43 protein-coding genes and 1 pseudogene (1 of these 44 running past the window's edge) are annotated in these 57,671 nt (G+C 45.6%); 30 read left to right on the top strand and 14 right to left on the bottom strand.

Going from position 1 to position 57,671, the window contains the following annotated elements:
- From QUA90_RS19535 to QUA90_RS19525, 3 genes are all read left to right on the top strand, one after another.
- On the top strand, positions 1–753 hold the 3' portion of the coding sequence (locus QUA90_RS19535) for a chemotaxis protein CheB (RefSeq protein WP_333447217.1). It extends 3,462 nt beyond the left edge of the window; the window shows 753 of its 4,215 coding nt (coding positions 3,463–4,215); its start codon lies off the left edge, out of view; its stop codon occupies positions 751–753.
- Positions 754–950: 197 nt separating this feature from the next.
- Positions 951–1,334, top strand: coding sequence for an endonuclease domain-containing protein (locus QUA90_RS19530; protein ID WP_333447215.1), 384 nt, complete (start codon positions 951–953; stop codon positions 1,332–1,334).
- A 276-nt stretch (positions 1,335–1,610) separates the two neighbouring features.
- On the top strand, positions 1,611–2,351 hold the full coding sequence (locus tag QUA90_RS19525; RefSeq protein ID WP_333447213.1) for an HAD family hydrolase: 741 nt from the start codon (positions 1,611–1,613) through the stop codon (positions 2,349–2,351).
- Positions 2,352–2,548: 197 nt separating this feature from the next.
- Here the strand turns inward: QUA90_RS19525 and QUA90_RS19520 are convergent, their stop codons facing one another.
- Both QUA90_RS19520 and tsaD read right to left on the bottom strand, forming a co-directional pair.
- Positions 2,549–3,040: an N-acetyltransferase family protein gene (locus QUA90_RS19520; protein ID WP_333447211.1), complete on the bottom strand. Its 492-nt coding sequence runs from the start codon at positions 3,038–3,040 to the stop codon at positions 2,549–2,551.
- 53 nt (positions 3,041–3,093) lie between these two features.
- The gene (tsaD, locus tag QUA90_RS19515) at positions 3,094–4,167 is read right to left on the bottom strand and encodes a tRNA (adenosine(37)-N6)-threonylcarbamoyltransferase complex transferase subunit TsaD (protein ID WP_333324268.1); all 1,074 of its coding nucleotides are present in this window, start codon (positions 4,165–4,167) and stop codon (positions 3,094–3,096) included.
- 330 nt (positions 4,168–4,497) lie between these two features.
- Between tsaD and QUA90_RS19510 the strand changes: the two genes are divergently transcribed.
- The 4 genes from QUA90_RS19510 to ilvN all read left to right on the top strand — a co-directional run bounded on the left by QUA90_RS19510 (position 4,498) and on the right by ilvN (position 7,265).
- Complete coding sequence (locus tag QUA90_RS19510; RefSeq protein WP_333447209.1) at positions 4,498–4,986, top strand: Photosystem I reaction center subunit III; 489 nt, start codon at positions 4,498–4,500, stop codon at positions 4,984–4,986.
- Positions 4,987–5,104: 118 nt separating this feature from the next.
- The gene (gene psaJ / locus QUA90_RS19505; protein ID WP_333037175.1) at positions 5,105–5,233 is read left to right on the top strand and encodes a photosystem I reaction center subunit IX; all 129 of its coding nucleotides are present in this window, start codon (positions 5,105–5,107) and stop codon (positions 5,231–5,233) included.
- Between the two features lie 348 nt (positions 5,234–5,581).
- Entirely contained in the window at positions 5,582–6,394 is an 813-nt protein-coding gene (locus QUA90_RS19500) for a carbon-nitrogen hydrolase family protein (protein ID WP_333080387.1), read from the top strand.
- Between the two features lie 352 nt (positions 6,395–6,746).
- Positions 6,747–7,265 (top strand): acetolactate synthase small subunit, encoded by a 519-nt coding sequence (gene ilvN / locus QUA90_RS19495; RefSeq protein WP_333210829.1) that lies wholly within the window; start codon positions 6,747–6,749, stop codon positions 7,263–7,265.
- Positions 7,266–7,434: 169 nt separating this feature from the next.
- Here the strand turns inward: ilvN and QUA90_RS19490 are convergent, their stop codons facing one another.
- Positions 7,435–10,980, bottom strand: coding sequence for an EAL domain-containing protein (locus tag QUA90_RS19490; RefSeq protein ID WP_333447207.1), 3,546 nt, complete (start codon positions 10,978–10,980; stop codon positions 7,435–7,437).
- 242 nt (positions 10,981–11,222) lie between these two features.
- Positions 11,223–12,281: a transposase gene (locus tag QUA90_RS19485; RefSeq protein WP_333388223.1), complete on the bottom strand. Its 1,059-nt coding sequence runs from the start codon at positions 12,279–12,281 to the stop codon at positions 11,223–11,225.
- Between the two features lie 198 nt (positions 12,282–12,479).
- Here QUA90_RS19485 and QUA90_RS19480 point away from each other — a divergent pair, with 198 nt between their 5' ends.
- Positions 12,480–13,487 carry a zinc-dependent alcohol dehydrogenase family protein gene (locus tag QUA90_RS19480; RefSeq protein WP_333447227.1) on the top strand — a complete coding sequence of 336 codons (1,008 nt, stop codon included), beginning with the start codon at positions 12,480–12,482 and terminating at the stop codon, positions 13,485–13,487.
- A gap of 453 nt (positions 13,488–13,940) precedes the next feature.
- Here QUA90_RS19480 and QUA90_RS19475 read toward each other — a convergent pair whose 3' ends face one another.
- From QUA90_RS19475 to QUA90_RS19465, 3 genes are all read right to left on the bottom strand, one after another.
- Positions 13,941–15,614: an asparagine synthase-related protein gene (locus tag QUA90_RS19475; protein ID WP_333447205.1), complete on the bottom strand. Its 1,674-nt coding sequence runs from the start codon at positions 15,612–15,614 to the stop codon at positions 13,941–13,943.
- 88 nt (positions 15,615–15,702) lie between these two features.
- Positions 15,703–17,151: a serine/threonine-protein kinase gene (locus QUA90_RS19470; RefSeq protein WP_333447203.1), complete on the bottom strand. Its 1,449-nt coding sequence runs from the start codon at positions 17,149–17,151 to the stop codon at positions 15,703–15,705.
- A gap of 125 nt (positions 17,152–17,276) precedes the next feature.
- Positions 17,277–18,281 (bottom strand): LysR family transcriptional regulator, encoded by a 1,005-nt coding sequence (locus QUA90_RS19465; RefSeq protein ID WP_015174889.1) that lies wholly within the window; start codon positions 18,279–18,281, stop codon positions 17,277–17,279.
- Positions 18,282–18,517: 236 nt separating this feature from the next.
- Between QUA90_RS19465 and QUA90_RS19460 the strand changes: the two genes are divergently transcribed.
- The 7 genes from QUA90_RS19460 (at position 18,518) to QUA90_RS19430 (ending at position 26,668) form a co-directional block, all read left to right on the top strand.
- Positions 18,518–19,231, top strand: a complete 714-nt coding sequence (locus QUA90_RS19460) for an NnrU family protein (RefSeq protein WP_333388233.1) — start codon at positions 18,518–18,520, stop codon at positions 19,229–19,231.
- Between the two features lie 45 nt (positions 19,232–19,276).
- A complete protein-coding gene (locus QUA90_RS19455; protein WP_333262789.1) occupies positions 19,277–19,654 on the top strand; it encodes a thioredoxin family protein in 378 nt (125 codons plus the stop codon).
- A 363-nt stretch (positions 19,655–20,017) separates the two neighbouring features.
- A complete protein-coding gene (locus QUA90_RS19450; RefSeq protein ID WP_333210842.1) occupies positions 20,018–22,063 on the top strand; it encodes an NAD(P)H-quinone oxidoreductase subunit 5 in 2,046 nt (681 codons plus the stop codon).
- A 448-nt stretch (positions 22,064–22,511) separates the two neighbouring features.
- Complete coding sequence (locus tag QUA90_RS19445) at positions 22,512–24,098, top strand: NAD(P)H-quinone oxidoreductase subunit 4 (RefSeq protein ID WP_445300125.1); 1,587 nt, start codon at positions 22,512–22,514, stop codon at positions 24,096–24,098.
- Between the two features lie 374 nt (positions 24,099–24,472).
- Positions 24,473–25,546 carry a M14 family metallopeptidase gene (locus QUA90_RS19440; RefSeq protein ID WP_333447201.1) on the top strand — a complete coding sequence of 358 codons (1,074 nt, stop codon included), beginning with the start codon at positions 24,473–24,475 and terminating at the stop codon, positions 25,544–25,546.
- Positions 25,547–25,753: a hypothetical protein gene (locus tag QUA90_RS19435; RefSeq protein WP_333447199.1), complete on the top strand. Its 207-nt coding sequence runs from the start codon at positions 25,547–25,549 to the stop codon at positions 25,751–25,753. It abuts the gene before it with no gap.
- Positions 25,754–25,888: 135 nt separating this feature from the next.
- Positions 25,889–26,668: a class I SAM-dependent methyltransferase gene (locus QUA90_RS19430; RefSeq protein ID WP_333447197.1), complete on the top strand. Its 780-nt coding sequence runs from the start codon at positions 25,889–25,891 to the stop codon at positions 26,666–26,668.
- Between the two features lie 411 nt (positions 26,669–27,079).
- On the opposite strand, the gene QUA90_RS19425 is transcribed toward QUA90_RS19430, so the two are convergent.
- Positions 27,080–32,764 carry an AAA family ATPase gene (locus QUA90_RS19425; RefSeq protein WP_333324246.1) on the bottom strand — a complete coding sequence of 1,895 codons (5,685 nt, stop codon included), beginning with the start codon at positions 32,762–32,764 and terminating at the stop codon, positions 27,080–27,082.
- 782 nt (positions 32,765–33,546) lie between these two features.
- Between QUA90_RS19425 and QUA90_RS19420 the strand changes: the two genes are divergently transcribed.
- The gene (locus QUA90_RS19420; RefSeq protein ID WP_333169259.1) at positions 33,547–33,819 is read left to right on the top strand and encodes a hypothetical protein; all 273 of its coding nucleotides are present in this window, start codon (positions 33,547–33,549) and stop codon (positions 33,817–33,819) included.
- Positions 33,820–34,504: 685 nt separating this feature from the next.
- On the top strand, positions 34,505–34,696 hold the full coding sequence (locus tag QUA90_RS19415; RefSeq protein ID WP_333080367.1) for a hypothetical protein: 192 nt from the start codon (positions 34,505–34,507) through the stop codon (positions 34,694–34,696).
- 148 nt (positions 34,697–34,844) lie between these two features.
- On the opposite strand, the gene QUA90_RS19410 is transcribed toward QUA90_RS19415, so the two are convergent.
- The gene (locus QUA90_RS19410; RefSeq protein ID WP_333388249.1) at positions 34,845–35,591 is read right to left on the bottom strand and encodes a LuxR C-terminal-related transcriptional regulator; all 747 of its coding nucleotides are present in this window, start codon (positions 35,589–35,591) and stop codon (positions 34,845–34,847) included.
- Positions 35,592–35,862: 271 nt separating this feature from the next.
- Between QUA90_RS19410 and QUA90_RS19405 the strand changes: the two genes are divergently transcribed.
- The 5 genes from QUA90_RS19405 (at position 35,863) to QUA90_RS19385 (ending at position 39,714) form a co-directional block, all read left to right on the top strand.
- Positions 35,863–36,177: a DUF6220 domain-containing protein gene (locus QUA90_RS19405; protein ID WP_333447195.1), complete on the top strand. Its 315-nt coding sequence runs from the start codon at positions 35,863–35,865 to the stop codon at positions 36,175–36,177.
- A gap of 9 nt (positions 36,178–36,186) precedes the next feature.
- A complete protein-coding gene (locus QUA90_RS19400; protein WP_333447193.1) occupies positions 36,187–36,615 on the top strand; it encodes an MAPEG family protein in 429 nt (142 codons plus the stop codon).
- 109 nt (positions 36,616–36,724) lie between these two features.
- The gene (locus tag QUA90_RS19395; protein ID WP_333447191.1) at positions 36,725–36,877 is read left to right on the top strand and encodes a hypothetical protein; all 153 of its coding nucleotides are present in this window, start codon (positions 36,725–36,727) and stop codon (positions 36,875–36,877) included.
- Positions 36,878–37,304: 427 nt separating this feature from the next.
- Entirely contained in the window at positions 37,305–39,299 is a 1,995-nt protein-coding gene (locus tag QUA90_RS19390) for a bifunctional serine/threonine-protein kinase/formylglycine-generating enzyme family protein (protein ID WP_333447189.1), read from the top strand.
- A 64-nt stretch (positions 39,300–39,363) separates the two neighbouring features.
- Entirely contained in the window at positions 39,364–39,714 is a 351-nt protein-coding gene (locus tag QUA90_RS19385; protein ID WP_172186522.1) for a hypothetical protein, read from the top strand.
- On the opposite strand, the gene QUA90_RS19380 is transcribed toward QUA90_RS19385, so the two are convergent.
- The 3 genes from QUA90_RS19380 to QUA90_RS19370 all read right to left on the bottom strand — a co-directional run bounded on the left by QUA90_RS19380 (position 39,695) and on the right by QUA90_RS19370 (position 43,389).
- Positions 39,695–40,705, bottom strand: coding sequence for a hypothetical protein (locus QUA90_RS19380; protein WP_333159006.1), 1,011 nt, complete (start codon positions 40,703–40,705; stop codon positions 39,695–39,697). The two genes, QUA90_RS19385 and QUA90_RS19380, sit on opposite strands and share 20 nt — an antisense overlap.
- Before the next feature lie 56 nt (positions 40,706–40,761).
- On the bottom strand, positions 40,762–41,331 hold the full coding sequence (locus QUA90_RS19375) for a hypothetical protein (protein ID WP_333447186.1): 570 nt from the start codon (positions 41,329–41,331) through the stop codon (positions 40,762–40,764).
- A 285-nt stretch (positions 41,332–41,616) separates the two neighbouring features.
- Positions 41,617–43,389: an EamA family transporter gene (locus QUA90_RS19370; protein ID WP_333447184.1), complete on the bottom strand. Its 1,773-nt coding sequence runs from the start codon at positions 43,387–43,389 to the stop codon at positions 41,617–41,619.
- 512 nt (positions 43,390–43,901) lie between these two features.
- Between QUA90_RS19370 and QUA90_RS19365 the strand changes: the two genes are divergently transcribed.
- The 5 genes from QUA90_RS19365 (at position 43,902) to QUA90_RS19345 (ending at position 50,201) form a co-directional block, all read left to right on the top strand.
- Positions 43,902–47,237: an amino acid adenylation domain-containing protein gene (locus QUA90_RS19365; protein WP_333447181.1), complete on the top strand. Its 3,336-nt coding sequence runs from the start codon at positions 43,902–43,904 to the stop codon at positions 47,235–47,237.
- A 237-nt stretch (positions 47,238–47,474) separates the two neighbouring features.
- On the top strand, positions 47,475–48,572 hold the full coding sequence (locus tag QUA90_RS19360) for a HAMP domain-containing sensor histidine kinase (RefSeq protein WP_333447179.1): 1,098 nt from the start codon (positions 47,475–47,477) through the stop codon (positions 48,570–48,572).
- A 178-nt stretch (positions 48,573–48,750) separates the two neighbouring features.
- Positions 48,751–49,164 carry a winged helix-turn-helix domain-containing protein gene (locus QUA90_RS19355; protein ID WP_333324223.1) on the top strand — a complete coding sequence of 138 codons (414 nt, stop codon included), beginning with the start codon at positions 48,751–48,753 and terminating at the stop codon, positions 49,162–49,164.
- Positions 49,165–49,284: 120 nt separating this feature from the next.
- The gene (locus QUA90_RS19350) at positions 49,285–49,761 is read left to right on the top strand and encodes a transposase (RefSeq protein WP_333324221.1); all 477 of its coding nucleotides are present in this window, start codon (positions 49,285–49,287) and stop codon (positions 49,759–49,761) included.
- A 173-nt stretch (positions 49,762–49,934) separates the two neighbouring features.
- Positions 49,935–50,201: an ISAs1 family transposase gene (locus QUA90_RS19345; RefSeq protein WP_445242825.1), complete on the top strand. Its 267-nt coding sequence runs from the start codon at positions 49,935–49,937 to the stop codon at positions 50,199–50,201.
- Between the two features lie 270 nt (positions 50,202–50,471).
- Here the strand turns inward: QUA90_RS19345 and QUA90_RS19340 are convergent, their stop codons facing one another.
- Positions 50,472–50,942, bottom strand: coding sequence for a helix-turn-helix domain-containing protein (locus tag QUA90_RS19340; protein WP_333324219.1), 471 nt, complete (start codon positions 50,940–50,942; stop codon positions 50,472–50,474).
- Between the two features lie 446 nt (positions 50,943–51,388).
- On the opposite strand from QUA90_RS19340, the gene QUA90_RS19335 reads away from it, so the two are divergent.
- The 3 genes from QUA90_RS19335 (at position 51,389) to QUA90_RS19325 (ending at position 55,678) form a co-directional block, all read left to right on the top strand.
- Positions 51,389–51,784: a hypothetical protein gene (locus tag QUA90_RS19335; RefSeq protein ID WP_333324217.1), complete on the top strand. Its 396-nt coding sequence runs from the start codon at positions 51,389–51,391 to the stop codon at positions 51,782–51,784.
- A gap of 152 nt (positions 51,785–51,936) precedes the next feature.
- Positions 51,937–54,174 carry a peptidase domain-containing ABC transporter gene (locus QUA90_RS19330; RefSeq protein ID WP_333324215.1) on the top strand — a complete coding sequence of 746 codons (2,238 nt, stop codon included), beginning with the start codon at positions 51,937–51,939 and terminating at the stop codon, positions 54,172–54,174.
- Positions 54,167–55,678 carry an HlyD family efflux transporter periplasmic adaptor subunit gene (locus tag QUA90_RS19325; RefSeq protein WP_333324213.1) on the top strand — a complete coding sequence of 504 codons (1,512 nt, stop codon included), beginning with the start codon at positions 54,167–54,169 and terminating at the stop codon, positions 55,676–55,678. Before QUA90_RS19330 ends, QUA90_RS19325 begins: the two co-directional genes overlap by 8 nt.
- Before the next feature lie 388 nt (positions 55,679–56,066).
- On the opposite strand, the pseudogene QUA90_RS19320 reads toward QUA90_RS19325, so the two are convergent.
- Positions 56,067–57,139: pseudogene (locus tag QUA90_RS19320) on the bottom strand (IS630 family transposase).
- Positions 57,140–57,671: the final 532 nt, after the last annotated feature.

Here is a 57,671-nt window from a genome sequence, read left to right as displayed (position 1 = left end):
CCGGCGGGGGGACGAGTGGAAATCATGCTATCGACGATCGAGAATCATGCTCAACTTCGAGTCAGCGATACAGGAAAAGGCATTGAGGCACAATTTTTGCCGTATATTTTCGATCGTTTCCATCAAGGCGATTCCAGCAGCGTGAAGGCGAATCAAGGGTTGGGATTGGGTTTATCGATCGTGCGTCACCTGGTTGAATTGCACGGGGGAACGGTGCAAGCCGAAAGTCCGGGTGAGGGACAAGGAACTACAATGACTGTGAGATTGCCGTTGCGATCGCTGCCTCAAGAGTTGACAGCGGCGATCGATTTAAAGTCAACTGCTTTGGTAGGGCCTTTAAACGCCTCTAGCGATCGCGTCCCCTCTCTAGAAGGCTTGCACATTTTAGCCGTAGACGATCAGATCGATACGCGCGACTTCTTACAATTTGTGCTTGAAGGCTACGGGGCGGAGGTTTTGGCAGTTGCATCTGCCAGAAGTGCGATCGCTGCTTTGACTGAAAATCCGGGCAGATATGATTTGCTAATCTCCGATATCGGAATGCCAGAGGAAGATGGGTATTTCTTAATTCGAGAAGTGCGAGCTCTTGCTGCGGAAGCCGGAGGAGAAATCCCAGCCGCAGCGCTGACTGCCTATGCGAGCGATAAAGAACGCGATCGGGCGATCAAAGCCGGTTTTCAAAGGCATATGGTTAAGCCCATCCAGCCGGTTGTACTAGGATTAATGGTGGCTAATTTAGTAGGACGATTTTAAATATTTTGGAGTGTTGATTTATGATGTTTGAGATTAGATTAGGCAGTTAAACTCTTGTCCCCTCTTAATACCAATTTAATCTGAAGTTGCACATATCTCGATCCCCCTAAATCCCCCTTAAGAAGGGGGACTTTGAGAAGAATCTTGTCCCCCCCTTAAGAAGGGGGGTTAGGGGGGATCGATCCGAGATTAGGAGGATGACGATCAAATTAAACGACTCGAATTTCCACCTACCTTACAACCCAAAACTCATCCCTATCGCCAAGGAACTTCGGAAAAATCCAACTCCAGCCGAAAAGAAACTTTGGGAAGATTTTCTGAGAAATTTCCCTTTTAGAGTTTTGAGACAGCGGCCGATAGACAATTTTATTGTAGATTTTTATTGTGCTGCTTTAAGATTGGTAATTGAGGTTGATGGCGAGAGTCATTTTACTGAACAGGGGAAACAATATGATGCGGAAAGAACAGGGATTTTCGAGGGGTATGGACTGCAAGTTGTCAGGTTTACGAATGTTGATGTGTTGCAGTGTTTCGAGGGAGTTTGTCAGGAGTTGTTGGGTGCGTGCGATCGTCATTCTTAGGGCCAGATATCCCCTAAACCTCCTTAATAGGGGGGGGGACAAGAGTACGATTAATCTCGTAATAGTTAAGGCCAGATCCCCCCTAGCCCCCCTTAATAAGGGGGGGACAAGAGTACGATTAATCTCGTAATAGTTAAGGCCAGATCCCCCCTAGCCCCCCTTAATAAGGGGAGTAGGGGGTGGGACAAGAGAGTTAGGTTGCGCTAAAAACAATTGCTAAAAATACCACAATATGAGACTATACAAAAAAATATAAAAATTACGGAGTTCAGATTCTTGGTAACTATTAAATGTCGGGGCATTACCTTCTCGAATATCCAAGCCGTAATCTTTGACAAAGACGGCACTCTAGAGGATTCTCAAGAATTTTTGAGATTGTTGGGGATGAAGCGAGCCCGCCTCGCAGACGCTCAAATTCCGGGGGTTGGAGAGCCTTTACAAATGGCTTTCGGCATCGAAAGTGGCAGCATCGACCCCACAGGCTTGCTAGCAGTCGGTAGTCGTAGGGAAAATGAGATTGTGGCGGCGGGATACATCGCCGAAACCGGCAGGGGATGGCTGGAATCTTTAACTATTGCGCGCCGCGCTTTTGACGAAGCTGACGAAATGTTTAAAAATAGTGCTGTTTCTCCTTTATTTGTCGGCAGTTTGGAAGTGCTGAAATATCTTTCGGAAGCGGGTTTAAAACTGGGAATTCTTTCGGCTGCTACAACAGAATCGGTGCAGAAATTTGTGAAACACCACGCCTTAGCCGAGTGGGTTCAGTTAGAAATGGGAGTTGATTCAACGGTTCATAAACCAGATCCGAAATTGTTTTTGCAAGCTTGTGAGAAACTCGGAGTAAATCCCGCAGCAACTTTGATGGTGGGAGATTCAGCGGGCGATATTCAGATGGGTAAAAATGCGGGCGCGGCTGGCTGTATCGGGATTTGTTGGGGAAAGGCCCAGGTTAGTCATTTGGAAAATGCTGATGTGGCGATCGCATCTTTGGATGAAATTACAATTTTAGCAGATTGAGCAAACATCAGAGCCTGGAAAATCTCGCTTCTACCGTAGTCTCGATCCCCCTAAATCCCCCTTAAAAAGGGGGACTTTGAGCGCTTCCTGTCCCCCCCTTCTTAAGGGGGGCTAGGGGGGATCGAGGCCTAATCGTCAAACAGCAGACCGGTATTACGTTTGACCTTAAGTTGACACCAATTGGCATTGCCGTTTCCCTACAGACAACGCAAACCGAGAATTACGACATCTCTTTCAAAGCCGTCAAGTTCGGCAACTTGTGGCAGATATCCCCACTGCTGAAAGCCAAATTTCTCAAACAATCTTACACTCGGCTGATTGTGAGCAAAAATTATGCCCATGAGAGTTTTAAGCTTCAATTCTGGACTCCGCACAATTGCCGATTGCAATAAATTTTGTCCGATTCCGCAGCGTTGGCGATCGGGTGCGACGTAGATGCTAACTTCTGCTGTATGCTGATAGGCAGCGCGGCCGTAGAAAAGCTGAAAACTCAGCCAACCAACAATATTTTGTTCTGATTCCATTACCCAAATCGGCCAGGAATTGGGGGAGTGTTCTCTGTACCACGGGAGGCGGCTTTCGACTGAGACTGGTTTTAAATCTGCTGTGGCCATTCTGCCCGGTATTGCTGCGTTATATATTTGAACAATTGCTGGCAAATCGCTTTCTTCTGCGTCGCGGATTTTCATCGTTTGGTTGACTGTTGACTAATGACTGTTAACTAATGACTAATGACTAATAACTAATGACTCTTGTACAGTTCCATAATATCGCTGACAGCCATCCGCGAATTTGCTCCCAAAGTCAGCGGTGATGTGTGTCCTCGCTGCAAGTGTTCGGCCGCCGCACAGCCAATCATGGCTGCGTTGTCTGTACAATATTTTAATGGCGGAAACAATACCCGCAAGTTGTGTTTTCCTGCTGCTGCTTGTAAGTGTTTTCGCAGTCCGCTGTTTGCTGCAACTCCCCCACCGACTACAATAGTGGTAAGCCCGAAATTTACGGCACAGTCGATCGCTCTTTTTGTTAAACCCTTGGCTACTGTTTCCTGAAAGCTGGCCGCAATATCATTAATTGTAGAGGCAGTCAAGATGCCTTCCTCACCCACATTGTTATTTTGTTTTTTGAGTTTCTGCACTAATTGCAAAACTGCGGTTTTCAACCCGCTAAAACTACTGTCGTAAGGATGGTAGCCGCCACCAGGTAAGGAAATTCTGCCTTCTGGTAGAGGGTATGCTTGGGGATTGCCAAGGGCGGCTAATTTGTCAATCAGCGGCCCGCCGGGATATCCTAGCTGTAACAATCTCGCGACTTTATCAAAAGCTTCGCCGGCGGCGTCATCGCGTGTTTGTCCTACTGTTTCATAAACGCCGCAATCTTTGACGTAAATAAAGCTAGTATGTCCCCCGGAAACTAACAAACACAAAAACGGTGGCTGCAAGTCGGGTTCGGTAAGGTAAGAAGCGTAGATGTGCCCTTCGAGGTGGTGGACGCCTAAAAAAGGTTTTTGATGGACTATTGCCAAGCTTTTCGCCGCTGTCAGCCCGACTAACAATGCACCTACTAAACCAGGGGCACAAGTCGCTGCAATGCCGTCAATTTCTGACCAACTCAGGTTTGCTTCACCGAGACACTGGGCTATTACCTGATTGAGCATTTCTAGGTGACTCCGCGAAGCCACTTCGGGCACTACCCCACCAAACTGCTCGTGGATTTTAATTTGTGATGCTACAACATTGCTGCAAACTTGACGATTCTTAACAATCGCTGCTGCTGTTTCGTCACAACTTGTTTCGATCGCGAAAATGGTTGCCATTAACTGGTAATTTTATTTGATAGGTTAGTTATTGCTAGCTTAGCTAATTCGGCGCAAGTCCCCCGATCTACCTGTAATCAGGTTATTGTTAAGGGATTTTTGCCCGATCGACAGGTAAGGCCATCATCTGATGCAAGGAAGGAATATCCTCGCGGTATTGCTAGCTCAGCATTGACCTATGAAAACGGGAATCCCTCATTCTATTGGGCTTTGCCACATCAATGATGGATACTTTACACTGTCAACAAACACGGTAATCTGGATTCCAGATCGGCAAGTTGAAATGCTTGTACAAAAACTTATTGTTTTGTAACAAAAGGAAACAATTCCATGCGACGATTGTTTGCTGCAATTTTAGTGTTGAGTGTCTGGTTCAGTTTTGCTCCAGTTGCTTCGGCTTACAATTTAGTGCCGTGCAAAGACTCTCCCGAATTCAAGGAACTGGCTAAAAATGCACGTTCTACCAATGGCGACCCCGCATCTGCGAAAGCAAGATTCGATCGCTATTCTCAAGCTATGTGCGGCCCGGAAGGATACCCGCACTTAATCGTAGACGGCAACTTGAGCAAAGCAGGGGACTTTTTGATTCCTAGCATACTGTTCTTGTATATCGCAGGTTGGATTGGTTGGGTGGGCCGTTCTTATCTGCAAGTTACCAAGAAATCAGCAACCCCAGAGGAAAAAGAGATTATTATCGACGTTCCTTTGGCAATCAAATGTATGCTGAGCGGCGTTTTATGGCCTCTGGCAGCTCTCACATCAATCACCAGCGGTGAAATGTTTGCCAAGGACGACGAAATTACTGTTTCCCCCCGCTAAAATTGGGAAATGGAGAAGAGCTAATAGCTAACAGTTAAGTAATTAACTGGCAATTAGCAATTAGCGCGCTTATCGATCGGCAATTACCAACTGTCTCGAATTTTCAGGAGCAGAATTCATGCAATACTTTGTCAAGTTTCTTTCGACAGCACCAGTATTGGCTATCCTTTGGATATCTATTCAAGCTGCGGCTTTAATTGAATTTAATCGCTTTTTCCCCGACCTGCTTTTCCATCCAATGCCTTAAGATTTGAGGGAAATTAGGTGGCAAAACCTAGGTAAAAGTTGAGAGTTTTGATTTTTGAATGATGAGTTACAGGTTAATTTAAAACTCAAATATCAAAACTCTCAAACTCTATAGCATTTCTCAGTAACATGAAGCGAGCATAGGGCATAGGGCATAGGGCATAGGGCATACCTCACAACGGTTGAAAACTTCTATAACAGTTGGGTGAAGACCAGCGCACACTAGGGAAAAAGCCCAGAGTCTCAAATATTTAGTTATTCAATTAGTTTCTAATGACAACTGACAACTGACAACTGACAACTGACAACTGACTAATGACAACTGACTAATGACTAATATTGTGAATCGATGAAGTCTTATCTCGCCGCAGCAATTCAAATGACTAGCTTGCCTGACCTGCAAAAAAATTTGGTTCAGGCAGAGGAATTAATCGACCTGGCAGTGCGTCGAGGTGCGGAGTTAGTTTCCTTACCAGAAAATTTCTCGTTTATGGGCGAAGAGGAGGAAAAAATTGCTTCTTCAGAGGCGATCGGCATCCAAAGCGAAAAATTCCTCAAAACGATGGCCCAGCGATTCCAGGTAACGATTCTGGGCGGCGGATTTCCAGTGCCGACGGAGGGGGGGAAGGTATACAATACTTGTTTGCTGGTAGACCCAAACGGCACTGAAGTGGCAAGGTACAGAAAAGTACATTTGTTCGATGTGAATGTGCCAGACGGTATTACTTACAGGGAATCGAACACTGTGAAAGCTGGTGAAGATTTGCCGCCGGTTTATGTGTCGCCGGAGTTGGGGACGCTGGGACTTTCGGTGTGCTATGACGTGCGATTCCCGGAAGTGTACAGGCATTTGTCGTACAAGGGGGCTGATATTTTGTTCGTGCCGGCGGCGTTTACTGCTTACACTGGCAAGGATCACTGGAAGGTTTTGTTGCAAGCTAGGGCGATCGAGAATACTTGTTATATGATTGCCCCCGCACAAACTGGCCGCCACTACGGCCGCCGTCAAACTCACGGTCACGCGATGATTGTAGACCCTTGGGGTGTGGTTTTGGCGGATGCTGGAGACGAACCGGGTGTGGCAATTGCAGAAATTAATCCCGATCGACTAGAACAAGTCCGCCGCCAGATGCCATCTCTGCAACACCGGGTTTTTCTGTGAAGGAATTTTGAGACCCATTGGGTCTCAAAATTTCAGTCCTACTGGGCCAACCGACCTGAAAAGTTTTTATTCGATCAAGTAATTGTGTAGGTTCGTACACACAATTACTTAGATCATGTGCGTGCGATCGACAACAATAAGCGGGTGGGGGCGGATTTACGCTGATCTATGAGTGATATTGTCGATCGGAGGTGACTCTGGCCCCGACAGCTTATATGATATTGTTTTTTCCTGCAGATGAACGGCCAATAACTCGCGATAAAATGTCTAAGGCAGGTTCAATGGGCGTGCACTTCTGCTAAAAGGCGAATTAGCGAAAGTAGAATTGCACGAAATGCGTCTTTTTGGAGAAATGAAACACACTCTTTCGGTTTTAGTTGAAGATGAAGCGGGTGTCCTCACTCGAATTGCTGGTTTATTTGCCCGTAGGGGTTTTAATATTGAAAGTCTGGCCGTTGGCCCGGCGGAACAAGGGGGAGTGTCTCGGATTACGATGGTTGTACCCGGAGATGACCAAATTATCGAACAGTTGACAAAGCAACTGTACAAGTTGATTAACGTGCTTAAAGTTCAGGATATAACGGAAATTCCCTGTGTGGAACGGGAGTTGATGTTGCTGAAAGTTAATGCTGCTAGCGGGGCGCGATCGGAGATCATTGAGTTAGCTCAAATTTTTAGAGCGCGAGTGGTGGATATTGGTGATGATACGCTGACATTGGAAGTTGTGGGAGATCCCGGTAAAATGGTGGCGATCGTCCAGGTTCTGAATAGATTTGGGATTAAGGAAATTGCTCGTACTGGGAAAATTGCCCTGACGCGCGAGTCGGGGGTAAATACTGAGTTTCTCAAGTCTTTGGAAGCGAAAGTTTAAGGAAGAAGGAAGAAGGAAGAAGGAAGAAGGAAGAAGGAAGAAGGAAGAAGGAAGAAGGAAGAAGGAAGAAGGTTTTAACTTCCACTGGCTAATTTCTAATTTCCAATTTACAATTCCAGATTCCCGATTCCGAATTAGCAATTCCCAATGATTCATTACCCATTACTCATTACCATTGGGGTTGACTTTCTATTAAAAGTGTGGCTGCGATGCTGTCTATCGGCTTGGAGAAAAAGTATCCTTGTCCGTATTCGCATTGCAGCGCCCTGAGTAAATTAAGCTGTTCGCTGGTTTCGATGCCTTCAGCGATTACATCCATACCTAAATGACTGGCTAAAATTAAAATAGTCTGTACAATTGCTTCGTTTCCTTCATCTTCAGTCATGCGGCTGACAAAAGCTCGATCGATTTTTAAAGCATCAGTTGGAAAGGTGTGTAGGCGGCTCAAAGAAGAATAGCCAGTGCCGAAATCGTCAATATATAATTGAATTTCTAAATTTTTCAATTCCGCGAGGATAGCCACTGCTGATTCGGCATTCTCCATGATGACGCCTTCAGTAATTTCTACCTTTAAAGTGCGGGGGTCAAGCTGAGTTTCTTGTAAAATTTCGCGAATGCGATCGATTAAATCCGGTTGTTTAAATTGTTGGTTAGAAAGGTTGACGCTGACAGTCAACGGCGGATTTTCTGGGAATTTTTGGTGCCACTGGTGGATCTGATGGCAAGCCGATCGCATCATCCACCAGCCAATAGGTATAATCAATCTAGTTTCTTCTGCTACTAAAATAAACTCGCCAGGAGCTACGACACCCCGCTGCGGGTGATACCACCGCAGCAGCGCTTCAAAACCGCTGATTCTACCAGTAACTAGAGAGACGATGGGCTGATAGTAGAGCTGAAATTCTTGGGAGTCTAAAGCGCGTCGCAGGTCGTTTTCCAGTTGCAAAAGGGCGACGGCGCGAGTGTGCATACTTAAGTCAAAAACTTCGTGGCGAGCTTTGCCCAATCCCTTAGCATGATACATGGCAGCATCTGCATCTCGGAGCAGTTCTTCAGGTCGATCGTACAACATGGGGAACGGGACATTGGGAACAGGAGAGTCGGAAGATAAGCAAGACAAAGAAGTTTCCCGATCGATATTTCCCAGATGTTCGGGACTCGACAGTTTGCTGGTTTCCCTTGAATACCGAGGCAAACCAGAACAAACAATCCCTATGCTAGCACTGGTAAAAACTTGATATTCGTTAAGGTAAAAAGGCTCTGCCAGTTCCGCTTGCACTCGTTCGGCAATCTGGATCGCATCCTCGGTGCTTTTGATATTTTCCAGCAAAATAGCGAATTCGTCGCCGCCAAGACGCGCAACGGTATCTCCAGCGCGCAAACAGATTCCCAGGCGCTGCGCGATCGCGATTAGCAACCGATCGCCCACTAAATGCCCCAAACTATCGTTAACAACCTTAAAGCGATCGAGATCGATAAACAGCACCGCAAACAAAATTTCGGGGCGGCGTTTTGAAAGATTGATCGCGTGCCCCAAGCGATCCATAAATAAAGCTCGGTTGGGCAAACCGGTTAGCATATCGTGCAAAGCATCGTGTACCAACTTATCTTCTGCTATTTTGCGGAGGGTAATATCTTCGACAGTGCCTTCGTAGTAAAGTAAATTTCCATCAGGGTCGCGAACTGCCCGGCCGTTCTCGGAAACCCAGATAGTAGTGCCGTCAGCGCGGTAAACTTGAGACTCGAACTCAGACACAAAACCTTGTTTTTCGATCGCACGCAAAAACTCGACGCGGCGGTTGGGATCGAGGTAAAGTTGGCGGTCGATGTTGCGTATGTTCGCGATCAATTCGGCAGCCGAGGAGTAGCCGTAAATTCTCGCCAAAGCAGGGTTAGCGCTGAGGTAGCGCCCGTCAGGCGTTATCTGGAAAATGCCTTCGATCGCATTTTCAAAGATACTGCGGTATTTCTCTTCCGCCTGTTGCAGTGCGAATTCTGCCTGCTTGCGATCGCTGATATCGGTCAACGTGCCGAGATAGCCTAGAACTTCCCCGCTTTTCGTCATTTCTGGCACTGCTTGCCAAAATACCCAGGTTGTGAAGTCACCGTTGCAAAAACGGTACTCTAACTTACAGGGCAACTTATCTGTGACAGCGCGATACCACTGGCTCAAAACACGATCGCGGTCTTCGGGATGCAAACTTTGCGCCCAACCTTCGCCTAGTGCCTTTGGTGCAGTCAGTCCCGCCATCTCCAAAAATCGCTCATTGACGTACAAGCAATCTCCAGCAGCGTCGGCGCGGAAAATCCCGACCGGCAGTATTTTTGCCAAGGTGTAATAGCGGTATTCGCTTTCTAGCAGTGCGCTGGCAGCTACTTTAGTCTCGGTGATATCAAACATGGCGCCTTGAAGGATGACAGATTTGCTTGCTTCATCGCGAACTGCGGTCGCTTGATCGCGGAACCAGACTACTCGACCGTTGCGGGCGATCGCGCGGTATTCTGAAACCAGCGACCCCTCGCAGAAGATATCTTCTCCATCGGTGAATTTCTGTGTAGCGTTTTCAACTAACACGCGGTCACGGTCTTCTGGGTGAACGAGTTTCAGCCACAGGTCGGGATCGGCTCTCCATTCAGCTACAGAATAACCTAGAAAAGTCTCGATTTGCGGGCTGATGTAAAGTTTGGCAGCCGTGCGGTTGAGGGGAGAAATGTAGGTGACAGCCGGCATTTGTTCTACCAGGGCGCAGTATTTCGCTTCTACAGTGGACAGTGCTGCTTCTAGGCGCTGCCGCTCTAATTCGGCGGCGGCCCGTCCGGCAAAGATGCTGAGAATTAATCGGAATTTGGCAAGATGTGCTTCCACCAGGGGGCGATCGTGGAAAATACAGATAATGCCTAAAGGTTCGCCGTAAGAGTTTTTCAGCAAGACTCCCACGAAACTGCGCGCACCTGTAACTACCGGTCTGCGGTCTTCTGGAAAGGTTTCCCAGAGGTTGTCTGGACAGGAATACATTCCCGCCTCCAGCACCCGCGCTTCGGGAGTATTGGCGGTGTCGCACTCAAAGTTTGGCTGCTGCTGTCCGTCGCTCCAAAAACTGATAACTTGCAATCTATCGGCAGCAGCATCAGTGCGTGCCTTCGACTTAATCGATTTGGCAGCGACGGCGGTGCGAACTCCGAGTGCTGAGGCTAAGTGGCAAACTAAGGCATCAAAGAATTCTGCTCCCCCCGGCGAATCAGTACCTGCTAGGATTTCGCCCAGCAAATCTTCCTCTAATTGCGCGAAAGCATTAACTTTGGGAGGATTCTCGGCATTCGGGCGATCGAGATTTTCCCCCATCGAACCCGAAATGCTCAGACTTAGGGTTTTGCTAGTTCCAGGCCCCACAATAGGCGAAGAATTCACTGTTAGGCGCTGTTGCTTGGGCAAGAATACAGCGCGGCCCACACCTAAAACTTTACCCAAGAAGCTGTCAGTTGCCGGCCACCGATTTGAGTTCGGGAAAATCACAAAGTTTTTCCGCATTTTCAATCCTGCAGATAAATCGTCCGGCTTTAAGTCGGCCAACTGCCGTTGCTCTTTGGCTAGCGGTAGACTGGAAGACCTTCGGTGCCACTTGAGACAAATCGCGGGCACCAAGGCTAAAGTCGCCGATAATCCCAGAAAATATGCAAGAATCTCAAAGTAAAAAAATAAATCTAGATCGAACATCGATTAGCACCGCTCGACAATTGTTGTAGTTATCTGAAGCCAATCTATTTAAAAATAACTAAGTATCGTCACGGATGGGTAACGAATACAAGGTCAGATCGCCGTGAAGGCGACAAGAGAGTTAACAGTTCACAAAAAACCTGGCAATACTTGACATTACCGAACTTTTTGTGGTTTTTTTCGTACAGGCTGAACCCGTACAGGTGAAATTGTAAACACATATATACGATTGTGGCACTCCTCTAAGGCGGTGAGTTTACGTTGACTTTTCTAATTATATTTAACGCTGCATTCACATCAGCATTAATTCGACTTTCATTCCAAGACCGAAACCACTCGCGTTTACCGATCTTACCCTGGTAAGACTCTTGCTTACCGACAGGCTCTACATCCCCAAAGCTGCACTTATTTATATAAGCTGCTTGTGGAACTATTACCTTGATACCGACTAATTCAGTTTTGCAAGTAAGAAATTTTATGGGCTGGGTATGAGTAATTACGCCAAAAATATGATGGTTTTTTTGTAATTTTATATTCTGTTTATTCCTCACCTTTGTACCAATAATTAACTGGATTTTTTTCTCATCCCCCAACCGCTTGACAATCAAAATCTTGGTCTGATGAAGGTAGTTTTCTAATGTCTTGTTTCGATTAAATGTGATTTGCTGGATTTGGCGCGTGGTAGATTTTTCCTGGTCGATTTTTGACAGTAAAAATGCTCTGCGTTGATTGAAACCTTGATTAATTGATTTGAGATGTTTTTTATCATAAATAGTTGGAGTAAATGTTGGCTTATTAGATGCCAAAGCGACGAAGTGAGCAATCCCTAAATCTATACCTGCTCTGAGGTGGTAATTTAAATCCACCAACGTTACAGGCTTTTGATTAGCAACCTCAAAAAAGTAGAGCGCTGTTGCAGGAACGACCCTTACCTTGATGACATTTTGGGATTTTGTATAAAATATTATGTCACTTTGAGATAAATGAAGTAGTCCCTGATTGGGGTTTATCCCCCTTTTTTTTATGGATTGGTTATCAGAACTGAACAAGTTACGTGTACAAATTTTATGTTGGTATTGGGGGATGCTAGGTAGGAATGAAAATCGAGGTATATCTGGATCATAAGCTATTCTTGAATTTTGGCAATCCTCCCCATCGTGAACAACTTGTTTGAGACCTTTATTTCTAATTTTAGCAGTGAATGATTGAGATATGTGTCTAGGTTTTAAGATGGCAAATAACTGTCTGATAGTTCTAGTGCTACCAACTTGATATCCCGAACTAAAAAAGTGTTTTATCATAAATAATTACCACGATCGTAGAAAATTTTGGACAGAAATGATAAGTCATCAAACTGTTTATAAAACTGATGCTGACGATCTAAGTAATGCCTTTCAACAACAATCATAAACTTTGGGATAAACAAAAAGTTTTTTGTTGCTTCGCTAAGCAATATACAATAAAGTCTAGGGATTATCTGATCTAGTGTAACACCCATGATGAAAGCGATTGTTTTTCAAACCCCCGGAAGCCCGTCCGTATTGAAACTGCAAGATATCCCCGCTCCTACTATACAAACAGAAACTGAAGTTTTGGTGCGGTTGCGAGCGGCGGGTATCAATCCGATAGATACTAAGTTGCGATCGCGCGGCACTTTTTACCCCGAAAAAACTCCTCACGTTTTGGGGTGCGACGGTGCTGGAGTCGTAGAGGCTGTCGGTGCTGGTGTGCAAAGTTTCCAAGTGGGAGACGAGGTTTTTTTCTGCAATGGCGGTTTGGGCGGGTCGATCGGTACTTATGCCGAGTTTGCCGTAGTAGACGAACGCTTTCTCGCCCTCAAGCCGGCTGCTTTAAGTTTTGCTGAGGCGGCGGCGGCACCGTTAGTTTTAATTACAGCTTGGGAATCGCTGTACGATCGAGGGCGCTTGGAAGCCGGCCAAAAAGTGCTGATTCAAGCTGGTGCCGGCGGTGTCGGCCACGTGGCGGTACAGTTGGCGAAGTTGCAGGGTGCAGAGGTTTGCACGACTGTTAGTTCTGAGGAAAAAGCCAATTTTGTCAAGCACTTAGGTGCAGATTCAGTTATTTTATACAAAAATACCAATGTTGTCGATGAGGTTTTGACTTGGACTCAAGGACAAGGAGTTGATTTGGCTTTCGATACAGTCGGGGGAGAAACTTTTTACCAAACTATTCCGGCTGTTCGATTTTATGGAGATTTGGTAACAATTTTGGAACCCGATCCGGCTTTGGGCAATTTGAAAACAGCGAGAATGCGGAATCTGAGAATTAGTCTGGAATTAATGTTGACACCGATGCTGGAAGGTTTGGTGGAGGAACAGGAACAGCAGGCTCATATTTTGCAGAAGTGTGCTCGTTTGTGCGATCGCAACTTGCTAAAAATTCACGTCAGCAAAACTTTCCCTCTCGAAGCAGCGCAAGCCGCTCACGAACTGTTAGAAACAGGCTCAGTAACCGGTAAAATAGTGCTTGAAATTGCGGGTGGTTAAAAATGCGGATGGTTAAATAAGAAATTCCCAACTAATATCATATCCGGTCGAGGAACCGCGATTTTTGTAGGGCGCGTTCACCAAGAATACCTGCCAATAATTTACAATTTACAAAACTCGCCCCGACCGAGATATTATGGTTAATCGATCGGAAATGATATGAAATTATTGGAGAGAAAGGTGCAAAATCCTGGTTAATAATTTTGAGAGACTTCTGGCTAATTCAACGACCAAGGTAAATCTTTATTTTCTATCAAATCCGTTGGCATCGGAATGATTCATCTGTCTCTTCCGTTTCTCTGTATCCTCTGCGCCCTCTGCGGTTTAATTCGGTTCTATAAACAAGAGCGAAAACCGCATAGGGAAAATGCCATTGTCGATCGACAAATTTGGGCGTCAACTGCTGAAGTTGACACGACGAAAGACACGGCGCCGTGTCCTAATTTGGGGTAACTAACGGCGATTCACTTGTAACCAAATTTCCAGCGTCACCAGCAGCCACAGCTTCAGCCCATAGCGGGGAAAAACTTCGCCACGATAGTTTAGCCACTCGCGGATTAGTGTTCGATCGAGGTAAGGCGCGATCGCCGCATGACGATTCAGCAGCAACGATCGCGCTTGCCGCTGCCAATCCCTCAAAAACCACTGCTGCATCGACATCACCATCCCGCTTTTCGGACGGTTGACAATGACATCGGGCAGCAAATCCGCCACAGCAGCCTTGAGAACCGCTTTTTCCTGCGCGCCCGAAAGCTTATATTCTGGCGGAATTTGCAAACTCAGCGCCACCATCCGCGCATCGAATAGGGGCGATCGAGCTTTTAGTCCCGCCGCAGCCGTGAGATTATTCACCTTGGTCAAAATGTAATCGGCTCCTTTAAACTCAATGTTGAGTCGCATCAGCCGATTCAAAAACGTCGTTTCTGTCTGTTGCAATTCCTCAGCAAAGACGGAAGGCGCATTCTTCACCTTTTCCCAAACCTGCGGCTTCAGCAAACGTGGCAAATCCACATAGCATTTTTGAAACGAAGTCAAGTAAGCTGCGATCGGATCTGGTTTACCCTGAATCGAACCATACAAACTATTCAGCAGCATCGGCTTATTTTTCGGCCCGCCAAAGCACGGATCGCCACCTTCGCCATTGAGTACCACGTCTGCGAATTGCTTTGCCGATCGCCCCAACAGCAAATTTGGAACCGTCAAGCCTTCCCCCACCGGATCGTCCATCGCCGCCAGCGTTTCCGGTAGCAACTGCCAAATTTGCTTTGGCGAAACTTCTAAAATATGGTGCTCAGTGCCACAATGTGCCGCAACGATGTTGGCAAATTCAATCTCGCTGGGATATTCAGCGCCAAAGTGCATCGAAAAAGTGTGTACCGCACGATCGTGCAGCCTTGTGGCGATCGCCGCGACGCAACTTGAGTCAATCCCGCCCGAAAGATATGCTGCGACTGGTTCTCCCGCTGGTAGCGCTTCCTGCACCAGTTGTTCCAAAAGCGATCGCACTTGTTGACTATGCCATTCCAAAGGGCGATCGGCGTTAGTAATTTGCTCCTGTGGCTGCCAGTATCTCTGCGCCTCAACATCCGGTAAGTACAGGTAGCTACCGGGCCGCAACTCTCGCACGGCTTCCCACAGCGTTTGTGCTCCGGGTACAAAGGCACAGCACAAATAGTCGCGCAAAGCAACTAAATCTAGTTCTCGATCGTGATAGGGATTGAGCGATCGCAGTCGGGGCGCAATCCAGCGAGTCGTTCCTGTACGGGTGTAATAGAGGGTTTTTGCTCCCACGCGATCGCGCCCCAGACACAAGGTTTGCTCCTCTCTATCCCACACAGCAAGGGCAAATTGTCCTGACAGCAAGCTCAGTGTTTTAGTACCGTACTGCTCCCACAGCCGCGCGACGATCGCCAAATCGGTCAATCCCTCCGTGTCTATCTGTTGTTTGAGCATTGGGGTGCGATCGAAGCAGCAGTCACCTACCAGCACAAATCGCTGATTGGGGCTGAAGGTGGGTTCAGCTCCGATTATGGCAAAACCGGAAGTTTCCCAAGTTGCAGGGTGCGATCGGGATTCTGGGCCCCAAGCAATGACCCAATTAGGGTAGATAGACTTCTGAGTCTGCATTTTAAATTAGACATCTCCCATAATTAATTATTGTGGAACAGGCCGCAAAGCCTGTTCAAAACAGGCTTTTCTAGAGATGACTATTACATTAAAAAACGTTTGAAAGTAACTTATAGATCAATCGAAAAATAGCTGTTCCAGCGATCGCCCCCAAAGCACCCAACCATCCCACAAATAACACGCCAGTGAGCGGAGAATTCGGATAAATCGCAACAGCCGCCGTCTGTAAAACCGGGAAAAACCACAGCAAAGCCACAGTACCTGCACCAATAATCAACATCTCAGTTTGTTCGATCGCCCTGCGGTACTGCCCGTAAATCAAACCCGCCACAATCATCCCCAACAATCCGATACTCAAGCCTGGAGAGGCCAGCAAACTCGTCAGGGCGATCGCCAGTACCCCCGCCTCAAAACCCGTAAACGCCGCCCCCGACAAAACCTCCCAAATCGAAAAAGTCGCTCTCTGCGAAGGTTGTAGCCCTCCAGGATGTGTTGCAGGAACCCGTACAGGAGGAGGCGGCAGAGTCGGTTGAAGAGGTATCGGAGGCGGCGCCACCACGACTGTAGGTGGTTGAGAATGTTGTTGAGGCCCAGACATCAGAGCCGCTTCCACCTCCCTCGCAGATTGAAAACGCTGGCTGGGAGCTGATAATAACATTCGATCGAGAACGTGAGCCAAACGGGAACTTACCTGCACCCGCGACTGCCAATTCCACTCGTTTCTGTAACTATCAAACAACTCCGTCGGCTGCAAACCACTCAGCAAAGTAATGCAAGTCACACCCAAAGCATACAAATCCGTTGCCGGATAAACTTCTTGCCCGCTCATCTGTTCTGGCGGAGCATAACCCAAAGAATAAATACCAGTCGAAGCTTTTGCACTCCCAACACTTTGTGTTACTTGTTTAACAGCCCCAAAATCTAATAAATAAAGCCGACCGTTTTTACCCCGCATAATATTAGCAGGTTTAATATCTCGGTGAATCGAACCGCGAGAGTGTACAAAATCGAGAACCTTCAAAATTTCCCGCAGCACCTCCAGCGTTTCCGCCTCCGAAAACCTGCCTTTAACAGCTAGTTCATCCTCCAAATTTTTACCGTCAATAAATTCTTGAACCAGATAGAAAAACTGATCGTTTTTTCCCGGCTGCAAACTCGTAACAGTCAGCTCAAAAAAAGCCAGCAAACTTGGAATTTGGGAATGTTCGTTTCCCAGTTCTTCCAGCACAGCCGCTTCCCGTTCAAACAGAGTTTGAGCGATTTTTAGTTGGGGCGGAGTCAGACTTACCGAGGGCTGCAAAAGTTTAGCAACGCACTGCCGCATCGCCGGAGTATAGCGGTCTCTCGCCAAAAATGCCGCCCCAAAACCGCCTTGACCCAACAACCTGACGGGCAAATAGCGCCCGCCCAAAATTAGGGGCATCCCGCAAGTCGTGCAAAACTTTTGCTGCACGGTTTTCAGCAGCGAACTGTCATCGAGGTCGGGAAAATAGTTTTGAGGGCGCGGGCAGCCCGGGCGGGTGCAGTAAACTTCCATTTTGGTTTGCTAAGAAGAGGGAAGAGGGAAGAGGGAAGAGGGAAGAGGGAAGAAAAAGCGATTGTTAAATCAGATTTCGATTTCTCAACTAACCGCGAACTGCTAACTGCCAGCGACCTAAGAGATTAACTTCCCGCCGAGTTGGGAGTTGCTATTTCTATGAATCCCAAATCGAGCGCTGGGGGTTCTTTCTTCTCCAGGATGGTGGAATAAGTAGCAAACTGGGGCAAAATTTCATTGCTGAAAGCCTCTGCTGCTTTAGAACGGTAGCGGTTGGGGTTGTAAATCAGCGACAAAATGCGAGTTACCAGAACTTCGTCCATTTGAGATTTGTGCAAGACGCCCATGAGCAACTCTTTTTCGATCGCCGAAACCGAGACAAAAGCAGCTCCCAGCCCCGACTGAACGGCATTTTTAATTGCTTCGATCGAATTTAGTTCCATCTCTATTTTCAAGCGGCGCGTGTCTATGCCGCAGCGAGTCAGTACCTGATCGATTACTTTGCGGATTGTAGACTGCGAATCGAGGGATATAAACTGCAATTTGTAAAGGTCTTCTTTTTGGATAGTTTCTTGTTGTACCATCGGGTGAGATGGAGGGAGAATCAGAGCCAGTTCGTCCTCAGCGTAAGGAACAATTTCTAAAGCTTCTACAAGTTCGGTAGGAATTTCTCCGCCAACAATTGCCAAATCGATTTGCCCGTTGGCCACACTCCACGCCGTGCGGCGGGTCGAGTGAACGTGAAGCTGTACTGCTACATCGGGATACTTTTGGCGAAACATCCCAATCATCCGGGGCAGCAAATAGGTTCCCGTTGTTTGAGAAGCGCCGACGATCAAAGTACCGCCTTGGAGATTTTGCAAGTCTTCCAGAGCTCGACAAGTTTCCTGGCAAAGCGATAAAATTTTCTCGCCGTAACTCAGCAGCAGGTGTCCGGCTTCGGTCAGTTGCGCCCGCCGCCCCCCCCGGTCAAACAACGGCACGTCCAACTGTCTCTCTAAGTTTTGCACCTGCAAGCTAACTGCTGGCTGGGATACATAGAGGCTGTCCGCGGCGCGTTTGAAGCTTCCTTCAGAGGCGATCGCCTTGAGAATGCGTAACTGGTCTAAAGTGAAAGGAAGGTCAGACATATATCTAAATTGTCAGTTGTCAGTTGTCAGTTGTCAGTTGACGGTTGACGGTTGACTGTAGGCAGCGAACAGCAAACAGCGAACAGTCAACAGCGAACAGTCAACAGCGAACAGCGAACAGTCAACAGTCAACAGCGAACAGTGAACAGTTAACTGACTGATAACCGCTGAATGCTCCCATAGATACTTTGTGACACAAATTGGCCGAGAATCAATAACTTTTCTTAATATTTGCAATGACGATCGACTTGGCGCTCGACTCCCACTTAGTTATTCTGGGCCTGTTACTGGTTTTTGCGATCGCCCACAGCGGTTTAGCAGCCCTCCGGCCCAAAGGTGAAAAGCTGATCGGGCCGAGACTTTACCGGGTTTTGTTTGCCCTTGTCAGTTTGCCGCTAGCCGTCATTCTGATTGTCTACTTTTTCAACCACCGCTACGACGGCGTGCAGCTTTGGCAAGTACAGGGATTACCCGGAGTTAAACCCGCAGTTTGGATACTTTCGGCAATTTCCTTTCTGTTTCTGTACCCAGCAACTTTCAACCTCCTAGAAATTGCCGCCGTCCAAAAGCCCCAAGTTCACCTCTACGAAACTGGCATCATTCGCATCACCCGTCACCCGCAAATGGTGGGACAACTGATTTGGTGCGTGGCCCACACCCTGTGGATTGGCACTAGCTTTACCCTCGTCACTTCCATCGGTTTGGTACTTCACCACCTGTTCGGAGTGTGGCACGGCGACAGACGACTTCAGGCTCGTTTTGGAGAATCCTTTGAAACCATCAAATCTCGAACCTCAATAATTCCTTTTTTGGCAATCCTGCAAAAGCGTCAAACCCTTGATTTGCTTGAGTTTGTGCGCCCTTCCTATGTAGGTGTAGTCATTTTTACTGGTTTGCTTTGGGAAATTCATCCTTTTTTGATGCGTGTCACTAGGAACATATACTGGTAGCATGATCCCTAGGATAGAAAAAAAATTATTAAATTTTGAGGGCTCATGGTGTTGTCGGTTAGCGAACGCACTTTTGCACAAGAGGTATTTCAAGCCTCTACCCCCGTTTTAGTTCACTTTTCGGCTCCTTGGTGCGGTTTGTGCCGCGCGATCGACCCCACGCTTAAGACTTTTGAGGCACAGTGGGCAGAAAAAGTCAAGCTGGTCGGGGTGAATGCCGATCAATGTTTTAAGTTGGCCCACACTTATCGATTGACAAGTCTGCCCACACTGATTTTGTTTGAGGGCGATAAAGTTCGATTTAGATTTGAAGACTACCAAGGACGTGAGGAACTGCGGCGGACTCTGGATTCCTGGATGCTCGCGGCTCACGTAGCTTCCCCATCTCAACGGCTGCAACTTCAGGAAGTAGCCAACCGGTAATGGTTCCAAGGCATTCGGCTCTTGTTTAGAAGGCATTCGGCTTTTATGTCGGAAGCAGAAGGCATTCCCCATTTGTCCATCAACCATCGGACACCAAAATAAATCTCGCAGTCTTGAACGCACAGGACTGTGAGATTTGTCCTATAGTTTCCCTTGCCACAGGAATAATAATTTTCGGAGTAGGGTGCGATCGTCTCGCTGGCGATGAAAAAAGTAGTGCGATCGTCTCGCTCGCGATTGCACTCAGGTATAGCAATACTTAAAGAATTGGATCAAGTATTTTGGCCCAGTGGCGCAGGCGTGTGTCACAATTGTTTACAGTTTTGGCAATATCTAGTAGAAACTTTAAACTACCTATCAGTCATGGAACTGCTTTATCAATATGCTTGGCTGATTCCTGTCCTGCCACTGGCAGGCGCAATGCTAGTAGGTCTAGGCTTAATCACCTTTAACCAGGCAACCAACAAGCTCCGACAAGCGAATGCGATATTAATCGTCTCCGCACTCGGCGGGTCAATGGTACTCTCCTTCGCATTGCTGTGGAGTCAACTACAGGGCCACGCACCCTACACCCGCAGTATTCAGTGGGCTTCTGCTGGCGACTTCTCGCTGAATATGGGCTATATTATCGACCCCCTAACGTCGGTGATGCTGGCGATCGTCACTACGGTCGCCTTTTTGGTGATGATTTACACCGACGGCTACATGGCTCACGATGACGGGTACGTGCGCTTTTACGCCTACCTGAGCATCTTCAGCGCGTCGATGTTGGGTCTCGTAATCAGCCCGAACATCGTTCAGATTTACATTTTTTGGGAACTCGTAGGTATGTGTTCATACCTGCTAGTCGGATTTTGGTACGATCGCAAACCCGCTGCTGACGCTTGCCAAAAAGCTTTTGTCACCAACCGCGTCGGCGACTTCGGCCTGCTGCTGGGCATCCTCGGCATTTACTGGGCCACCGGCAGCTTTGAATTTGAGGTGATGGGCGAACGCCTGCACTCCTTAGTCGAATCCGGCGCCCTCAGCGCAACTTTGGCGACAATCTTCGGCGTCCTCATATTTTTGGGGCCAGCAGCCAAATCCGCTCAATTCCCCCTCCACGTCTGGCTGCCAGACGCAATGGAAGGCCCGACACCGATTTCTGCTCTGATCCACGCCGCGACAATGGTAGCCGCTGGCGTATTCCTGATCGCTCGGATGTACCCGGTGTTTGAAGGGTTGCCGGCAGTCATGAATTTGATCGCCTGCACCGGGTGTTTTACGGCATTTATGGGTGCTTCGATCGCGATTACCCAAAATGACATCAAAAAAGGCCTCGCCTACTCCACCATCTCCCAACTCGGCTACATGGTGATGGCAATGGGCGTCGGCGCTTACAGTGCCGGACTTTTCCACTTGATGACCCACGCTTATTTCAAAGCAATGCTGTTCCTGTGTTCAGGTTCAGTCATTCACGGGATGGAAGCAGTTGTAGGCCACAACCCCGCACTCGCTCAAGATATGCGAGTCATGGGCGGCTTGCGGAAATATATGCCGATTACCGCTTCTTGCTTTTTAATCGGTAATTTGGCAATCTGCGGAATTCCGCCGTTTGCTGGTTTTTGGTCAAAAGACGAAATCCTCGCCAGCGCCTTCGCAGCAAATCCCGCTTTGTGGGCTGTTAGCTGGTTGACGGCGGGGATGACCGCGTTTTATATGTTCCGGATGTATTTCAGCACCTTTGAGGGCGAATTCCGGGGCAATGACAGCGCCATCAAGCGGCAACTCCTGCAACCCGGTCTTGTTTTTGGCCCGGGAGCGATGAACGTTAAGGAATTGGCCTCAACTGACGACAGTCACGATGAGCACGACCATTTGCCTCACGAATCTCCTCTGACAATGGCTCTGCCGTTAGTGTTGCTGGCAGTACCTTCTGTGTTTATCGGTTTTCTCGGTACGCCGTTTGCCAATTATTTCGAGCAGTTTGTTCGCGCTCCGGGCGAGTCTCTCGAAGAAGTTTTGGAACACGCTGCTGAGTTCAATTTGACGGAATTTCTAATCATGGGCGGAAGCTCTGTAGGTATTGCTTTGCTGGGCATTACTTTGGCTTCTCTGATGTATTTGAGTCGTAAAATTGACCCAAGTGCGATCGCCCAAAAAATCAAACCGCTTTACGAGTTCTCCCTCAACAAGTGGTATCTCGACGATATCAACGATTTTCTCTTTGTCAAAGGCAGTCGCCGTTTAGCGCGGCAAGTCATGGAAGTTGATTTGCGAGTCGTCGATGGTGTCGTCAACTTAACAGGGTTTATCACCCTAGTTAGCGGCGAAGGTTTGAAATACTTTGAGAGCGGTCGCGCTCAATTTTATGCCTTGATTGTGTTTGTCGCAGTTCTGGGTTTTGCGATCGTTTCGGGAGTCAGTTAAATCGGTAGGGACACGGCATTTAGTGTCAACTTAATGTCAAACCGACTGTATCTCTTGTTTGTCTCGAAGTCTAGATCCCCCCTAACCCCCCTTGATAAGGGGGGAACAAGAGTATTCTCTCAAAGTCCCCCTTCTTAAGGGGGATTTAGGGGTATCTGAACTGGGCGAGCAACGAAAGATACAAAAGTTTTTAGGGTTAATTTTACACGCTTTGGGCATTGCCGTATCCCCACTAGGAGATATTTGAAGAAAGGGTATTAGCTCAAGAACTCACAATTGACAATTAGCAAATAGAAATAAATCTTTCATTAAACTTAATTGTTGCGATCGGATAATTTGTCCAAATAAGAGCAAAAAAATTTGTTACGTATAAAGAAAGTATAAAATTTAGGCTAAAATTGGCAAAATGTGTTTAAACCTAATAACTGATGGATCATTTTAAAACGCAATGGATACAGCTAACTTTCCCTGGTTAACAACAACAATTCTGTTTCCCATTGCTGCGTCCTTGCTGATTCCTTTAATTCCCGATAAGGATGGCAAGACGGTGCGGTGGTATGCCCTAATTGTGGGTTTGATCGATTTTGCCCTACTTGTTTACGCTTTTTACACTCAGTACGACTTCAGCAATCCAGATTTGCAACTGGTAGAAAGCTATACTTGGGTGCAGCAACTCGATTTGAACTGGTCTGTGGGTGCTGACGGTTTATCGATGCCGCTGATTTTGCTGACTGGTTTTATTACTACTCTGGCTACTTTAGCGGCTTGGCCGGTCACATTTAAACCGAAGCTTTTTTACTTTTTGATGCTGACAATGTACGGCGGCCAAATCGCAGTTTTTGCCGTGCAGGATATGTTGCTGTTTTTCCTAGTTTGGGAACTGGAATTAGTCCCGATTTACCTGATTTTGTCAATCTGGGGCGGCAAGAAGCGCCTCTACGCAGCAACTAAATTTATCCTATACACCGCAGGCGGTTCGCTATTTATTTTGCTGGGCGCGCTGACGATGGCGTTTTACGGCGATACGGTGACTTTCGATATGCGGGCGATCGCAGCTAAAGATTACGCCCCCACTGTAGAATTGCTCCTGTATACAGGTTTCTTAATAGCTTACGGCGTCAAACTGCCAATTTTTCCCCTGCACACTTGGCTCCCTGACGCTCACGGCGAAGCAACCGCACCCGCCCACATGTTGCTAGCAGGAATTCTGCTAAAAATGGGCGGCTATGCTTTACTGCGGATGAATGCGGGAATGCTCCCGGATGCTCACGCTGTCTTCGCACCCATCTTGGTAATTTTGGGTGTGGTTAACATTGTTTACGCCGCCTTAACTTCTTTTGCTCAGCGCAATTTGAAGCGAAAAATTGCTTATTCTTCGATTTCGCACATGGGGTTTGTGTTAATCGGGATAGCTTCGTTTACCGATTTGGGTGTTAGCGGTGCAATGCTGCAAATGGTTTCCCACGGTTTAATTGGCGCGAGTTTGTTCTTTATGGTGGGTTGCACTTACGATCGCACTCACACGCTCATGCTGGACGAAATGGGCGGTGTAGGACAGAAAATGCGTAAGGTTTTTGCGATGTGGACTGCTTGTTCTATGGCTTCTTTGGCTTTGCCGGGAATGAGCGGTTTTGTAGCAGAATTGATGGTGTTTGTAGGTTTTGCAACCAGCGATGCTTACAATCCTGTGTTTAAGGTTTGCGTGGTATTTCTAGCTGCTGTCGGAGTGATTTTGACTCCGATTTATCTCCTGTCGATGCTGCGTGAAATCTTCTACGGACCTGAAAATAAGGAATTGTCGGATCACGAGGAATTGGTGGATGCGGAACCGCGAGAAGTGTTTATTATTGCGGCTCTATTAGTGCCGATTATTGGCATTGGTTTGTATCCCAAGATGCTGACTCAGGTTTACGATGCAACTACTGTTCAGTTGACTGCAAAGTTGCGCGATTCTGTGCCTTCGTTGGTGGCTAAGGCTGCTGCGGATAAAACTGTATCTTTGAGAGCACCTGCGATCGAGCCGAGCAAGTTGTGATTTGAACGAGATTTAGGAATAAAACCCCCAAACCTTTTTAAGAATTGCGTTTGGGGGTTTTCTGTTTTTTCTGAAAGTCATGGACGCACTCCGACAAAGAAACCGGGTTTTTTACCTTATCTGTGGGCTGCAACCCGTCTTTTCGTAAAAAAACCCGGTTTCTGGGCCCCCATGCGTCTAGGGCTATTGATAGATAAATTAGGGAAACTTTGGTTCTTAAACAATCTGGAGTTGGGTTTGAGAAACAACATGGGTATGCGATCAAGGAGTGCGATCGAAGTGTTAGACCGCAACTATAGTATAATTAATAGTTATGCGATGTGAGTTGTCTTTTGAGGCATAGTTGTAAGGTTAGTGGTGGGTAACGAAGATTTATGAGCGATTCAGAAGCATTTTCACCCAACTACATTACTGCACGAGAGCGATTTCGAGCAGCAGCTTCATCTTTCGGTTATCAGCAAACTGCCTATCCAATTGATCGGGTTAGTCCAACTGATGAAGAATTAACTATTGATGTGGCGATCGGTGGTTCTTCACACCCACGACGATGTGTAGTAATTTCTAGTGGCTTGCATGGAGTAGAAGGCTTTTTGGGATCGGCAATCCAACTTACCTTGTTAGAAAAGCACCAACTTCTCACATCGTTGTCACCTGATATTAAAGTTGTACTTATTCATTCTCTGAATCCTTATGGTTTTGCATGGCGACGACGTTGGAATGAAAACAACATAGACTTAAACCGTAATTTTTTATTGTCTGAAGAAGTTTTTGAGGGCAGCCCAAAGGATTATCCTAAATTCAATTCTTTTCTCAATCCCATTTCACCTCCCTCACGAATTGAACCCTATATTCTTCAAGCTCTCTGGCTGATATTGAGATATGGAATGACCAGTTTGAGAAACACCTTTCCTGTAGGGCAATACGATTTTCCAAAGGGACTTTTTTTTGGTGGTCATGCTCCATCCAAAACTCAAGAGATTCTAGCTAGCAATTTGCCCCAATGGATTGGTAATGCTTCAGAGGTGGTGCATATTGATTTCCACACAGGTTTAGGACACTGGGGAACTTATAAGCTTTTGCTTGACGCATCTGCAACATCAGAATCTTGTTCAAGACTAGCTAAACGATTTGGAGCAGAAACAATAGAACCGAACAGTACAGAAGGTGTGTCATATCCAATTCGCGGTGGATTAAAAACTTGGTGCCAAGCTCTTCTACCAAAGTGTCGCTATGATTTACTAACCGCAGAATTTGGCACTTACTCAACGATTCAAGTCTTGAAGGCATTGCGGGCTGAGAATCGTGCTTACTGGTGGGGTAAGTCAGACCAGAGCTATGAATGGACAAAACAACAGTTGGTAGAAGTGTTTGCACCCATATCTCGAAAGTGGCGAGAACAATGCTTAACTCAAGGACTGGATGTTTGTAAACGAGCTTTGATTGACTGAATGAGTTGCGACGGTCAGCGATCGGAATACCGAATACTTAAAAATTACCAGTGGGTCGATCGCCATTCAATTCGCTACGATCGCTCTCTTAATTTCTATCCTTATTGTTCTGCCAAGAGTGCGATATTTGTCAAGGGCGATCGCACCCTCGCAAGTTGTAATTTGAACCGGATGGGAGGAAGAAAACCCCAAAACATCGATGATTAAACGGGTTTTGGGGTTTTCTATTTTTTTTTAGGGCGATCGAGCTTTTAGGATTTTTATTACTTTTGTTTGACCCCAACCCAGTAAGTTTTGAAGCAAGGCGCTAAAATCCAATTCAGATAGCTATTAAAATACAGATTGCAAGCTTATTGGCTTTCCAGAATGCAAAATCAAGAGTCACCTATTGTTTTCGATCGAGAACGCGCTTCTTCCTACGACAAAAGATTCGCTAAATTGGCTCCGATGCGCGACGCACTTCATTTACTGATCCGCTTTGTACTTTCTGAACTTCCTACCGATGCACGGATTCTGTGTGTCGGTGCGGGAACAGGCTTGGAATTGATTTATCTGGCTCAAGCATTTCCACAGTGGCAATTTACTGCGGTAGAGCCTGCGGCACCGATGCTTGACATCTGTCGCCAACGCGCCGAAGAGTGTGGTATCGCGTCACGTTGCACTTTTCACGAAGGCTATCTCGATTCACTGCCCGCATCGCACTCTTTCGATGCGGCGACTTGCCTTCTGGTTTCTCACTTCTTTATGCAACAAGATCAGCGGCGCAACTTGTTTAGTCAAATTGCTTCACGACTTTGCCCTAACGGATATTTGGTCAGTGCCGATCTAGCTTCCGATATGTCTACTTCAGCGTACCAAAGCCTTTCCGAGGTTTGGGTGCGAATGCTGAGGTATTCCGAAGTGCCTGCTGAGGAGATTGAAAAGTTTCGTGCTTCTTATGGCCGAAATACTGCTGTGCTACCGCCACTTGAAGTCGAATCAATAATTGCATCCAGCGGCTTTGATACACCTGTATTGTTCTTACAAACCCTTCTGATTCATGCCTGGTATGCTAGGCGAACACCACGCTCGCTAGAAGTGAAGTTATCAACAGTCGCTGAAAAATCTAGTGAAGTGGACTGACCAAAACCCAGTGTCAGGTTGCAAAGTTTTCTGGAAGCCTCAGAACCGAGTAGCGCCGAAGAGCGATCGCAATACCCAATACTTTAAAATTACCATTTGGTTGATCCCCCTTCCATTCGGTATTGCGCTGGCTCTTTTAGTTTCTAGCCTTATTGTTGTTATACGGAGAGTGCGCTCTTTGTTAAGGGCGATCGCCCGGAGTAAGTGAGGTATCATATTTACAGTGTAACTGATAGCTATAATTTATAATTATGACCTGACTCCCCTTTAAAATATTCATAAAGATGAATAGAATTAGAGGCGCTGAGAAGGAATTGCGCCCAGACTTTTTCAAGATTTCTATTCATCACTAGAAGTGATCATTGTCTGTTTAGGACTACTGGAAATAGCAATAACAACTACTCATCAGGTTTAGCTTTGCAAAGCCAATTTTTGATACTCCTGTCGAATAGGAATCTGAATGATGAACTCTGCCCCCTCACCGGGATGAGAAACACACTTCAACTGTCCGCGATGTTTTTCTACCACAATCTGGTAGCTGATTGACAGCCCCAGACCGGTGCCCTTCCCTACAGGTTTCGTCGTGAAGAACGGGTCGAACAGCCGCCGGTTCACTTCCTCTGTGATACCGGGGCCATTGTCGCAAATGCGAATCACAACAAATTGCGGAGCTTTGCGGGTCGGGCCGAGGTTGGGGGAATCCACCTCAGCCGAAGAAACTGTAGAGCTTTCCGCAAGGGCGGGATTGGAAATCGGGGATTTTTCTTCTTCCCCATACCCCACTGAAGTGCGAATTGCGATCGTGCGCGGCCCCCTTTGGTCATTGAGAGTGTCAATCGCATTCGCCAGTAAATTTACAAACACCTGGTTCAGTTGGCCCGCATAGCACTCCACCAGCGGCAGCGGGCCGTACTCTTTAATTATTTGAATAGCAGGCTGGTCTAATTTAGCTTGCAGCCGGTGCTGCAAAATCAGTAGGGTGTTATCGATGCCCTCATGGATATCGACCTGTTTCATTTCCGCTTCATCCAGTCGCGAGAAGTTTCGCAGGGAGAGGACAATTTCGCGAATGCGGTCTGCCCCCACCTTCATCGAATCCAGCACTTTGGGTAAGTCTTCCATCAAGAAATCTAATTCTATTGCCTCAATATCCTCAACAATCCCTGCTGTGGGATGGGGGTATTGTTCTTGATAGAGTTTCACCAGTCCTAGTATGTCTTCACTGTATGTCCTGACGTGACTCAGGTTGCCATATATGAAGTTAATCGGGTTATTGATCTCGTGGGCAACCCCGGCCACCATCTGTCCCAGTGAGGACATTTTCTCAGTCTGAATTAGCTGGGTCTGGGTGCGCTTGAGTTCTTGGAAAGAAAGCTCTAGTTGTTCGGCTTGTTTTTTTAATTGCGCTTCTGATAGTCGCAGAGCTTGCTCTATCTGCACGCGATCGCGAATTTCCTGGCTCAGGAGCCGATTTTTTTCCTTTAATTCCTGCGTCCTCTCTTCCACTTTATGTTCTAAAGTCCGGCTGTAATCTTCTAATTGCTCATTGGCTTGTTTCAGGTTGTCAGTCGCCTCAGACAAATTGGCATAGAGTCGAGCATTTTCCAGGGAAATCGCCGCTTGAGAACAGAGCACGGTTAAAACTTCCAGGCGATCGGGAGTAAACGCGCTCCTTGTCAGATTATTTTCCAAGTAAAGCAGACCAATAAGCTTTCCTTTATGGACGACCGGCATACATAAAACTGACTTGGGTTGGGCGTTAAGAATATAGCTATCCCTGGTAAAAAGTCCCTCCTGACTTGCATCATTTAATACCACATCTTTCTGAGTTCTAGCCACATAATTGAGGAGAGAAAACGGCAATTTTTGACTCGTTTCTATTGGTGTGGATTGCAGCAATAATACCTCATTATTATCTATGCTTGCCGTCCCTTCTACCACCAGTTGACCATTTTTCTCTAAAATTAAGTAACTTTTTTCAGCCCCAGCATTCTCAATTGCAATTTTCAATAACTTAGAAAGCAGACTTTCCAGAACAATTTCGCCAGAAATAGCTTGAGAAGATTTCATCACAGAGGCGAAATCCAGTGCTGCAAAACTCCCCGTAGTCGTCGAGCTGGTCGTCCGTGATACGTCGAAGCTGGGAGTTTCTTTGGTCAGTATTCGCGAGAAAAATTCAGGATATTCTTCTGATAAATATTGCACTTTTGCTTTCGCTCCCCAGCGAATATATCCATAGTAAGCATCCGTCAAATAAATCTCCGCTATCTTCTCCCGCCCGCGAGAGAAATAAAACTCGGCGGCCCGTTCATTAGCTAGGGCTTCTTCCTGAATGTATCCCTGTTCTCTGGCTCCTTGAATGCTAGCGTCATAATACTCCATCGCTTTGCCAATTTTTCCCAAAATTCGTGCTTTTTCTGCCTCCACTAACTCGTACTTGTGTTGATAATTTATCGGCCCATGTATAGCCCATTGCTGCATTTTGTTCTGATTTTTAGCCACTTGCTTCAAGGATTCTTTTTGTTCACTGCTGGAAACTTGGGGATATTGAGCAAGGAGAGCCAGAGAATAGTAGAAATTGTATTCCGCACCACTCATCAGACCGGGCACACCATCTTTGTATTTTTCTGCTGAGCGGGCGCTCTTGACTGACTGAGCGTAATCTTTAAACAAATAAAGTCGAATCAATTTTGTCAGGTGAGCCAAAAAAATAAACATATGTTTATTATCGGCAATTGACTGGTGGAGGAGTTCTTCTTCATTCAACAATTCGCCCTTGAGCATATATTCCTCTTCAGATGCGGCGAGTAATTGTAATACCATTACTCTCCACGTCTTTAAGTAAGGAATATGCGAATCTTGTTTAAGTTTCAGCAGTAACTCAAGATATTGCGCCTGCTTCTGAGCAACTAATTCCAGCGGTTGACCTGTAAAAAACATATGATCGCAATAGTAGATAGAATTATAACCCACATCTTCTAAATCTCCAGTCTCCAGACCGCTTTTAATTCCCTCCATCATTGGCGCTAAACTTTCCTTGCCATGCTCTTTCCAGTGTCTAATATGAGCATTAAAAACTACATATACGTAAGATTTTAGTTCTTTGGCATCAAAGCGATCCAACAAATTTAAGGCTAGTTGTCCAAATCTATATCCCGCATCTATTTCACCGAATGGCCCGCATAGAAGTAGGCCATAAACCGCATACCCAGCAGTGGCCTGGGGCGAATTACCATATTGGATACACAGATAAATCATTGTAAATGCAAATTGGGGAAATAAGGCAGGAGCCACATGATAAGAAAGAGGAGCAGATTTCAATAATATCCCCATCGCCACTAGCTTATTGATATCAGTCATTTCTGGCAGATTAGCTAACGCCTCAGTATTCATTTCTTGTGGAGGTTCCGAACAAAGAGAGACACCCAGCATCCCCAGAACTTGCAGCCCAATATCAAACGCGACTTGTATCTGGTTTTGCTGGGAATAAAACTGCATTTGGATTTCATAAACTTTGACTTTTTCGAGCAGAGTTTTCGCGTGTTTAAGAGCCTCCTCAGAAAGGATTTTTGCTCGCTCGAAGTTGATGTTTAGAAATTCCACCGCCGCCGCTTCCGCATACAGAGGGAACGTCAGGTCATACTGAGTTTCCCAGCTATCTTCTCTGAGGAGTTCTAGCCCCACCCGTAGTTGTCTGGCGGCAGTTTCATAAGCTGTTGCTGCCTTAGCTTTTTTGCCGGCTATCAAATTTAATCGGGCTAGACGATCTTTTTCTGCCTGATCCGTGATGCAGTCAGCCCCAACATTTAACTGATTGACAATCTCAAAGATATTTTCTTCAATCTCCTCAGCAGGAGTATGCTCCAGTAGCAGTTCACCGATTTTCAGGTGGGTCTGTTGTTTCTGAGATTCGGGAATAAGAGAATACGCCGCTTGCTGCACCCGGTCATGGAGAAATTTGTAAGCGATAGGCGCGTGATGGCTGTAAGAAAAAGGGGTAGGTGAGCATGATAGCAGAGGACAATCTGGAACTATTTTATCCTTTACTTCCCTGCTCATTTCATCGGAGGTAAAAACGAGAGGGATTTTGTAGGCTTCGCTGAGGGGCAAAACCAAGCCAGCCTGAAGAGATTCCCACAAATCCGCCGCCGTTTCCGACTGAGATTTTTCATTGACAATAGCCAGAACGTCTAAATTAAATTTGTCTCCAATACAGGCGGCTAACTTTAAGACATCCTGCGTCTCCTCCGAGAGTTTTTGAATATTTCTGGCAATCAGTTCGACGACATTATAATCTGTGATGCCTACTGCTTGAATTTGGTTCAATGACCACTGCCAGCACCCAGCACTGAATTCAAAGGTCAATAGCTTTTCTTGATGCAGAGTAGCGAACATCTGAGTCAAGAAGAAAGGATTGCCCTGGGTTTTATTGAAAAGTAGCTCAGACAATTCAGAAACCCGGTGTCTCGGAACAGAAGACTCATTCAGGGTATCCGCTACCAGCAAGCTGACGTTCCCAATATCCAAAGGACGGAGGGTGATATTATTTACAACGGCCCCATTCTTTTGAATCTCATCCAACGTCACCATCAACGGATGCGTCGGACTCACTTCGTTATCTCGATAGGCTCCCATCAGCAGTAAATATTGGCTGTCCGGGTCACAAATAAGCAAATGAATCAACTTGAGTGATGCCGAATCTGCCCACTGTAAGTCATCCAAAAAGACGACGAGCGGGTGTGAGGGTTTAGTAAATACATGAATGAATTCTTTAAATACCCGGTTAAAGCGATGCTGGGATTCAAATGGCCCCAATTGCGGAACCCCTCCTTGAGGCCCGACAATCAGTTCGACTTCGGGAATGACATCTACTATGACTTGGCCATTTGAGCCTAAAGCTTCTAAAAGTTGCTCTTTCCAAATCGCTAGTTGTTCCGAACTTTCTGTTAAGAGATGCCGCATCAAACCCTGAAAGGCTTGAATCAAAGAAGCATAAGGAATATTTCGTTTTAATTGGTCAAATTTACCGGATATAAAATACCCGCGCTGCCTGACAATCGGTTTTTGAACTTCATTTACTAAGCAAGATTTGCCAATCCCTGAGTAACCGCTGACTAGCATCATTTCGCTGGTACCGCCGGAGACTCGCTCAAAGGCTGCCATCAAAGTGGCTACTTCTTGCTCACGACCATAGAGCTTTTGCGGGATGATAAATTGTCCACATTTATCCCTCTTACCGATTGGAAAGTTGTCAATTTTTCCATGGGTTTGCAGTTGATGACGGCATATTTCTAGGTCAGCTTTTAGTCCCCTAGCGCTTTGGTATCTGTCTTCAGCAGTTTTAGCTAATAATTTCATTACAATGTCAGAAATTGCTTGGGGAATCTCACCGATTTGCTGATGGGGTGGCACGGGTGTTTTAGCGATATGGCAGTGAATTAATTCCAGGATGTCGGTGGCTTGATGTGGCCGCTTTCCAGTTAGCATTTCGTAAAAGGTGACACCTAATGAGTAAAAGTCGGTACGGTAGTCCATTGAGCGATTCATTCGCCCGGTTTGTTCTGGGGACATATAGGCAAGGGTACCTTCTAGCAAGTTGGGATTGCTGAGGGTCTGGTTTTCTCGCTCTAGGTGCGTGGCAATGCTAAAATCGATGATTTTGATTTGACTGGTTTTGGGGTTGACAATAATATTTTGCGGTTTAATATCTTTATGAATAATCTTATTTTCATGCAGTTGAGCTAGGGTTTCTGCTAGATGAATTGCCCGAATCAGAAATTTGCTGATTTCAAGTTGTTTAGCTGTGATTAGGTTTTTCAGGGAGTCTCCGCCAAAATCTTCTAATATCAGCGCCAGACCGTTATTATGCTTTTCTAAAGAGTAAGCTTTGATAATTCCGGCTATGTCGAGAGTTTTGAGAATTTTATATTCATGCCTCAATCGTGCGATTTCTTCTATTGTGGGATACTCAGCTTTAAGGGTTTTTACTATAACCGGAGTTGGCTCGGACTCCCTAACGCCGCGATAAATAACTGTATTGACACCTTCATGAAGCGGCAACGATAAGAGTTTGTAACCGGGCAGCGTGGTTTTCATATTCGTTTTTTCGATGAGTACGATTATTCGGGTGTGGAATTGATGGATGGGAACCTGAGACAGCGATGTTCGATCGCCTGTTGGGAAAAATTTCAACTAGCCGGGCCTCAGCTTGTTAATAAGTGCCAATATTTTGTCCATTCCTTCAATGCTAAAGTGCATGATGGCTTAATCTTTAACTATAAGTATAATACCTGTGCTGGAGTTGGAAAACCAAGAATTGGCGCTGGAACAAGGGCCTCCAGATAAATTAGGTGATCGCACTAACTCCACGTCTGTTTAAATGTCTCTGGACGTACTCCGCACAGACGCTTAAAGTTTTCATAGCTCAGGTTTTTTACATCCCAGTAGCTCATTATGTGGCTGTGCCTAAATTATGATCACTTAGGATTATACATCCTACTACAAAATGTTTGCAGCACTTCGACCGGGCGCGATCGTTGCTCTTAACAGGGTACAAGTCGCGATCGCCTTGCCTACTTTTTTAACAGGTATATTGTAAGAGTGTGCTAGCCAAAACTGAGTTACTTGAGCGCGCGATCATCGCTAAGTTGAACACCTAGTCTGTAAGTGAGCAAGATGAGATTATGGAATAAGTTAAAGATGATCCCAGATCGGAACCAGCAAATACTCGTTCTCCCGACGCTGTTGCCAAACTTGCAGCGCCACGGACTGAGTATCACGCAGGTAAAACCCAAGAACTCGCTCCAGAAACATGGTGAATTCGCGTAATACAGCCCACGTCAGTAATAGGATAAAAAGTTACAAAAAAGGGGGAATGTATGCAAACCCTCCTTTGGAGTCGTGAAGAAGTCCCGCCTCGTGCCAAACATTTGTATGAGATCAGCATCCCCCCCAAAATTGACTTAGAAGAGAATGTTAGCAAGCTCGTCATCATGGATATAGAAACAGGCGACTATAAAGTTGATGAAAATGGTTTATATGCTGCTGATGACCTGAGTGCGAAACATCAAAATGCTAGGCTATTGGGTATCGGTATTGGATATAAACTGGCTGCATCTCTAGGTAGTGTTATTGAGCTTGTTTCTAAGTGATTTCACGTATTGTATGTGATAGATATGCTAAACTTAATTTTATTGGATTTTGCTTGAAAGTCAAGCTGTTTGAGTTGAAATTTATGAAGACGTTGACTGCGGTGGTTCCGAAAGACCCTAACACGAATTTATATGTAGTCTATGTTCCCGGTTTCTAAGAGAGCGCATTCTCAAGGAGAAACTTTAGACGACATACAAGCGAACTTACGTGAAGCGAGTGAAATGTTGTTGGAAGATGAGAATCCAGGATTAAATCGACCTTCTATTCAGTACGATCGCCCTTTTAGTCTTTACCCTTAATTCTTCTAGTTGCTGTAGTTGCTAGAATAGCAGCGAATATTAACCGGACTGCAACTCATGCTAAAAACCCTTGAAGGCATTTGCATCACTTGCCAAATAATCCTATGATGGTGCATCATGATCTTGATGATTGTTTCATTCTTCTAACTAAGCTAATATGCGATCGCTTGTCTTGACTCTAGCTCTCATATGTTTAGCCACCCCCGCTGTTGCCACCACCTGCGAGGAAAGCTTTCAAAAAAAGGGGGACTTTTTGAATGGTGCCGCCTTTTCTGCACGTGTTCAGGTTGAGGGGTTATCGATAGAGAGAGCATTTTCCCAATTACGACCCATTTTAGCCCGCGAGAGCATCAGAACGATCAGCACCGATGTGAGCACAGGTGTCATGAAAGCCGAAAATCCCGCAACAGCATTTCAGCGTGCTTTGCCGATCGATGTTTTTGCCTCAGCCGACGGCAATCTATTAACTGTCGAGATGATCTTTACCATTCCCAGCGGCGTGGGCGCAAGTAGGGATACCGTGAAGCGATACTTGTGCGGTGCGCTAAATCAATTGTTGCCCAAAACTACAAATTAATATGTAATCATTCATTTGATGAATATTGGTTTCCCACACTCGATCGCAATACCCCATACTTCAAAATTACTGCGGTCGATCGCTCTTTAATTCAATGCGTTAGCGAAGCCCTCGAAGAGGATCGCTCTCTGAGTTTCTAGCATTAAGTTTATTGGTGGGTGTTCTGCATCAAGTTGGATGGAGAGATTTTTACACTTGGCAAATTATATTTGGTCGCCGAAAGCTGTGCAACCATTTGTGCACGAGACGAAACCTCAAGCTTACGGAACATTCGCTTCAAAGCTTGCTTCACTGAATTTTCAGTAATCCAAAGTTCCCTCCCGATTTCTGCGTTGGTTCGCCCCAAAGCAACCAATTCGGCAATTTGCAATTCACGAGGCGTTAGGCGTGAGCTCTTGAAAGGTTGGTGTTGCGATTCCCTACTGGATAGCTTCGCCGCGCGCACTGTTGCAGCCCAAACAGACAAATGCAAACAGATCGCACTCAAATCCGCTAGATTTTGTGTATCAAAGGCGGGCATTGACTGTTCGCGCGTATAACCCACTACACCCACTAATTGACCACCGCTGACGATCGGCCCCGCCATCACGTGCCAATGATCGGGGCGGGGACAAATTATTGTCCAAACCTTGGGTGATGATGTCACTAATGCTTCATGGACAGCAGCATGGCGCTCCACTAAATAACGTGCAACAGGATTATGTTCGATCGATAGCGCAACTTTCAATGTTTTCTGAAAATTGCTATCTGCTAAAGGAAGTCGATCGAAGAAAAAGATTCCAGATCGTTTAGCTGCAAAATACTCACCGATTTTGGGCACGATTTGCGATCGCAAATCTTGTTCGTCCTTTACCTGGTCGATCGCTTCAAATAAAAGCTGCAAGGGACTTGTCATGCTCATGGTGTCAACCGATTTTAGATTTTAGAATTGACCCCACGGATGAATCTGGGGGCTTGTAACCAAATTGCTTGATTTTCAACAAGAGTACCCGATCGAGGTCTAGAAGCATTGCAATACTCGAATTATATTACCGTTATAGTCTCAAAAGCAAATTGACATGACAACAGATTTGGAAATCGATCGCACTCCTACACCTTGGATGCCGATCGGCTTTTAAGCGACTTCAATAGTCTTTAATGTCTGCTTAATTGCTCAGTTATTGACGGTGGGAGTTGCCTACTTCAATAATCCTGCATGGTGGAATATTCATGTTTGGCTAGTGCGAGGGTATGGTGGATTGTCATTAGTATTACTGGGATGGTCGTTTATCGCTCCATTCTCACGCAGAATACGACATCTCGCCGCAAGTTTGCCAGTGCTACTTGGACTACAATTTGGCAGCATTCATCTCAAAAGTCCTCTTCACCTAGAGATACTCCATCCTCTAATTGGATTTACGTTACTCTATGTTTCTTCAAGCCTTGTACATCGCATATCGTCAACTTTATCATCTAGCAACTATCAACATAATCAAATTTGAGAGGTATAAATGACGCAAGATGCAATCTTCACTCCCTTCTTTGCCACAGTGTTTCTAACACTCATAGTTTGGGTGTATATGTACATCCGCCGTATCAGTTTTATCACCAGTAGAAAGCTCAGTCAAAAGGATTTTGCTGTACCGACCGCACTGGCACAAATCTCGCCACCAAGCGTATCCAATCCATCGGATAACCTAAAAAACCTGTTCGAGATGCCGGTACTTTTCTATGCGCTTGTCCTATACCTCTTCATCACAAAGCAGGTGGATACAGTGTATGTAAACGCCGCGTGGGTCTTCGTTGTGTTTCGCACATTGCATAGTGCTGTCCATTGCACATTCAATCTCATCATACTTCGGTTCTATCTTTACCTATTTGCCACGCTCGCGGTGTGGTTCATCGCTATCCGCGCAGCCATTATCCACTTTGGCACGTAGGTACGCTATTACTGTAGAGCGATCGCCCTTCAATTCGGTGCGTTAGCGAAGCCCGCCCCTACGGGGGCTACGCCAACGAAGAGGATCGCTCTATGAGTTTCTAGTCTTATTGTTATACAGAGAGTACGATCGCTTTTTGGTTTGGGCGATCGCCGATTTGTACCATACTGGCATCTGTGAACAGATTATTGATTCCCCCAATTATGATAAGTTTACATATATCAGCCGATCGCAGTTTACTCCCAATTTAACCGCGTATTAAACGGAATGTGGCAGGTGTCTGGATCTCACGGAAATATCCATGCCAAAAGTGCGATCGGGCTTTAGGTTTAAATATCTCGATGCCGGATTCCTAACATTTAATAGATAATTCTAGGGTTTGTGGTTTAGTGCGGGAGGCGACCGATGTCATCTGCTTAACCAGATGTTTAAGAAATCGAGGGATTGATATCAGTTGATTGGCGAATGTGGCGAGGAAGACCAACGTTAAAGAATAGTGAGCGAGTCAGCAAGTTATAATTCCCAACTCAGAATATCTTCGGAACGCACAAATGAGGGGTAATACCCACCGATTAACGATTAACGATTACCGATTACCGATTATCAATTACCAATTACCAGCCGAATATTAATTAACAAATCAACCCGACATGATATCATAACCTTAACCAGATCATTTCTTCCCAGATATGTTCTACTGTTCTAATCCAAGTTGCTCCAATCCTTTCAATCCCGACAATTCTAAATTCTGTCAAAGTTGCGGATCGCAAGGCCTCAACCCTTTATTCAGAAACCGCTACCGCGTGATTCGACTGTTGGGCGAAGGGGGATTTGGCAGAACTTATGAAGCGGTAGATACGGATCGCATGGACGATCCCTGCGTAATCAAGCAGTTTGTACCCCAATTTCAAGGAACCTCAGCACTTGAAAAAGCCGCCGAATTGTTTAAGCAAGAAGCGAAACGACTTTACGAACTCGGTGAACATCCCCAAATTCCTCGATTAATTGCTTATTTTGAACAAGACAAGCGACTTTATTTAGTACAAGAGTTGATTGAGGGGCAAACTTTACTAGCAGAATTAACTCAGCAGGGCGTTTTTAGCGAAGAAAAAATTTGGCAGTTGCTGGCAGATATTTTGCCGATTTTGAAATTTGTGCACGATCGCCATGTCATTCACCGAGACATCAAACTTGAGAATATCATGCGGCGCCGCACCTCTGTTAGTTCCTCCCTGCCAAAGGCGGGAAATTTTCGGAATTCACCTTTCCGAAGGGGTGGGCGAGGAGAGTTGGTTTTGATAGATTTCGGCATTTCCAAACAAGTGACGGGATCCCTGATGAGCAAAGTAGGCACGACGGTAGGAACGCCCGGATATTCGCCTGTAGAACAAATGCGCGGTCAAGTTTTCCCCGGAAGCGATTTGTACAGTTTGGGAATAACTTGCCTGAGACTGCTAACTCAATGTTTGCCAAAAGTTGACGGTGCCGATGACCTTTATGACCCGATCAACGGCGGCTGGATGTGGAGAGAACGGTTGCCTCCCGGCACAAAAATCAGCAGCGAGTTGGCAAATATTTTAGATAAATTAATTCAAGATTATCTCAAAAATAGATATCAATCGGCTGATGAAGTAATCAAAGCTTTAAATCTCTATTCTTTACCTCCCCAACCCCATTGTGTTAATGGAGGACAACTTGCTATAAATTCTTTTCTGACAAAAGAAGCACAACTTGCTATCAATCTCCCGCTCAATCAAAGCGGGCAAATCAATAGCAATATCTCTGTCACTCCCAGGGAAAAATTCAACACAAATCCGCCTCCGAACAAGGCATTGCAGAGAATTGTCGCTGTCAAAAGCACTTTTGACTTTCAGTTTGTGACAGTAGACAAGCGCGGGAAGCAAACTAATGTTAACAGCGGCAAAGCGCGTTTTTTTGAAGAACATCTTGGTAGCAGTACACTGCTGGAAATGGTATCTGTTCCGGGCGGTACTTTCCTCATGGGTTCTCCAAAAGATCGGGGTGACAGCGACGAAAAACCGCAGCACCCAGTAACTTTAGGCTCTTTCTATATTAGCAAATTTCCAGTCACTCAGGCCCAGTGGACAGCAGTGGCGGCGCTGCCGGAAATTAAAATATTTCTCAATCCCAATGCGGCCCGTTTTAAAGGTGCAAATCGACCTGTAGAAAATGTATCTTGGTACGAGGCGGTGGAGTTTTGCGATCGACTTTCTCGCAAAACTGGTAAGAATTATCGCTTACCTAGCGAAGCCCAATGGGAATATGCTTGCCGGGGGAAAACTACGGGGCCGTTTCACTTTGGGGAAACGATTACCAGCGACTTAGCCAATTACAACGGAAATTCTCATTACGCTGACGCGCCGAAGGGAGTTTATCGCTTTCAAACGACAGATGTGGGCAGTTTTAAACCTAATGCTTTCGGATTGTACGATTTCCACGGAAATGTTTGGGAATGGTGCGCGGATTCTTGGCACAATAATTATAACGGTGCGCCTGTTGATGGTAGCGTTTGGGAGTCTGACGGGGACTCTTCGCTGAGGTTGTTGCGCGGCGGTTCTTGGAACGATCATCCTCCGAATTGTCGCAGCGCGTGTCGCCTCAGATATCAGCCGGATTGTAAGGCTAGTATTGTGGGTTTTCGAGTAGCTGTTTGTTTTGAGTGATCAGAGTCCAAGGGCAATTATTTATCGCGTTCAAAAATCGCCCACCTTTGTAACTCTAGAAGAAATGACCCAAAATTTAGCACTATTAATTTCGCTAGCAATTGAAGTTCCAACTGTTCTGCTGTTAGCACAGCTTATGGAACCAAGACCTGACAAAAAGCTGCTCTTGCTGCTAATCTGCGCTGGCATTGCTACTCTTGTAACTCATCCCCTAGCTTGGATCGGCTCCCAAATGCTGATTCCCTATTTGAGATTTCCAGAACGAGCAGGATCGATCGAAATCATTGTGACGATCGCGGAAGGGGCTTTCTACGCGCTAGTAGGTAAAATAGGCTGGCGGCAAGGACTTTTTCTGTCAGCAATTGCTAATGCCACCTCTTTCTTCGGCGGCTTGGCTATCTACCAACTGCTTTAACTTCGATGAACCCTGTTTCCGCAGGACAAACTATAGCCAGCAACAAAATGGGAATTTCTAACCAAGCATGAATAGCAGCTACCAACGAGTAAACGCTGCGAGTACCTGTAAAAGATTGAGTAAAAGCCACAAATAAAAGTGTTCCCAAGATAGCAACTGTCCCGCGAAACAGCCAGCCCCTTTGCCAAGGAAAGAAAGTACGAGCTTTTGCCCAACTCGCAGCATCATCCCAGTGAGGCAGTACGCCGAGAACAACCGCATAGTGCATACACTGAAGGAACACGGCGGCAGAGAAAGCTCGGTCGCCCATAGCTTCCCCGTGCAGCTCTGGAGGTACAAATACGCCCAAGTGAGAGGAAAGTGACCCTGCTTTCAGCAGCGAAACTGAGGGAGATAGCAGATGAAGTTGAGCTAAGGCGGCGTGTGGCAAGCCGGAAAGAATTAGCAGCGGTATGGTAACAAAAACTAGCAAACAGCAGCATAAAGCGCGCTGTCGCCGTTCGCCTCGTAGTCTTTCGGCGATGAAACCAACTGGTGTTAGGTTGTGCAAGATACTAAAAACCAACAGCAACATAGCAGGCGCGATCGCAATGCCTGCCGTCACTCCCGCCACCACTGCTATGCCAAAAGCACCCCACAGCCAACTACGCAAGGCGAGTTTAGGAACGACTAATCCTGCTAGGCACGCAACGCAAGTTAATTCTAAAGGTGCGATCTGCAAGCTAGAAATCAAGCCCAGCATAAAGCAGGTGCGGAAGCTAACAATTAGCAGCAGGAGCCAAATCATCCCCAAACGTAAGTTGTTTCCCAGGCGAGAATTAAAACGACCATCAACATAGCGCAATTCGGTGATGACGTGAGCTAGTCCAAACATTGCCAGGGCGATCGTGTAAGTTGCTAGTGGCAAAGCAACTGATATCAGAGCGCAGGCTAGCACAAGCACAATTGCTGCTATTAGCACCAACTTATGTCTTGGCGGTAAGGTTTCCATCGTCTCCATGAGGTGCAAGGATTGCTATAGCAAGAACGGATAGCATTAGAGCGAAACTATTTAGGCAGCTTGCGCAATCTAAAAATTACTATAGCTGTTACGACGGGGATGGAAAGCACTAAAAGCCCCAAAATAAACATTTGAGAATTACTGCTTTTCTTCCTTAATTCTAGATTGTTGTTACTGATAGAAACAATTTCCAATACATCAGTAATGTCCCCAACGAAGATGGCGGCGACATATCGCGAGTGCTCAATTTGTAGTTTTGATGGAATTAAACGTCGATCTTTTTCATCAAATTTTTTAAGTTGTTCGGCGAGAATTTCTCCAGGTTTAACCGCTGATTTTGGCAGGGCGTAAACTTGGCTATACATCCGATATCCGTGGTCACCAAAACACAGATTTGGCTTGAGGATTCTATGACTACCTGGGAGTGTCGAGTTAACAGAGCGGACGACAGCTATAAATAAATACTGAGGATATTGATTTAAGTTATCAATTTTAAAACAGGCATAAACTTTAGTAAATCCTGGTGTCAGCACATCTGCACGCGCAGGCAAAGATAGTCCTAAAGATAAGACTAATGACAACAGTAAAAATGTCGATTTTATGGTTAATTTTTGCATGGGTTTTAGCTAGACTGAATAGATTAGGACTAAGGCAAAAAAACCGGTTTCTATGAAAAATCGTGGATACACCCTGTGTTGAATTGAGGAAGGAAACCCAACCTACAGTATCAACTAATACCAATTATGTATGAAGCTGCATAGAATGGGAAGCCTGAAATCTTTTCTGGTCAAGGATCTATTCTATGCAGCTTCACAGAAAATTGGTATTAGTTTTTCTTCTGTAGGTTGGGTTGGCAGCTCATGTACCTGAGAAAGGCTATACCGTTAAAGAAAAATATTACCTCAACCAGCTTTCTTTTGAGGAGCGACTATGCGTTCCACACTCATAGCAGCCACGCTCAATGTCACCACAGCCATGCCTAGAATTGCCACAGGCTGCAACTTCTCATTGATAATTAGAAAACCGAAGAGTGCGGTCATCGCCGGCCCCAAAGTGCCAATTACTGACGCTAAGGCTGCCCCCGCGAACCGGATGGCAAAATTATTCAAAAGATAGCTAAACAGCGTCAGCACCCCTAGAACAACGCCTCCCACAATCAAACCAGGCCAAACATTTTGGTCGATTTTAGGAGAAAAATTTTCCGACAGTGGCACCCACAAACTCAGGGAGGAAAATACAAAAATTGCGGCGAAATTAACTAAACTAAAAGGAATTGGGTGCAACTTGCCCGCGGCCATTTGCGTCAGCAATACGTAACCTGCAAAGGTAATCCCAGAACCCAGTGCAGCAGCGACTCCCACTCCAACATTGCCGCCGCCCGGAGCTGGGGCTGCAAAACTCGGCCACCCAGCTAAAATCAGACCTGCGGTAATCCCGACGATCGCGAAAAAGCCGACTTTGCTAGGGCGAGAGCCAAACAAGATCCAAGAACCTAGTACGGTGACGATCGGGTAAATAAAGAAAATCGTAATCGCAATCCCCGCTGGAATATTGCCGATCGCCAAATAAATCAAAACCTGAGACAAAAACAGAAAAAATGCGCTTCCTAAAACCTTGCTCCACAAAGCTCGATCGCCAGACTCGAACAACCGCCTAATATCTTTCCATACAGAAGGATACAGAAATGTCGCCAATATCGGCATCAAAGCCATCACCACGATCAGCCGCATCAACAAAATCAACAAAGAATTTCCAAAACCCGGAGTCACCACCCCCGGAAATTCAAACAAGCCAAAAACCACCCGAGGATTTTTGCCTTTAATCAGAATTCTCAAACAAACATTAAATAGCGACAATACCACTGCCGAAGACAAAGCCAGCACCAAACCTGTCTGTACAGAAGGTGCTTTAACAGTTGCAGCAGGCACTGAAGAAGGCTGTGGCACGGGTTCTCGCGGCGTTTCCACAGGTGTTGCCTGCAGAAGTTGCGGGCGGACAGAATTAAGAGAATTAGTTGATTCCTCGACATAGGAATCTTGAGCATCGAAAGGATTCTCAAGATATGCTTCTTCTTCTTCGAGTTCTTCCCTGATGCGGTTTACGAGATTTTGTAACAGCTCTTCCCCTTGCAGTTCCAGGGTTTTCATGTTGTTGAGCCGCACAGAAAGCTCGCTTTCGTAACTGGTTAAATCTTGTTCCAGCATCTGGAAACTGCGATCGATCCTTTCATCCAGTGCCGCCAGCAACTGCGAGGCCCGTTCGTCGTAGTTGCTCGGCGGCAGGGGGATCGGGAACTCGCCGCTGGGAATAGGGCTGCTAAGAGAATTTCCCGAATTAGCACTGAGTTCGTTGAACCGCTGCACCAACAAATCCTGCAAATTGTGAGCCAAAACTTGAGCCAACTGCTTCAGCCACAATTGCTGCTGCTGAATGTATCGCCCAGACAGAGATTCCATTTGCTGAGACTGCAATTTGCGATATTGCTCCCGCAGGTCTTCAATATCTTCAATCAGGTGATTTTTTTCAGTTTGCAGCCGAGTAATGTCTTGATTTAACTGGCCTTTGACATTTTCATGCAAAGCGTCTAGTTCTTGCATTACTGAGTGAAGGACTTCTTCTGCTGATTGTGCATCCTCTGGCTCGCCCTTTGACGAGTATACGTTCCGCTGCGCCATTAGCCTATAACCTCTAATTTAAACTGCACGTTCTGTGTTCTTAAGTATTGTGACAAATCAGGTCGCAACTTCTAGTGAGTGGCTCTAAAAGATTGCGAACACTGTTTAATCAATAGTAGTCGCTAAGCTAGAAATGTGAGAAAATTGCGAGCGCCCCAAGAACACTTTGTGCAATTAGAAATCATACTACACTTGACCTCTCCACGGATTGCTCCCGGTAATTCTCCCATCTAACTCACCCGATTGCACCCGAATCACCAGCCTAATGACCCCTTCTGCGACTAAATTTGATTGGGGGGTGAGACTCCTAGCCCCTCAACGGATAACTCGATCCTGCAGGCAGAAACCCCCTTTCTTTTGCCCGCGTCTCTCCCGCACTCGCGCACCCAGATTTATGATTTTAAAAGTTCCGATCTTTTGCTCGCGAAAGTTTTAAGAGGCGATCGCACCCTGAAAAAGCCACCCCGCGCCATCAAAAAATTAACACATCCCATCCCCCAAGAGCAACAGATATGGCATCCGAAATTTATGACAATTCCTTTACAAGCGATCGACAAAAACTGAATATTTCCTCAGAAGCCGAAGTCTTTGTCTTCCCCGCCTCATTTGCCCAGCAGCGCTTGTGGTTTCTCGACCAATTCGCACCGGAAAACCCTTTCTATAATGTAGTAACCGCACTGCGCCTAACTGGTTCTCTCAACTTAACAGCATTAGAGCAAACCTTCAACGAAATAGTGCAGCGACACGAAACTTTGCGAACCACTTTTGCCGCGGTATCAGGCCAACCCGTGCAGATAATCTCTCCCGCTTTCAAGACTAATTTAAAAGTATTAGACTTGCAAGATTTGCCCCCAGAACAACGGCAAACAGAAGCAAAGAAACTCTCCGCAGCAGAATCTCTTCGCCCTTTCAATTTATCCACCGGGCCGCTGATGCGAATCACCATCCTGCGGCTGACAGAAACCGAGCATATTCTATTGGTAAATATGCACCACATCGCCTCCGATGATTGGTCGATCGGGGTGCTAATTCGAGAAATAGAAGCTATCTATACAGCTTTGATAAATCAACAGCCATCTCCCCTACCAGAATTATCACTTCAATATGCCGACTTTGCCGAGTGGCAGCGCGAATGGCTGCAAGGTGAAGTATTAGAAAATCAGCTAGCTTATTGGCGGCAGCAATTGCACGGGATTTCTGTGTTAAATTTGCCCACAGATCGCCCTGCACCAGCTAGGCAAAATTATCGGGGAAAAACTCAATATTTAGAACTGCCGAAAAAGCTGAAGGACGCACTTGTAGCGCTCTCGCAGCGAGAAGGAGCGACTTTATTTATGACAGTCCTCGCAGCCTTTCAAACTTTGCTTTACCGCTACTCGCAACAAGAAGATATTGTTGTCGGTTCGCCGATCGCCAATCGCAACCGCAGTGAAATTGAAGCATTAATCGGTTTTTTTGTCAATACTTTAGTGCTGCGAACAGACTGCTCGGGAAACCCGACATTTCGAGATTTTTTGGGTCGGGTGCGGGAAGTAACCTTGGGAGCTTATGCTCACCAAGATGTACCTTTTGAGAAGCTCGTCGAGGAATTGCACCCAGAGCGATCGTTGAATCGCCACCCGCTGTTTCAGGTGGTATTTGGTCTGCAAAATGGGCCGGTGGAGGAGCTAGAATTGCCAGAATTAAAGTTGAGTTCTTTTCATTTGGAAACTCAAACAACCCGCTTTGATTTAGAGCTGCATTTGTGGGAAGCTTCGGATAATTTTAGGAGCAGATACGGCGAACTGTGGAAAGATTCGGAAGGCCTCCGAGGCTTAGCTGTGTACAATACAGATTTATTTGATGAAGTTACGATCGCCCGAATGCTGAGGCATTTTAAAACGCTGCTGGAAAGCATTGTGGCTAATCCACAACAAAGAATCGCTAACTTACCTTTATTGAGCGAGGATGAAGTGAATCAATTATTCAGAGAATGGAACGATACTCGGACAGATTATCCTCAAAATAAGTGCATTCATCAGTTATTTGAGGAGCGAGCCCTGCAGCATCTGGAGGATGTCGCCCTAACTTTCGACAGCCAGCACCTCACTTACAGACAACTCAACAGTCGGAGCAACCAACTGGCGCGCTACCTACAAAAACTGGGCGTGGGGGCGGAGGTTTTAGTGGGGCTTTGTGCAGAGCGATCGATCGACCTAATTGTCGGGATGTTGGCTATACTGAAAGCGGGAGGAGTCTATCTACCGTTAGATCCGAGCTATCCGCGCGATCGGCTAAACTTGATGCTGGAAGATGCTCAAGTTAAAGTCTTGCTAATTCAGGATAAATTGATTGAGAATTTCCGAGACTTCTCAAACTCGGTGATTTACTTCGATCGCGATTGGGAACACATAGCCAAAGAAAGCGCCGAAAATCCCGCCAACACCGTAACAGCAGACAACCTAGCTTACGTTATTTACACATCTGGCTCAACCGGAAAACCCAAGGGAGTTGCTGTCACCCACAAAGCAGTAAATCGGCTGGTACTCGACACCAACTACATAAAAATAGAACCTACCGATAAAATTGCCCAAGCATCAAACGCTTCATTCGATGCAGCCACATTCGAGATTTGGGGAGCCTTGCTTAACGGCGCTCAACTCGTGGGAATTAGCACAAATATTACCCTTTCGCCTCACGATTTAGCCTTAGAACTGCGCCAACAAGGAATCACAGTTTTGTTTTTAACAACTGCCTTATTTCAACAAATTGCTAGAGTTTTACCGCAAGCTTTTAATTCGCTGCGCTGCTTGCTGTTTGGCGGAGAAGCCGTCGATATCAGATGGGTTAAAAAAGTTCTCCAACAAAATTCAACCACTAAATTAATTCACGTTTACGGGCCTACAGAAAATACCACATTTTCGGCTTATTATTGCGTGCAAGACGTAACCGAAACCGCAACCTCTATCCCCATCGGCCGCCCGATCGCCAACACGCAAATTTATCTCCTCGATGCGGATTTGCAGCCGGTGGCGATCGGTGTTATGGGTCAATTGTACGTCGGCGGTGACGGATTGGCGAAAGGCTACCTTAACCAGCCTGATTTAACTGCTGCTGCATTCATTCCCAATCCTTTTAGCAATAAATCTGGTTCTAGCCTTTATAAAACAGGTGATTTAGGTCGCTATCGGGTTGACGGCAACATCGAGTTTTTAGGCCGCGTTGACGACCAAGTAAAAATTCGCGGCTACCGCATCGAGTTGGGAGAAATTGAAGCGGCTTTGTGCCAGCATCCACAAGTGGGTGAAGCAGTAGTAATTGTGAGAGAAGACATCCCCGACGATAAACATTTGGTAGCTTATGTTATTCCTGACGGCATTAATGAAAAATCCGAAACTCAAAATCTAAAGTCAAGTGACTTGCGCCAATTTTTGAAAGAAAAGTTACCAGGATATATGGTTCCTGCAAGTTATGCAGTGTTGGAGAATATGCCGCTGACGCCTAATGGCAAAGTAGACCGCCGCGCCTTGCCTGATATAGATACAGACAGCGAGGATATAACAGAAAATTATGTAGCGCCTCGGACTGATATCGAAGAAATGCTGGGGAAAATTTGGGCTAAGGTTTTGGGAAAACAGCAGGTTAGTATATACGATAATTTCTTTGAACTAGGCGGGCATTCCCTGCTAGCAACTCAGTTAATTTCTCGCATTCGAGACGCTTTGCAAGTCGAGTTATCTGTCAGCAATTTGTTTGAGGCTCCGACTGTGGCGAGTCTGGCAAAATACATTGAAACAATGCGCTGGGCCGCGACTGGTTTGGATACTCCCAGAACAGAGGAAAATGAGCGAGAAGATGTGGAATTCTAAGCCCTTACATAATTGGATGATTTTGATTGTTTTGTGGAATTGGCATTTGCCTGTCGGTAGAAATTACCGCAATGGGAACTCATATTCAAGCCTGTTTCACGAGGAGATTTAGACCTGTTACTTGGTAACATCCTAAAGGCTGATGCTGCCTATATACTTGCAAAATTGCTCGCGGGGCATTATAAATAAGGGAGAAAATGTTCTCCCAACAGCGACTCATCCCGAAAATCAGAAACGATGTCCAACCAAGCGTCTGACCGTCTTAAACAAAATTCTGAAAAAATTATGCGGGTGTGGGAGAAGCGGGCGCGTGATGAAGTCGGTGCATCAACGCATCAAACTTCTCTTGTCTTGCAAGATTCCCTACCTCTGTACTTAAACCAACTCGTGGATGAACTCTCAAACAGAATTGTCAGGACATCTGCCCGAATCACAGCCGACGAGGTAGAAAGTACGCGGATTGGCAAGCTGCATGGGCATGAACGGGCGGGGTATGCTGACTACTCGATGACTCACGTAATTTTCGAGTATCACCTCCTCCGTCAAGTAATATTTCAAGTTTTAGAAGAAGAAGCACCTTTAGGAGTGCAGGATAGAGACATTATTATCGGCTCCATTGAGCAAGCCGTTAATGACGCGGCTACTCAATTCTCCGAAACGCTGCGAGATATTCAAGAACTATTTATGGTGACGTTAACTCACGACCTCAGAAATCCCATCAATGTCGTAAAAATGGGAACTCAACTAACTCTGCGGCGGCTGGAACGAGGAGATACCCACACGGATGTGGCCGCAAGGATGCTCAATGCGATCAATCGGCTGGATTCGATGATTCAAAATCTGCTTGATGCGAGTCGGCTGCGGGCAGGGCAGAGCTTAAAGATGGAACTTGAAGAATGCAATTTTGAGAGGCTCGTCCAAGAGGTGGTAGAAGATTTGAGCTTTGCGTATGGAGAGCGGTTTGTTATAGTCTCTGAGTCTGAGATCAGGGCTTATTGCAGCCGTAAAGAAATACGGCGGGTGATTGAAAATTTAGCAATTAACGCTGTGAAATATGGTGCGCCTAGTACGCCGATTACACTCACGATCCAGCAAACTGAAACGCAGATCAGCCTTACTATTCATAATGAAGGCAATCCGATCGCCCTAGACGCTCAATCCATCCTATTTCAACAATTTCGTCGAACCATTTCTGCCGAGGAGCAAACCGGCTGGGGATTAGGATTATTTTTAGCAAAAAATATTACTGAGGCGCATCAAGGGACACTTGCGGTTGAAAGTGCAGAGGGCAAGGGGACAAGCTTTATTATCAACTTACCTAAAGTTATTCTTTAGTTCGGGACATTAAGACTAAGAATAAAAATAAGGTATAAAATAATGAATCCACAGTCCACATTTTGAGCTGACCCAGAGAGGAAGCGCTTCAGCAAACGCGATCGCTCTATAGCAATCCTAAATCATTATCAAGACTATGATACAATTATATGCAATACTTGATTGTGACAATAAAACCATGAATAACTTACAACTGCCACAAAAAGATAGGGAAAAAGAAATAGATTGTTTAGAATCTTTCATTAAAAGTGATATCGATGCCAGAGAACTAAAACGAGCAATAGCTGTAAGGATGGCAATTTCAGGTAATATCTACCATAAAATTAGCAAAATTTTGGGTGTAAGTAAGTTTTTTATTGGTTATTGGAAAAAGCAATTTAAAACTAAAGGCATCGCCGGACTCAAACTAGGACATAAAGGGTCAAAAGGGTATTTAACGTCTCTACAAAATACTGAAGTAATCGAGTGGTTAAAGAATAAAGAATATTGGAATTTAGATGAACTGGTTACTTATTTAGAACGAGAATTTGGTGTGATATATAAATCAAAACAGAGTTACTCTGAACTTTTCGATCGGGCGAAAATTAGTTGAAAAAAAACTCAAAAAACCAATCCTAAATTTGATAAAGAACTGGTAAAAAAAAAGACGGAAGAAATTAACGATATTTTATTTAAAAACAACGCTGGTATAGAGTCTGGGGAAATAATAGTATTGTTTTTAGATGAATGTCATCTACTTCATGGTGATCTAACTGGTTATGTTTGGGGTCAATCCAAAATTAGAATTGAAGTCCCAATTACCAATGAAAAAGATAGACAAACTTATTTGGGTGCACTCAATTATCAAAGCAAAGAATTCCATATTCAGAGCCATCCATCTGGTGATGGAAAATCAACAGTTAAACTCATAAAGTACTTACAAAATAAATATAAAAATCGCAAGATTATCTTGATTTGGGATGGAGCTAGTTATCATAAATATGGAGAATTTAGAGACTTTTTATTAGAACTAAATGGTGACAAAGAACCTGATAATTGGTCAATTACTTGTATTTTATTTGCTCCCAATGCTCCCCAACAGAATCCAGTTGAAGATACTTGGTTCCAAGCTAAAAACTTTTTAAGAAAGTATTGGTATTTATGTAGGTCTTTTAAGATTGTCACTTTTTTGGAGAGAGTTTTTTACTAAGGAACATAAATTTGATTTCCCCAAAATACGTCAATATACTTACACAGAGAAAATCATTTAGGATTGCTCTAGATATAGAAAATCATTTAGGGTTGCTATAGTAGAATGTTGCCGTTATCTGTGGAACAAGGCTACTCATGAACTCCAGTTTTACCTAAGTTCTTTACCCGTAGATGCTAAAGCGGAATGGTCGCGCTATTCGCCAACATTGGAGTATTGAAAATCAAGAACACTGGGTTTTAGATGTCACTTTCAATGAAGATCGATGTCGCATTCGGTCGTTGAATAGCCCTCGGAACTTGGCTGTGATCAGACGGATGTCCCTGAATGCTGTCAATCAAGAAACCACTCTCAAGCTTAGCTTGCGACAGAAAAGGAAACGGGCTGCAATAAATGATGAATACATGATGCTTCTTCTCAAATCCTTTTGTCAAGACTGATTGAGATGCTCTTACCCTGCTATTGGCGGCTTTTTGTCAAGTACAATTTATACCAAATTAGATGAGCTTACTCTGGTTTCTTTACTCATTGCGTTTGCCAACCGCTTGCAGAGGTTTTATTAGCTTTGCTGCTCGGGTAAATTTAAAAAGATTCCTTGAACAACCTCACGCGTCAAAACAAAGAAAGAGCCACCTGGGAAGCGATGCGCGGCATCGGCATGTGGCAACTACCAGACTTTTCGACCAGGCTCAACAGCCACCTTGACAGGGCTAGCCATTAGTAGCTAATTTTGTACTCTCACCTCTTTGTCGAGTGGAAAGCCCCATCTCCTTAAGCAGGCGGTTGATGTGACAATCGCTAACTTTAATACCCAGTTCTTTTGCCAGATGCTTTCCTAGCCATTGCGCTGTCCAGCGTTGAAATGAATAGCCATACTCACGAGGACTATGGGTCACGAGTTCTTTCAAGTAAGCGAGATATTGCTCGTTAACTGTCTTGGGGCGCCCCATCGAGTGGTCGTTCCAGTGGTGAGCCTGACCTGTCTGTACTATGAGTATCCAGTACCGCGCCATCTCCGGAGAACACCCCAAGGCTCTACAGATTTGGGCTTGAGAGTGACCATTATCTGCCAGCAGCATGATTTCAATGCGACGACGGTACTCTGGACGTAAATCAGCTTCTAGGCTCTTTAGCAGAAGCTTTTCCTGAAAAGGAGTTAAGTACTGACCCTGCTTTTCCACAACTATTCCTCCTTGTAAAAGTTCAGTAGATGTGTGGAATTAGTTCTCTTATTCCTCCAGAGTCTGACGCAAAAGTCCAGGAATTGTGCAAGAAGATACAAGAGTTAACAATAGTGAAGCGAACGGTCAGAAGTGTTGCTTTTCAGGCGTTGGTGCTATGACAGGGCAGAAGCAGCACCATCTACGACCATAAACCTAGAGACATACCGTAAATGTCAGATTGCATGAGTCGGAGTAGCTCAGCGCCTCACTGGACTTTAATTTGGAAGACCCAAGTCCCTTTATTGTTGGAAATGGAAGATTTGAATAATGAGAACATAACTCCTTTAGTTATGTATAAAAAATAAGCTTCAACCCCTTGAATTATTAGATTCTATCTCACAATATTGAAGTGGCATTAGACAACCTACAACTAATTCCATTCACACTCCATAAGGAGAGGGAAGATGAAAGACAATCAAAATGAACAACTGTTTAGCGAATTAACTCCCGCAGAAGCGGCTGTCGTAGAAGGTGGAGTTCGCGTAGTAATAGATCGCATTCAAGCCGTCAGGGCTGGTGCAGACCTTATCGGCGCTGATGATACCTATATCACAGTCAATGGCATAAAGATATGGGGAGACTACAGCATGACGACAGGGCAAACTCGCTTCGTTAACCGAAGCTACACGGCTTCAGGTTCTTCGGCACAGGTTCGACTTTTCGACGCTGACCCCTGGCCAAATGATGATGACTCAATGGGACAGTTTACCGCAGTCAACACCAGCGGTGCGCTAAGGCGAGCACCAGTGAGTGGAGGTGGGTCTAGCTACGACGTATACTACCGTGGCTATGCCACCTAAAGTAAGGCTAAGAGACAGACTAAGCAACTTTTAGATGTCTTAAGACAGTATTCGGTTCTGGGTCCTTAGACATCTAAGTTAAAAGACTCCACTCGCGATCAAGTCGGGCTTTTTGCCCGACTGTCTTTTCTTACCAGTCATTCCTCCTAAAGATGAGATACCAGATTGTTCTGCAACACAGTGAAGAAGACTGCGGCGCTGCCTGCCTTGCTACTGTTGCCAAACACTACGGACGCACCTTTGCCATCAGTAGGGTTCGGGAAGCAGTCGGCACTGGGTCGCGGGGAACCTCCCTTCTGGGTTTGAGTCGGGGTTCAGAAGCCCTAGGATTCAATGCCCGCCACGTCAAAGCCTCCCCACAACTGCTTGACCAATTGCATAAAGCTCCTCTACCAGCCATCATTCACTGGAAGGGCTACCACTGGGTCGTTTTGTACGGGCAAAAGGGGAAAAAATATGTAATTGCTGACCCTGGCGTCGGCATCCGCTACCTCACCCGCGAGGAGTTAGTCAAGGGTTGGGACAATGGCGTGATGCTGCTGCTGGAGGCAGACGACAGCCGTTTTTATCAACAACCGGAGGATAAGATAGGCGGATTTGGGCGTTATTTGGTGCGCGTTTGGCCCTATCGCGCCATTCTCGTCCAAGCGATTGCAATCAACATTGCCATCGGACTGCTTTCCCTCGCTTCCCCTTTGATGATGCAACTCCTCACCGATGACGTGTTGGTGCGGGGAGATACCCAACTGTTAACCACCGTAGCAATTGGCGTCATCGCCATGAATCTATTTAGTAGTGCGATCGGTTTGGTACAATCTCACCTCATCGGTCACTTCGGTCAGCGTCTGCAATTAGGGCTGATTCTAGAATACGGGCGAAAACTCCTGCACTTGCCCTTATCTTACTTTGAAGGGCGTCGAAGTGGGGAAGTCGTCAGCCGCATTGCTGATGTTAACGCCATCAATCAGCTAGTTTCCCAAATTGTCCTGGGTTTACCCAGCCAATTTTTTATAGCATTGGTTTCCTTAGGCTTGATGCTGTTCTACAGTTGGGAACTGACTCTAGCTTCCTTAGCCGCCTTTGTCATTGTTACAGTCGTCAACCTGTTTTTTCTGCCAGCCTTGCGCCAGAAAACCCGCAACATGATTGTCTTGGGTACAGAAAACCAAGGCTTTCTCGTCGAAACCTTTCGCGGTGTCCAGGTGCTAAAAACCACCCAAGCCACCCCTCAAGCTTGGCAAGAGTATCAGACCAATTTTGGTCGTCTCGCAAGCCTGGGTTGGACTACGATGAAACTGGGGCTTTATAGCAGCACAATCACCAGTATTCTTTCCACTTTCACCAGTATTGCCGTACTCTGGTTAGGCAGCTACCTGGTGATTAATCGCACATTAAGCATCGGTCAGTTGCTGGCATATAGCGGCTTGAGTGGCAACTTTCTCGGCTTCCTGGGTTCAGTAATCGGGTTAATTGATGAGTTTATTACTGCCCAAATTGTGATCCAACGCCTAACAGAAGTCATCGATGCCACGCCGGAAGACGAAAATGACTTTAAAAAGCCAAAAGCAGAAATTAAGGGCGATGCCGATATTATCTGCACCAACCTCAACTTTCACCACGCGGGTAGAGTTGACATCCTGGAAGATTTCTCCCTCACCATCCCCGGCGCTCAAGTAACTGCCTTAATTGGTAAATCTGGCTGTGGCAAAAGTACCCTTGCCAAACTGATTGCTGCTTTATATTCTTCCCAATCTGGTAATATCCGATATGGTTTGTACAACCAGCAAGACCTTTCTTTGGAGTGTCTGCGACAACAAGTAGTGTTAGTCCCGCAAGAACCTCACTTCTGGAGTCGCTCAATTATTGACAACTTCCTCTTCAGCTATCCCCACATCAGTTTTGAACAAATTGTTAAGGCTTGCCAGATTGCGGGTGCAGATGAGTTTATTAGTAAACTGCCCGATAAATATCAAACTGTTTTAGGAGAATTTGGCGCGAATATCTCTGGTGGACAACGACAGAGATTAGCCATAGCCAGAGCCATCGTTACTGACCCGCCGGTACTGATTTTAGATGAATCTACTGGCGCTCTCGACCCCGTAAGTGAAGCCTCCGTGCTAGATAAACTGCTGTACCACCGGCAGGGCAAAATCACAATTATGATTAGCCACCGCCCTAAAGTCATCGGGCGAGCGGATTGGATTGTACTGCTGGAGGAAGGGCGCTTGAAAATCCAAGGCACTCCAGAGGAGCTGCGTCATCTTCCTGGCGAACACTTAGACTTTTTAGACGATATTGCCCCAGCAACGAATGGTTTGGTGGTGAAATCCTCTGGCTCTCACTCCAACGGCAGAGTCCCCGCAATCAGCAATTACAACCATCATGCTTAACAACTCCAACTCAGATTATCTGCCCCCAATTCAAGACAGCGATTTTCTCCCGCCGCTTGGTCGTTGGACTACCGTTGGCGGAGTGGTTATGCTTGCTTTTGTAGGAATAGCGATCGCCCTCACCTCTGTGACCAAATATAAGGTCACCGTCAAAGCCGAGGCAAACATCCGTCCTGCTGGCGAATTGCGGCTCGTTCAGGCTGCCACGGAAGGTCCAGTTATGCGTGTCTCCGTCAAAGAGAATCAAGTTGTCAAAAAAGGAGATGTGATTGCTACTATCGACGACTCTCGCCTTCAAACGAAAAAAAGCCAACTGCAAAGCAACATCCAGCAGACCCAGTTACAACTCGTTCAAATCAATGCCCAGATTAGTGCCCTCAATCTGCAGATTATAGCCGAAACTGACCGCATCACCCGCGTTGTTGCTGCTGCTAAAGCTGAACTCTCGCACCGCAGCCGGGACTATCAAGACAAACAAATTACTACTGTTACTGAAGCCCAAGAAGCCGAGGCGAACGTCCGCATCGCCCAGGAGGAATTACAAAAAGGTTTTGCGGAGTTAAAGTCAGCACAAGCTAACTTAAGCGCGACTCAAGCTGCCTTGGGGGCAGCTAGGTCAAAGCACAACCGATATCAGAGTGTGGCCAAAGAAGGAGCGCTTTCTAAAAATCAATTGGAGGAAGCACAACTAGCTGCTGACCAGCAATCGTCAGCGGTTGAGGCGCAAAAAGCGGTAATTGAGGGACAAAAAGAAACAATTGAACGGTTGCAACAAGCTGTCGTGGGAGCTTTTGCTAGACGGCGAGGCGCAATGGCTGCGCTCAATCCGAGTAATGCAGAAGTTGCGATCGCTTCTGAGCGCATTGGACAAGAAAAAGCTGCGGGTGTTGCCGCCGTCGCTACATTAGACAAAGAACGCAAAGCTCTCATCCAGCAACGGATTGGAATTGAGCAAACAGTTAAGCGCGATACCCGGGAACTCAAACAAGTGGAAATCGACCTCAGCCAGACTGCCATTACTGCCACAGCAGACGGTATCATCTCTAAGCTAAACCTGCGAAACTCCGGTCAAACTGTGCGCCCTGGAGAGGAAATGGCCCAAATTGTCCCTAGTGATGCCCCATTGGTAATCAAAGCAGCGGTGGCATCTGAGAATAAAAGCAAGTTGAAAGTCGGACAAAACGTACTTTTGCGAGTTTCTGCCTGTCCTTATCCAGATTACGGTACTCTTAAAGGTAAGGTCAAAGCGATTTCCCCAGATACGTTTTCCCCTCAAAAGAATAGTACTGATGCGCTTACCTCTACAACAGCTACTCCGCAGAAAGTGGTTGCAGGAGGTTCCTTCTATGAGGTAACAATTAAGCCAGAAAGCCTTGCTTTACATCAGGGAAAAAAACAGTGTTCCATCCAATTGGGGATGGAGGGTAGAGTCGATATTATTTCCAGAGAAGAGACTGTACTCCAATTCTTTCTTCGGAAAGCAAGGCTAATCGCAGATTTGTAAGGTTACTCACCTGACGGGTGACAACCAGGGTAAACGCATCTAATTTCTAAATTCCCATATATAGCGTTTGAGTAGAAACAAAATCGCTACAGGTGGAAAAAAAGTTCTCAATAAACAACAATAAAGCAGAGTTATTGTTGTGCTAAAATCCCTTCTTATTGACAAGATGCGTTTACCCTGGGGTGACAACCCCGTCAAAACATTGATAAAATCAAGAACATAGCTCTCATACCCCTCTGAAAAAATGGTAGTTTATTACGCCTAATTCTCATTAATTCACTAATAATATCTTGACAGAATTCTATTTCAACCACCCAACATTGACCATATAATCTAATCCAAAAACTACTAGGGCGACGTATCGAGCGCCCGAACTCATACCATTTTTTTAAAGACGTGATAGAGATAAAGAATGTAAAATCCACGACCATCCGGTAAGAAAACCAATGACACGATCGGTGAAAGATGCCAAAATTTCCTGGACTTTTATGCGGAGTTCGTCAAGATTACTAAACACCGACTTTCGCTAAAAAATCTTTCAGATATTCCCACACTCTTTCTGTCGGATTTACTTCGGGACAAGCCGGAGGCTGAAATAGTAAAATAACATTGTCTGGTAATTCAGATGAGTCCAACTTATGAGCTGGTGCGTTATCAACTTGAATGATGTGTAATTGCTCAGGATATTGTATTGACAAAAGTTGTAAATATGCTCCAAAACAAACTTTGTCTAAATGGGAAAACTCCCAAAAAAAACTTTTTCCAGTAGGGATAGATACTGCCCCATACAGCCAAAAACACTCAAATTTCCATTGATGCTTCCCGATGGGCTTTACGCCTGAAAGCGTCAGCTTGCGCCGACGAATTGTATGCAGCCCTATCCGCGTTTCATCACGCTCACCAATAAGTGACGTTTTTATATTTGTTTACTTGAGGTAAAGCTTTCTCTAGTAAAGCTTTTATCTGTTGATGCAAGTTATTTTTAAATTCATTAATTGCCGTAGATTTCTGAGAAATACTGCGAGGTCTTGGAATTTTTAATTTACTTTTTAATTCCCCTCTTACTAAAGAATATACAGCCGAGTAACTACTGGCTATTCCTTTAATCAACCAGAGCCAAAGATGAACTTCTTTATAACTCTTAAATCCTTCGGGATCTCTCAACTCTTGTTGCAAGGTCGCTGCTATTTCAACGGAGAACTTTTTTGGGCGACCAAAAACCTGCCGATTTTTTAACAAATTTTCCAGACCGCCCTCTTTATATTGAGAAAGCCAACGATGAATTGTTGCCTCACTTTTACCTAAAACTGCCGATATTTCGCGCACAGTTTCTACTTGTTTTGACTGAAATAAGTAAAGCATTTGAACTTTGTTATAAGCTAGGATTCTTTTTTGATTTTTGAGGATTTCTCGTAAATCTTCTACTGATTCGGTAATCTTTATATGCGGACGACCAGACATTGTAATTCTCTCCTTTCCTTTTTACAAAAGTCTATCACATCTTTAAAAAAATGGTATAAATATCAACGCTAGATTCAACGAGTCGGTGACTGCGAAAGTCAACGTAATTTACGACGGATTTTAGATGGAGAAGGACTGCCAATCACATTCGACGGCAATTTTTTGGTTAGAAAAAGTTTGCTTATTTCAAAGTAAAGCGATGCTTTAATTTATTTAATTCGCTTCAACCTAGTCACATAATTTAAACTCGATCCTCTTCATTATTAAGTTACCCAAAATTCGGCAAAAGTAGAAGAGGCTTGCAGCCTCTCTCTAAGATGTCAAATGGGTTCTATAGAGTTGGAGTATCTATGAGGTTGCTAGTTAGAAAATTCAAACCCATCAGCTAATTTAGTTAGGCCATCCAATAGTTACACAGCATTTCATTATTGGTATAACATAAGTGGCAGAGAGATATACAGGGGATTCCAGGTTTATGAAGTACAGTAGCAGCAGCTTGTAAACCAGTTTTTAAAGTGCTTAATATTAACCA

Origin of the sequence: Microcoleus sp. D3_18_C4, from assembly GCF_036702355.1 — a bacterium.
In the GTDB taxonomy this organism is placed as follows: Bacteria; Cyanobacteriota; Cyanobacteriia; order Cyanobacteriales; family Microcoleaceae; genus Microcoleus.
This window is presented reverse-complemented; position numbering and strand designations above follow the sequence as displayed.

What these genes read in the sequence shown, in the direction of transcription:
- QUA90_RS19530 (WP_333447215.1), top strand. Translation starts at nt 951, where the DNA reads ATGACGATCAAATTAAACGACTCGAATTTCCACCTACCTTACAACCCA.
- QUA90_RS19435 (WP_333447199.1), top strand. Translation starts at nt 25,547, where the DNA reads ATGAGTTGCGACGGTCAGCGATCGGAATACCGAATACTTAAAAATTAC.
- QUA90_RS19400 (WP_333447193.1), top strand. Translation starts at nt 36,187, where the DNA reads ATGACGCAAGATGCAATCTTCACTCCCTTCTTTGCCACAGTGTTTCTA.
- QUA90_RS19415 (WP_333080367.1), top strand. Translation starts at nt 34,505, where the DNA reads ATGAAAGCCGAAAATCCCGCAACAGCATTTCAGCGTGCTTTGCCGATC.
- QUA90_RS19330 (WP_333324215.1), top strand. Translation starts at nt 51,937, where the DNA reads ATGAGATACCAGATTGTTCTGCAACACAGTGAAGAAGACTGCGGCGCT.
- psaJ (WP_333037175.1), top strand. Translation starts at nt 5,105, where the DNA reads ATGCAATACTTTGTCAAGTTTCTTTCGACAGCACCAGTATTGGCTATC.
- QUA90_RS19520 (WP_333447211.1), bottom strand. Translation starts at nt 3,040, where the DNA reads ATGAAAATCCGCGACGCAGAAGAAAGCGATTTGCCAGCAATTGTTCAA.
- QUA90_RS19365 (WP_333447181.1), top strand. Translation starts at nt 43,902, where the DNA reads ATGGCATCCGAAATTTATGACAATTCCTTTACAAGCGATCGACAAAAA.
- QUA90_RS19440 (WP_333447201.1), top strand. Translation starts at nt 24,473, where the DNA reads ATGAGCGATTCAGAAGCATTTTCACCCAACTACATTACTGCACGAGAG.
- QUA90_RS19485 (WP_333388223.1), bottom strand. Translation starts at nt 12,281, where the DNA reads ATGATAAAACACTTTTTTAGTTCGGGATATCAAGTTGGTAGCACTAGA.
- QUA90_RS19490 (WP_333447207.1), bottom strand. Translation starts at nt 10,980, where the DNA reads ATGTTCGATCTAGATTTATTTTTTTACTTTGAGATTCTTGCATATTTT.
- QUA90_RS19410 (WP_333388249.1), bottom strand. Translation starts at nt 35,591, where the DNA reads ATGACAAGTCCCTTGCAGCTTTTATTTGAAGCGATCGACCAGGTAAAG.
- QUA90_RS19475 (WP_333447205.1), bottom strand. Translation starts at nt 15,614, where the DNA reads ATGCAGACTCAGAAGTCTATCTACCCTAATTGGGTCATTGCTTGGGGC.
- QUA90_RS19360 (WP_333447179.1), top strand. Translation starts at nt 47,475, where the DNA reads ATGTCCAACCAAGCGTCTGACCGTCTTAAACAAAATTCTGAAAAAATT.
- QUA90_RS19470 (WP_333447203.1), bottom strand. Translation starts at nt 17,151, where the DNA reads ATGGAAGTTTACTGCACCCGCCCGGGCTGCCCGCGCCCTCAAAACTAT.
- tsaD (WP_333324268.1), bottom strand. Translation starts at nt 4,167, where the DNA reads ATGGCAACCATTTTCGCGATCGAAACAAGTTGTGACGAAACAGCAGCA.
- QUA90_RS19445 (WP_445300125.1), top strand. Translation starts at nt 22,512, where the DNA reads ATGGATACAGCTAACTTTCCCTGGTTAACAACAACAATTCTGTTTCCC.
- QUA90_RS19355 (WP_333324223.1), top strand. Translation starts at nt 48,751, where the DNA reads ATGAATAACTTACAACTGCCACAAAAAGATAGGGAAAAAGAAATAGAT.
- QUA90_RS19500 (WP_333080387.1), top strand. Translation starts at nt 5,582, where the DNA reads ATGAAGTCTTATCTCGCCGCAGCAATTCAAATGACTAGCTTGCCTGAC.
- QUA90_RS19345 (WP_445242825.1), top strand. Translation starts at nt 49,935, where the DNA reads ATGCTAAAGCGGAATGGTCGCGCTATTCGCCAACATTGGAGTATTGAA.
- ilvN (WP_333210829.1), top strand. Translation starts at nt 6,747, where the DNA reads ATGAAACACACTCTTTCGGTTTTAGTTGAAGATGAAGCGGGTGTCCTC.
- QUA90_RS19385 (WP_172186522.1), top strand. Translation starts at nt 39,364, where the DNA reads ATGACCCAAAATTTAGCACTATTAATTTCGCTAGCAATTGAAGTTCCA.
- QUA90_RS19460 (WP_333388233.1), top strand. Translation starts at nt 18,518, where the DNA reads ATGACGATCGACTTGGCGCTCGACTCCCACTTAGTTATTCTGGGCCTG.
- QUA90_RS19335 (WP_333324217.1), top strand. Translation starts at nt 51,389, where the DNA reads ATGAAAGACAATCAAAATGAACAACTGTTTAGCGAATTAACTCCCGCA.
- QUA90_RS19380 (WP_333159006.1), bottom strand. Translation starts at nt 40,705, where the DNA reads ATGGAAACCTTACCGCCAAGACATAAGTTGGTGCTAATAGCAGCAATT.
- QUA90_RS19375 (WP_333447186.1), bottom strand. Translation starts at nt 41,331, where the DNA reads ATGCAAAAATTAACCATAAAATCGACATTTTTACTGTTGTCATTAGTC.
- QUA90_RS19425 (WP_333324246.1), bottom strand. Translation starts at nt 32,764, where the DNA reads ATGAAAACCACGCTGCCCGGTTACAAACTCTTATCGTTGCCGCTTCAT.
- QUA90_RS19465 (WP_015174889.1), bottom strand. Translation starts at nt 18,281, where the DNA reads ATGTCTGACCTTCCTTTCACTTTAGACCAGTTACGCATTCTCAAGGCG.
- QUA90_RS19510 (WP_333447209.1), top strand. Translation starts at nt 4,498, where the DNA reads ATGCGACGATTGTTTGCTGCAATTTTAGTGTTGAGTGTCTGGTTCAGT.
- QUA90_RS19450 (WP_333210842.1), top strand. Translation starts at nt 20,018, where the DNA reads ATGGAACTGCTTTATCAATATGCTTGGCTGATTCCTGTCCTGCCACTG.
- QUA90_RS19370 (WP_333447184.1), bottom strand. Translation starts at nt 43,389, where the DNA reads ATGGCGCAGCGGAACGTATACTCGTCAAAGGGCGAGCCAGAGGATGCA.
- QUA90_RS19480 (WP_333447227.1), top strand. Translation starts at nt 12,480, where the DNA reads ATGAAAGCGATTGTTTTTCAAACCCCCGGAAGCCCGTCCGTATTGAAA.
- QUA90_RS19325 (WP_333324213.1), top strand. Translation starts at nt 54,167, where the DNA reads ATGCTTAACAACTCCAACTCAGATTATCTGCCCCCAATTCAAGACAGC.
- QUA90_RS19455 (WP_333262789.1), top strand. Translation starts at nt 19,277, where the DNA reads ATGGTGTTGTCGGTTAGCGAACGCACTTTTGCACAAGAGGTATTTCAA.
- QUA90_RS19390 (WP_333447189.1), top strand. Translation starts at nt 37,305, where the DNA reads ATGTTCTACTGTTCTAATCCAAGTTGCTCCAATCCTTTCAATCCCGAC.
- QUA90_RS19420 (WP_333169259.1), top strand. Translation starts at nt 33,547, where the DNA reads ATGCAAACCCTCCTTTGGAGTCGTGAAGAAGTCCCGCCTCGTGCCAAA.